This is a genomic window from Paenibacillus sp. FSL R5-0923 (assembly GCF_038009145.1).
In the GTDB taxonomy this organism is placed as follows: domain Bacteria; phylum Bacillota; class Bacilli; order Paenibacillales; family Paenibacillaceae; genus Paenibacillus_AQ.
Genome location: NZ_JBBPAT010000001.1, coordinates 5,534,879 through 5,592,549 on the forward strand (window position 1 = coordinate 5,534,879; position 57,671 = coordinate 5,592,549).

General features: G+C 43.3%; 34 protein-coding genes (1 of these 34 cut by a window edge). 9 read left to right on the forward strand and 25 right to left on the reverse strand.

From position 1 onward, the window contains the following. The first annotated feature begins 32 nt into the window (after positions 1-32). The 4 genes from MKX35_RS24915 to MKX35_RS24930 all read left to right on the forward strand — a co-directional run bounded on the left by MKX35_RS24915 (position 33) and on the right by MKX35_RS24930 (position 4,001). Positions 33-749, forward strand: a complete 717-nt coding sequence (locus tag MKX35_RS24915) for a rhamnogalacturonan acetylesterase (RefSeq protein ID WP_076300820.1) — start codon at positions 33-35, stop codon at positions 747-749. Next, positions 736-1,836 carry a mandelate racemase/muconate lactonizing enzyme family protein gene (locus tag MKX35_RS24920; RefSeq protein ID WP_076300819.1) on the forward strand — a complete coding sequence of 367 codons (1,101 nt, stop codon included), beginning with the start codon at positions 736-738 and terminating at the stop codon, positions 1,834-1,836. The genes MKX35_RS24915 and MKX35_RS24920 overlap by 14 nt, the downstream gene beginning before the upstream one ends. A 17-nt stretch (positions 1,837-1,853) precedes the next feature. Beyond that, positions 1,854-2,696: a sugar phosphate isomerase/epimerase family protein gene (locus MKX35_RS24925; RefSeq protein WP_081383067.1), complete on the forward strand. Its 843-nt coding sequence runs from the start codon at positions 1,854-1,856 to the stop codon at positions 2,694-2,696. 144 nt (positions 2,697-2,840) lie between these two features. Then, complete coding sequence (locus MKX35_RS24930; protein ID WP_076283271.1) at positions 2,841-4,001, forward strand: glycosyltransferase family 4 protein; 1,161 nt, start codon at positions 2,841-2,843, stop codon at positions 3,999-4,001. Here the strand turns inward: MKX35_RS24930 and MKX35_RS24935 are convergent. The 5 genes from MKX35_RS24935 to MKX35_RS24955 all read right to left on the reverse strand — a co-directional run bounded on the left by MKX35_RS24935 (position 3,973) and on the right by MKX35_RS24955 (position 17,675). Next, positions 3,973-4,437: a DUF2269 family protein gene (locus MKX35_RS24935; protein WP_042186633.1), complete on the reverse strand. Its 465-nt coding sequence runs from the start codon at positions 4,435-4,437 to the stop codon at positions 3,973-3,975. The genes MKX35_RS24930 and MKX35_RS24935 overlap by 29 nt on opposite strands. 148 nt (positions 4,438-4,585) lie before the next feature. After that, positions 4,586-10,774: a rhamnogalacturonan lyase family protein gene (locus MKX35_RS24940; protein WP_305953497.1), complete on the reverse strand. Its 6,189-nt coding sequence runs from the start codon at positions 10,772-10,774 to the stop codon at positions 4,586-4,588. 418 nt (positions 10,775-11,192) lie between these two features. After that, on the reverse strand, positions 11,193-13,025 hold the full coding sequence (locus MKX35_RS24945; protein WP_076300818.1) for a UbiD family decarboxylase: 1,833 nt from the start codon (positions 13,023-13,025) through the stop codon (positions 11,193-11,195). Between the two features lie 110 nt (positions 13,026-13,135). Then, the gene (locus MKX35_RS24950) at positions 13,136-13,657 is read right to left on the reverse strand and encodes a serine O-acetyltransferase (RefSeq protein WP_042186629.1); all 522 of its coding nucleotides are present in this window, start codon (positions 13,655-13,657) and stop codon (positions 13,136-13,138) included. Between the two features lie 259 nt (positions 13,658-13,916). After that, complete coding sequence (locus MKX35_RS24955; RefSeq protein ID WP_076300817.1) at positions 13,917-17,675, reverse strand: alpha-L-arabinofuranosidase C-terminal domain-containing protein; 3,759 nt, start codon at positions 17,673-17,675, stop codon at positions 13,917-13,919. Between the two features lie 257 nt (positions 17,676-17,932). Here MKX35_RS24955 and MKX35_RS24960 point away from each other — a divergent pair, with 257 nt between their 5' ends. Continuing rightward, positions 17,933-18,517 (forward strand): GNAT family N-acetyltransferase, encoded by a 585-nt coding sequence (locus MKX35_RS24960; RefSeq protein WP_076300816.1) that lies wholly within the window; start codon positions 17,933-17,935, stop codon positions 18,515-18,517. 122 nt (positions 18,518-18,639) lie between these two features. On the opposite strand, the gene MKX35_RS24965 is transcribed toward MKX35_RS24960, so the two are convergent. After that, a complete protein-coding gene (locus MKX35_RS24965) occupies positions 18,640-19,077 on the reverse strand; it encodes a MarR family winged helix-turn-helix transcriptional regulator (protein ID WP_081383065.1) in 438 nt (145 codons plus the stop codon). 163 nt (positions 19,078-19,240) lie between these two features. Beyond that, complete coding sequence (locus tag MKX35_RS24970; protein WP_042186618.1) at positions 19,241-20,278, reverse strand: NADH:flavin oxidoreductase/NADH oxidase; 1,038 nt, start codon at positions 20,276-20,278, stop codon at positions 19,241-19,243. Between the two features lie 221 nt (positions 20,279-20,499). Between MKX35_RS24970 and MKX35_RS24975 the strand changes: the two genes are divergently transcribed. Then, entirely contained in the window at positions 20,500-20,880 is a 381-nt protein-coding gene (locus tag MKX35_RS24975; protein WP_042186616.1) for a VOC family protein, read from the forward strand. 31 nt (positions 20,881-20,911) lie between these two features. On the opposite strand, the gene MKX35_RS24980 is transcribed toward MKX35_RS24975, so the two are convergent. Both MKX35_RS24980 and MKX35_RS24985 read right to left on the reverse strand, forming a co-directional pair. Next, entirely contained in the window at positions 20,912-21,562 is a 651-nt protein-coding gene (locus MKX35_RS24980; protein ID WP_076300815.1) for a suppressor of fused domain protein, read from the reverse strand. 59 nt (positions 21,563-21,621) lie between these two features. Then, entirely contained in the window at positions 21,622-22,725 is a 1,104-nt protein-coding gene (locus tag MKX35_RS24985) for an alpha/beta hydrolase (RefSeq protein ID WP_143759575.1), read from the reverse strand. 152 nt (positions 22,726-22,877) lie between these two features. On the opposite strand from MKX35_RS24985, the gene coaA reads away from it, so the two are divergent. Then, on the forward strand, positions 22,878-23,813 hold the full coding sequence (gene coaA / locus MKX35_RS24990) for a type I pantothenate kinase (RefSeq protein ID WP_076300813.1): 936 nt from the start codon (positions 22,878-22,880) through the stop codon (positions 23,811-23,813). Positions 23,814-23,975: 162 nt separating this feature from the next. Continuing rightward, the gene (locus MKX35_RS24995; RefSeq protein WP_076300812.1) at positions 23,976-25,001 is read left to right on the forward strand and encodes a glycosyltransferase family 8 protein; all 1,026 of its coding nucleotides are present in this window, start codon (positions 23,976-23,978) and stop codon (positions 24,999-25,001) included. A 111-nt stretch (positions 25,002-25,112) separates the two neighbouring features. On the opposite strand, the gene MKX35_RS25000 is transcribed toward MKX35_RS24995, so the two are convergent. The 7 genes from MKX35_RS25000 to MKX35_RS25030 form a co-directional block, all read right to left on the reverse strand. Beyond that, positions 25,113-26,354 carry an RICIN domain-containing protein gene (locus MKX35_RS25000; protein WP_371915714.1) on the reverse strand — a complete coding sequence of 414 codons (1,242 nt, stop codon included), beginning with the start codon at positions 26,352-26,354 and terminating at the stop codon, positions 25,113-25,115. A 261-nt stretch (positions 26,355-26,615) separates the two neighbouring features. Next, positions 26,616-27,425, reverse strand: coding sequence for an acyltransferase domain-containing protein (locus tag MKX35_RS25005; RefSeq protein ID WP_076300811.1), 810 nt, complete (start codon positions 27,423-27,425; stop codon positions 26,616-26,618). Positions 27,426-27,824: 399 nt separating this feature from the next. Next, positions 27,825-28,472: a hypothetical protein gene (locus MKX35_RS25010; protein ID WP_042186601.1), complete on the reverse strand. Its 648-nt coding sequence runs from the start codon at positions 28,470-28,472 to the stop codon at positions 27,825-27,827. Positions 28,473-28,606: 134 nt separating this feature from the next. Beyond that, on the reverse strand, positions 28,607-29,128 hold the full coding sequence (locus MKX35_RS25015) for a flavodoxin family protein (RefSeq protein WP_076283284.1): 522 nt from the start codon (positions 29,126-29,128) through the stop codon (positions 28,607-28,609). Positions 29,129-29,148: 20 nt separating this feature from the next. Next, positions 29,149-29,607, reverse strand: a complete 459-nt coding sequence (locus MKX35_RS25020; protein ID WP_076300810.1) for an FMN-binding protein — start codon at positions 29,605-29,607, stop codon at positions 29,149-29,151. 82 nt (positions 29,608-29,689) lie between these two features. Further along, entirely contained in the window at positions 29,690-30,271 is a 582-nt protein-coding gene (locus MKX35_RS25025; protein WP_076283286.1) for a TetR/AcrR family transcriptional regulator, read from the reverse strand. Positions 30,272-30,452: 181 nt separating this feature from the next. After that, positions 30,453-32,540, reverse strand: a complete 2,088-nt coding sequence (locus MKX35_RS25030; protein ID WP_076300809.1) for an alpha/beta hydrolase fold domain-containing protein — start codon at positions 32,538-32,540, stop codon at positions 30,453-30,455. 204 nt (positions 32,541-32,744) lie between these two features. Here MKX35_RS25030 and MKX35_RS25035 point away from each other — a divergent pair, with 204 nt between their 5' ends. Beyond that, positions 32,745-33,110, forward strand: a complete 366-nt coding sequence (locus MKX35_RS25035; RefSeq protein WP_081383064.1) for a VOC family protein — start codon at positions 32,745-32,747, stop codon at positions 33,108-33,110. Positions 33,111-33,228: 118 nt separating this feature from the next. On the opposite strand, the gene MKX35_RS25040 is transcribed toward MKX35_RS25035, so the two are convergent. The 9 genes from MKX35_RS25040 to MKX35_RS25080 form a co-directional block, all read right to left on the reverse strand. Then, on the reverse strand, positions 33,229-37,350 hold the full coding sequence (locus tag MKX35_RS25040; protein WP_076300808.1) for a beta-N-acetylglucosaminidase domain-containing protein: 4,122 nt from the start codon (positions 37,348-37,350) through the stop codon (positions 33,229-33,231). Between the two features lie 19 nt (positions 37,351-37,369). Continuing rightward, the gene (locus tag MKX35_RS25045; RefSeq protein WP_042186596.1) at positions 37,370-38,236 is read right to left on the reverse strand and encodes a carbohydrate ABC transporter permease; all 867 of its coding nucleotides are present in this window, start codon (positions 38,234-38,236) and stop codon (positions 37,370-37,372) included. Positions 38,237-38,249: 13 nt separating this feature from the next. Then, a complete protein-coding gene (locus MKX35_RS25050; RefSeq protein WP_042186594.1) occupies positions 38,250-39,146 on the reverse strand; it encodes a carbohydrate ABC transporter permease in 897 nt (298 codons plus the stop codon). Between the two features lie 86 nt (positions 39,147-39,232). Then, positions 39,233-40,606 (reverse strand): extracellular solute-binding protein, encoded by a 1,374-nt coding sequence (locus MKX35_RS25055; RefSeq protein WP_076300807.1) that lies wholly within the window; start codon positions 40,604-40,606, stop codon positions 39,233-39,235. A gap of 212 nt (positions 40,607-40,818) precedes the next feature. After that, a complete protein-coding gene (locus MKX35_RS25060) occupies positions 40,819-44,730 on the reverse strand; it encodes a glycosyl hydrolase family 95 catalytic domain-containing protein (RefSeq protein WP_076300806.1) in 3,912 nt (1,303 codons plus the stop codon). Positions 44,731-44,784: 54 nt separating this feature from the next. Beyond that, positions 44,785-45,504, reverse strand: a complete 720-nt coding sequence (locus MKX35_RS25065; protein ID WP_143759574.1) for a cohesin domain-containing protein — start codon at positions 45,502-45,504, stop codon at positions 44,785-44,787. A 49-nt stretch (positions 45,505-45,553) separates the two neighbouring features. Continuing rightward, positions 45,554-50,434: a discoidin domain-containing protein gene (locus MKX35_RS25070; RefSeq protein ID WP_143759573.1), complete on the reverse strand. Its 4,881-nt coding sequence runs from the start codon at positions 50,432-50,434 to the stop codon at positions 45,554-45,556. Between the two features lie 96 nt (positions 50,435-50,530). Continuing rightward, positions 50,531-54,496, reverse strand: a complete 3,966-nt coding sequence (locus MKX35_RS25075) for a family 20 glycosylhydrolase (RefSeq protein ID WP_076300803.1) — start codon at positions 54,494-54,496, stop codon at positions 50,531-50,533. Between the two features lie 94 nt (positions 54,497-54,590). After that, on the reverse strand, positions 54,591-57,671 hold the 3' portion of the coding sequence (locus tag MKX35_RS25080; RefSeq protein ID WP_076300802.1) for an endo-alpha-N-acetylgalactosaminidase family protein. It continues 2,076 nt past the right edge of the window; only the last 3,081 of its 5,157 coding nucleotides appear in the window; its start codon lies beyond the right edge, outside the window; it ends in the stop codon at positions 54,591-54,593.

Here is a 57,671-nt window from a genome sequence, read left to right on the forward strand (position 1 = left end):
GTAAACACCACTACATTCAAGGAGAAGATCCTATGACACCCACATTATTTATCGCGGGAGATTCCACTGCGGCTATCAAAGGCGCTGGAGAAAAACCTATGACAGGCTGGGGAGAATACCTGCAAGGTTATTTTGGGATTTCTGTTCGAATCGAGAATCGCGCCATTAATGGTCGCAGTACCAAATCCTTTATAACTGACGGCCGTTTGGAGGACATCCTTAAAGACTTCAAGGCCGGTGACTACCTCTTCATTCAATTTGGACATAACGATGAGAAAAAAGAAGATCCTTTGCGTTACACTGATCCCGACACTGAATATCGCCGCAACCTAATTCAATATATTGAAGCTGCTCGGCAGTTAGGCGGGACTCCGGTTCTATTAACCTCTGTAAGTCGCCGCCGCTTCAACTCCGATGGAGAGCTTGACCCGCTTGCTGTAGGCGCTTATCCCGAGGCTATGAAGCAGGTAGCTGAAGAAACGCAAACACCACTGCTTGATATTTTCGCAGCTTCGCAAGTGCTCTATCGTTCGTTAGGTGTTGAAGAATCCAAAAATTTATTCATGCATTTGCCTGAAAAAGCACATCCGAATTACCCAAATGGAGTTATGGATGATACTCATTTCTCTGATCAAGGTGCTCAGCACATCGCCAGACTTGTGGTTCAGGCTATTGAACAATCTACTGCCTTACCATTAACAGACTTACAACAACTACTACAAGGAGTGATCACAGATGTCTCTAATTAAAGAAGTTATTACAGAGTACTATCGTATCCCTTTGCCGGAAATCATGGAGGACGCTAAACACGGACTGCACACTCACTTTGAAGTTCCCATTGTCAAAATTAGAACCGATGACGGTCGTGAAGGGGTAGGTTATACCTATACTGGCGGATTTGGCGGCAAAGCGATCTGCTCACTAATTGCGAATGAATTAACTCAGATCTTAATCGGTAAGGATGCTAGCTGTGTGGAAAGTATCTGGGAGCAGATGAACTGGGGAATACATTATGTTGCTCGCGGGGGTCTGGCTAGCTTCGCCATTGCAGCATGTGACATCGCTTTATGGGATTTACGTGCGAAGAAAGCAGATGAACCGCTTTACAAACTTCTGGGTGGCGCAAGCAATGAGGTCAAATGTTATGGCGGAGCGGTTGATTTGAATTTCCCATTAGAAAAGCTCCTCCTCAACAATCAAAAATACTTAGATATGGGCCTGCAGGCTGTCAAAATTAAACTAGGCCAAAAAACATTAGCTGAAGATGTGGAACGAGTGGCTGCGGTGCGCCAATTAATCGGTCCAGATGTGGCCTTTATGGTCGATGCGAATATGAGCTGGAGTGTAGAAAAAGCGATTAAAGCCGCTCGTGAATTTTTGAAATACGATATCCTCTTCTTAGAAGAACCAACGATTCCGGAAGATTATGCCGGCTATGCGCGTATTGCAGAAGAATCAGGCATTGCTGTTGCAGGCGGAGAAAACCTTCGGACCTTAACCGAATTCCATCACATGCTGCAATATGGCCATGTAGATTTCCCTCAACCGGATGCTTCCAATATAGGCGGAATTACGGGCTGGTTAAAGGTAGCTCACTTAACACAAGCCTATAACCTTTCCGTTTCCACACATGGGATGCAGGAATTACACGTTAGTTTATTAGCAGCTATGCCAAATGCAGGTTATCTCGAAATGCATAGCTTCCCTATCGATCAATACACTACACGTCCGCTAGTGATTAACAAAGACAATGGGATGGCAGTTGCGCCTGAAGTAACAGGCACTGGGGTTACCTTTGACTGGGATAAATTAGCGCCACACAAACAACAATACTAATAGGAGCGATCGATCATATGAGTATTCCCCTGCACCTAGGTGTTCGAGCACATGATTTCACACAAGTTCCATTGAAGGATTTAATTGAGAAGCTTCAGTTCTATAATTTCGCTCATATTCAGTTTGCACTTAAGAAATCTTTTCCTGACAGCACTCCGAGTCTGACTGCTATAAGCCCTGGAACAGCTAGTTATTACGGAAATGCCTTTAGACAGGCTGGTATTCAGATTGCGGTGCTTGGCTGTTACGTTAATATTGTAGACACCGATCCATACAAACGGGCACAAGCGTTAGCCGAGTTCAATACCCATCTTCGCTTGGCCAGAGATTTCGGTGCCAGTCTAGTAGGTGCGGAAACCGGAAGTATGGGACTTGGGTATACCACAGATAATTTTACAGAAGAAGCTTTTCAACAGGTCGTTACTTCGGTAAAGCTAATGGTCGCAGAGGCCGAACGTTTTGGTGTGACGGTAGGAATCGAAGCAGGACTCCATCATCCGCTGTACACCGCATCCTTAACTCGCCGACTGCTGGATGAGATCCCTTCTAATAATCTTCAGGTCATATTAGATTGCGCTAATCTCATGTCACCTACAAATTACTTGCATCAGGAAGCTATTATTATGGAAGCTTTGAAGCTCTTAGGAAATCGAATTGCCATCATTCATTTAAAAGATTTTATCGTGCAAGATGGAGCCATCAAAATTGTTCCTGTAGGTCAGGGCTGGCTTGAGTTTGAGCCGATTCTCCGTTATATGAAATACGAGCGTCCGCATATTCAGGGCATTTTAGAGAGTACTCCTGAATCGCATCTAAGAGAAAGCATCGCTTTTATACAGCGGATATATGAAGAAGTGTAAATATAAGATCACATACAAAAAAATCCACTGTACACCTCATTACCGTGTGCAGTGGATTTTTATATTCTGTTTAACATCCGTTTGACCTCCATGAAATAATGGGCTGTTATGATCAAGACATCAAGAGTACCTGGGAGGGGTTCTATGCGTCTTGCTTTATTTACAGACACATTTCTTCCGCAAACGAATGGTGTCTCACTTACGCTTCAGCGCTTAACCACTCATTTGAACCGGCGAGGTATCGAGCATCTGCTATTTTCGCCGAAATCTGCTCCTGAAGACAGTTATGCCGATCCCATACGTCCCATTACCAGTATCCCCTTTTTCTTATACCCGGAATGTAGACTCGCACTGCCGAATATGTCCTCCATCCAGTCAGAGCTAAAAGCTTTTCGACCCGATCTGCTTCATTTGGCTACTCCATTCAATATTGGTCTATGCGGCCTTCGCTATGCGCGAAAGCTTGGCCTGCCTCATGTCGCCTCCTATCATACCCATTTTGATCGCTATCTTGAATATTATCGGATGAAAAAAATTGTTCCTCTTTATTGGAAGTACATGAAGTGGTTTCATCGGTCCTGCGATGCTACCTTCGCTCCCTCCAATGAAACACTCGATTCCCTACAAGCTCAAGGTTTTCAACGTTTGAAGCTTTGGTCTAGAGGCATCGACTGCAATCTCTACACTCCGAAAAAACGCAGCCATCAGGTCCGTGATCGTTACGGAATTACCGCACCGATATTACTTCTGTATGTGGGAAGGATTGCTCCTGAAAAAGATATCAACACCCTTGCTCTCGCCATGCAGCAATTGCCCGAGTCTATGCAAGCTCAGGTACATTGGTTAGTTGTTGGAGACGGTCCCTTATTATCAGAGATGCGGGCGCAGGCGCCGCAAAATGTCACGTTTACGGGCTACAAACACGGTGAAGAGCTTGCCCAATTGTATGCCTCAGCTGATCTATTCGTCTTCCCTTCCAGTACGGAAACCTTCGGTAATGTTGTCCTTGAAGCCATGGCCTCTGGACTGCCTGTCCTCGCCGTAAATGAAGGCGGGGTGAAGGATCTGGTTACACCCGGTCGCACCGGAATAATCGCCCCACCTCGTTCCCCGGATGCTTTTATTCGTGAGATTTGTGCATGTATAGAGCAACCCCAAAAGCTGGCTGCTATGGGTTATGAGGGGCGACAGCTGGCGCTCGGCCGCTCGTGGGAGAGCATTTTTGATGGACTCATTCGCGATTATGAAGAGATCCTTGAGAATAGACGCTTCGATCTTATACCGGCTTTACTACCATTAATATAATAATGACGATAGTGAGCACATGTACAGCTGCTTCTAATGGAGCGATCTTGTTCATAGCGGCGTTGTAGCCTACAGGGATTTCGTCGCCTTCACTCGCCATCACGAGCTGGGTCAGCTTTTTCAATCGAGGCTCAACAAATCCAATAATAATGACTTCTATCACGATAAAAAATAATAACGAAAGATTGATCCACAACACCGACAAGCCCATTTTATCAATGATCATTAACAAAATGCCTGTAACGATCAGGGTAATTCCACCCGTTTTAGGGAATCTGTTGATTGTCTTCATCATGCCAAATACAAAACGAAGCTGGCTGCCTGTCTTGGCAGAGCTTGTCAGTATTGGCAGCACAAAAGCTGGTCCAATTCCCACTATGGCCGCTATAACATGTATGACTACCACAATCTTAGAGATAATATCCGTCAATTCCATGATTACAATCCTCCCTATCATTCGTTGTTTAGATTCATATGACGATGATAGTGGAAATAGTCTTGCAGAATCCTTTAAATCTTAGATAATCTCAAAAAGCGCCTAGCCGGATATTACCGACGTAGGCGCTTTTTTAACTATTGCTTAATTATTTTACCGAGACTTTCATAACTGTACTTTCACTAACGCCTTGATCATTCATCAGTTCTACACGGTATTCATAAACACCCGGAGATCGATTCGTGATCGAAGTAGAAGCCGTTTGGGCATTCGGAGTATTTGCTGTTAAAGTCTGTGTATCGATCAGCACTCCATTCTCATACAAGCGATACATTTTGCCGTTCATCCCCCACCATAGATTCATGGTCACTTTATACTCTCCATCACCATCCCAGTTGTCATTAGATAACACTGGCTTACCTGGTGCAGCATCCTTCACGATAACCACATGAGCAGCAGACACCGTTGTGCCAAAAGAATTGGTCAGCTCAGCCGTATAGGTGTAGGTACCGTTTTCTTTTCCAGTAACACTAGTCACTGCGGTCTGTGCGGTTGGGGAGTCGTCACGTAAGGTTTGCGTGTCTATTAAGGTACCGTTCTCATATAGCTTGTAGATCGTACCATTATTACCCCACCACATGTTCATTGTGATTTGGTAATCACCATCCAAGAGTCCTGTATCCTGCCCATTGTTATTGGATAGAACCGGTTGCCCCGGAATTCCTGTAGCCTTCTGAGGCCCGTTTACGACTATAATTACTTGTTCTGTCGTCGAGAGTCCAGCGTTATTCACAGCTGTTGCGATAAACGTATGCGATCCCGCAAGTCCTTTGAGTGGAATCTCATCTCCATAGACAACTTTTTTTCCATCAAAGGTGATATCCAGACTACGAATACCAGACTCAGGATCTTCTGCTACGACCTGTGCCTTCAAGATATCCGATTCACTCATTTGAGTAGAAGGTAAACCCGTTATTGCAGGTGGTGTAGTGTCCTCTGTTTCCACAGGCGAGCCTACATATTGAATTTTTGGTGCAGCTGGTTGTTCCATGCCTTCGCCAAGAAAAAATCCAGGATGCGGAGGTTGATTATAACCCACGTTCTGCCAAGCCACTCCCAGTCGGTAGATCGGATCATGCATCAAAGTGCGAATACGATAATCTGTCATATCCGTTGTTGTATAGATTCGTAATTCAGAACTGTCCGTTGCTCGCCAGATCACTTCTTCACGCCAATCCCCGAACAGATCCGCCTGCACGCTCGGATTCGCCTTGGTGCCATTATTAGAAGAGGCTCCAGTTGCCGTCAACAAATTAGCTGTTGTCTGGTTGGTGTAATCCCACTTATCCACTCGATTAGAATCCAGCAATTCACGTAAAAGATCACCGTCCCACCAAATGCCAAAATTCGTAGAAGAAGGCAGCTTATTCGTGATTAGCTCTCCCTGTGCACTATATACGCCTGTAACAGGAATCTGCACCTCATTGGTAATCGTTGCAGCCCATACCTCTTCACCGGTATAACGCGGGTCAATATCTGCTGACATTCCGCGTCCAGTATCAATTCCCGTGAACACACCCCATAAGGTTTCCCCTGTAGCTGCATCGCGCATTTCAATACCATATTTCGAATCCGTATGCTCATGAACATCAAAGACTTCCAGTCCAGGTCTGGTAGGGTCAAGGTCTCCGAAATGGATTGCATCCCCATGACCAAGCTTTGTATTGTACAGTGGTAATCCATCATCATCGATCGCCATCGCGCCGAAGGTTATTTCGTCCTTGCCGTCACCATCTACATCTCCTACTGAAAGGTTATGGTTTCCTTGCCCTGCGTAATCGCCATACCCTTCTTCATTACTATCAAATCGCCATACCTTCTCTAGCTTACCTCCGCGATAGTTATACGCTGCAAGTACAGTTCTTGTGTAATATCCACGGCTGAAAATCACGCTTGGCTGTTCACCATCTAAGTAAGCTACGGCGGCTAAAAAGCGGTCCACCCTATTACCATAGGCATCGCCCCAAGCACCTACGTCACCACGCGGCGGATCATAACTAACCGTATCCACAGCCCGGCCTGTTGCCCCTTCGAACACTGTTAAATACTCATTGCCGAGGAGCACATAACCCGAGCTATTGCGATAGTCTGCACTAGCATCACCGATCACAGTACCTTGACCATCAACCGTACCATCTGCTGTCTTCAGCATAATCTCAGCACGACCATCACTGTCCAAATCGTAAACCATGAATGGTGAATAATGCGCGCCCGCACGGATATTAGGCCCTAAATTAATCCGCCATAAACGTGTACCATCTAGCTTATAAGCATCCATATAGACTAGTCCTGTGTAACCTGCCTGGGAATTATCTTTGCTGTTCGAAGGCGACCATAACATGATGATTTCGTACACCCCATCACCATCCACATCCCCTACACTTGCATCCCCTGCACTATACGTATAAGGCTGACCATCTTTGGTGTAATCATCTGCTGGTTTTTGCAAGAGGATAGATAGGTATTGCTTCTGCCATACGCTGAATTCTTCCGAAGCCGCTTTTTCGACTCCATTGATTACTGATGTAATTCTGTATTTGGCGTCAGCTGTACCGGAAGTGTCGAGATAGTTCGTGCTATGAGTAATCAACGAATCATTTAACTTCTCTTCCCCACGATACAGATTGAATCCAATCGATTCTGGATCCAGACCTAACATCCGCCAGCTGATATAAACACCCGCATCTGTCTTAACCGCTACAGGCGCACGATCCAGCGCCTCCATCTTCCGGTATAGTGTTGTCACCGCTGAGGTTTCCAGCGAAGCGGAAAGATCAGAGATACCGCCTGCATTTACCGAGGCAACTTTGTAATAGTAAGGAATTGTACTTAAAATGGTCGTGTCTGTGTATGAAGCTTCAAATGATTTGCCGATTAGAATGAACTCACCATCCGCGGATTTCGCACGATAAATGTTGAACATCCTTGCATCCGAAACCTTATTCCACGTAAAGGTCACATCATTTTTGTTCGTAGATTGTACCGATAGACCACTTGGTACGGCTGCTTTTGCTACAGCTGGATCAATCATAGACACCTTTAAGGCATTAGATGTTACGGATTCCAGTCCCGTGCTGTCCACCGAAGTTACCGTATAGATGTATTCCATACCGATATCCGCAGTGGTATCTGTGTAAAGCGGCTCTGTTGTCTCGCCCAGCAGCTCTGCACTATTCGCAACCGTTGCCTGACGATACACTCGGTATTTCAACGCACCATCCATACCATCCCAAGATAGATTAGCTGTGATAGGCTCATTGTTTAAGTCCAGACTACCCAGTTGCAGATTCGTTGGGGCTAATAATAGAGGTGTGATTTCCAGTCCATTGAGATGAGCCGTTGTGCCACTAAAAACAAGATTCATCTGACCGTCTTTGACAGCGATCTGGTTATACAGCTTCTCAGCAATATTTTCCTTACCTGAAGAGACTGTTCCATAATCTTTGCCTTCAATTGCTACGTTCGTCTTGGTAGAACCAATCCAATCTCCGGTATAGGTCTTAACGGAGTAATAACCATTCGGTAAATCAACTTTAAATTCATACGAACCTCCAAAATAGATCACGAAATCTCTACGAAGGGCATCAGTCGCATTACCGCGATCTCGATCACTCATACCTTCACTTGAGGACAAGCCATAACCACGTTCTGTTGTATAAAGTACATTACGGTTCACTTCCGTATAACCGGCGGCAACGGGTGAGCCAACAGGTCCAAAATCATAACGATATTGAGCGGACTTCGTAGTCAGCTTAACTTCATCTGAAGGCTCAGACTCTCCTAACCCATTTACTGCAGTCACTCGAACGGAGTAGCTGTTACCTTCCGCCATTCCGCTTAATGTTAAAGTTGGAACAGTGGCAGTTCCCGCCAATGCGTAAGCAGTTTCAGCTTCGGACGCTAGCTTACGATAGATTTTATAAATATCAGCACCCTCTACTTTATCCCATTTCAGTACTGCACCTGCATTACTGATACTTCCCGCTACAAGACCTTGTGGCTTGGCAGGCACTGTTTCTGGCTGCTTAATGTCCTGTACAAAGCTGGAGAGCGGAATGTTTAATTGCTCTATTCCTTTGGCCAACAGACGAGCCATTTGAATCGCTCCGTACTCTTGAAAGTGAGTATCGTCTGCTGACCCATTCGGGAAAGCACCATATATCCCTGCATCGAGGTGAAGGAATACAGAGCGTGTAGCTGCAAAACCAATCGAATTGTAATAAGCGACACTTAGCGCGCTAAGATCAACCATTTCCACATGCAGCTCATTGGCTACCTCTTTCATCGCCTGCACATATTCAGGGAAACTCACATTAAATTTTTCCGTGGCAGCATTATAATCTCTGCGGCCCATCGGGGTCACCAGAATCGGAGTCGCTCCTCTTTGTCTGGCACCCTCGACATACGTTTTTAAATAATTTTTGTAATCTGCTGGAGAGGCATACCGATCAGGAACACTGATCGTTGCGTCATTGTGGCCAAATTGGATAAGGAAATAATCACCTGGCTGTATCTTTCGCAGTACTTCATCCAGCCGCCCCTCTACAATAAATGACTTAGAGCTGCGGCCTCCGATAGCGTGATTCTTAAACGTTACTTCCTCACTAAAGAAATCAGGAATCATTTGTCCCCAGCCAGCCTGTGGTATCCAGTAAGGATCGTAAGTCTGCACAGTGGAATCACCCGCAATATAAACTGTAGGCAATTCATTAGCAGGACGATCTGGCTGCTTAGTAATCACCAGTGCATTGATATTAGGCTTCATGCCAGAGAACACCAAGTTCATTTGTCCATCCACCAGAGCAATGTCAAAGCTCATTTCCAAATACTGACCAGCTGTTTTACTTGTCTGCTGAACTTTTTGAATGGATTCTACTTTGATGCCAATGTCCGTGTCTCCGGCGCTATCTCCAGCGATAAGTGACACAGTATAGTCACCATTCGGTAAATCTACATTAAAGGTAGTATCCTTAGGGACTACCAAATCCGATCGCAAAGGATCAGTGGTTTCCCGGTCTACACCAGTTACCTTTGATATATCCGTAAATCCATATTTAACCGCAGAGGAATAAGATACCCCCGCATCGACCTTAAGATAACCTTCCGCCGCAGCACCTGGGCCAAAATCAAAGGAATATACATTTCCTTCTGGCAATGTTACAGGTGGCGTGTATACCATACTTTCCACTTTGTTAGATAACTGGGATTCTCCTTGGGCATTAGCAGCTTTTACTCCATAATATTGCCGTTTAGAGGTATCCACTGCTACATCCGTAAATGTCGCCGTCCCCGACTGCCCAATCTCATGGAAACTTCCATCTGCTGAATCAGACCTTAAGATTGTATAACGGGTAGCTCCCGCCACGTTGTTCCAACTTAGCTGAACAGAACTCGCACCCACGCTGACAATCGAAAGGCCCGTTGGTACTGCCGGAACCTCTGCCCCCGGAATTTCATCTACCGTCACAGATGCACTCAAAGCAGACTCCTTACCGCTGCCTTTAACAGCAGACACATTATAAATGTAGCCACTGCCTTCATTTACGTCTGAATCCACGTAGTTGTTCATAGCAACTTGACCTATCGATTGAATGGTCCCGCTAGGAAGCTCTGTCCGATATATATTGTAATAGACTGCTTCTGTCACGCTGCTCCACCCGAGGGAGACCGCAGTGGGCGAGAGATTCGTAACCGCTAAGCCCTCGGGAGCCTGCAGTGGACCCGGCACGATTTGCTGAATCATAAGTCCATTTAAATACCCGCCAACCCCTGTACCCGTGATGCCAACGGTTAGTTGACCGTCTTGGACAGTCGTGCGGTAAGTGGCTTGATTTACTGCCTGCTTGCTGCTTATTGAACCAGCCGTAACATCTTCTAAGGTAATCGTAGTTTTAGTTGTACTTGTGCCTGCTAATAAATCTCCTGAGAATACAGTCACATCGTAATCCCCATTAGGAAGATCCACTAGAAAGGCGTAGGACAATCCCAGTACAAAATCATTAGTCAGTTCATCTCCGCCCGAGCGATTTCTTGAGGCAACCGCCTGATCTAAACCATATCCTAGCTCCTTCGTATACAACTTTGATTCATGCACAGCTGTATAACCACTCATTACAGGACTTGTTGCCGTTCCAAAATCATATCGCAAAGTTATTGGACCTGAATCCGCACTGGCTGGTTGCACTCCAAATGTTGTAGAGGGAAATAGAGATGAACAAATGAAGACCCACGACAATAACACAATAAGTATTTTATTCCCCATTTTATTTCTCTTCATCTTCCGTGCTTCACCCGCTTTCTTATGATTGAAAGAACTTAGTACGCATCTGGCCCTTTTGTAGTAAACGCTTACAATAAGCTTCATTGTCATTCGTTCTTCAAATATAAGTTCACTTCGTGCGCGTATCCCCTCCTCCTTGCTCAGACACTTTTCTGGATAATTATTTCCAGATGCACTCATATCCAACACGATACTACCACCTAAGTTTCACTATGAACATTTAAAAAACAGAGTTTATCATACACTAAACCGTTCAATTCACTCGCCTCTAGTTATAAAATCCTACGATTTTGTGACAAGCTGGGACATAAAACCCAGAATACGCCTATACATTTTTAATTTCATTTGAGTAAAATCATTTCAAAAAACAGCAAAAAGACCTCCTTGGTTTCCCAAGAAGGTCTTTGAGTTATGGTTAGATCTTACCGTTTAAGCTCCCACCTGGAGCAAATAATCGTTCGATATGCTTTTGAACCACTGGATCCGGAATTAATGGCGGCGCTTGATGAGGTTTTACACGCGCATCAATAATCACGTTATCACATGACCAATGCTTATACTCCGTTGAACTGTTCACGCCATATATATCATGAGAAGGATTGCTGCGTGTGAACGTTGCCCATAGGAAATTCTCAATTCTATCACTTAAGAACTCGCTATCATCACACACAATAATCATCGGACAAGATGGGAGTGCTCCCTGTTCTTGAATCGCTTCGCTAAGCTTGTTCATTTCCTGCGCTGCTTCAGCGTAAGTAGTGAATTTAGAGCCTTGAAGCGCCACGAGACCCGGCATCACCATCTTTGCATGTCCAAATCCCTGTAGTTCTTCAAGTATGTCAGGAACCTCTGTACATAGTTCTCTTTTCTTCTCCCCAACCGCAGCGAAAATCACCTTACTTCCGCTGTTAAGTCCTGTACCGGAATAATCAAGAGTATCAATCGTTGTATTCGTATAGAAATGAATATCTCTGCGAAGATTAATTCGCTCTAAAATATACGTCAAGAAATCCTCAACATCATGTGTGCTGATAGGTTGTTTCTCTTCGGCTGTAATAAACAAGAATTTAGCTAAACTAAGCTGACCTGTGCCTAATATCCGATTCGCGATCGTAAGAATCTCCGCTGGCTGCTTCACTTGTTGATAAGGTGTATAACGTTCACTGCCAATCGCAAACAAAAGGGGATGAACACCAGCAGCATCTACTGCATGAACTTCTTTGACACCCGGGATTTCTTGTCGGATAGCTCCACCCGTTAACTCGTGAATTAACTCACCAAAAGCGGTATCCTCTTGTGGGGGTCTGCCGACAACCGTAAATGGAAAGATTGCATTCTTTTTAGCGTACACTTTATGTACTTTCATAACTGGAAAAGGATGCACTAAGCTGTAATAGCCTAAATGATCGCCAAAAGGTCCTTCCGGCTTCGTCTCACCAGGATGAATTTCCCCTGTGATCACAAAGTCCGCATCATTGCTGATACAATATCCATCTACATAGCTGTAGCTAAAATGACGTCCCGAAAGTAAACCGGCAACGATCATCTCACTCATACCCTCTGGCAATGGCATTACAGCCGATAACGTATGCGCTGGAGGTCCGCCGATAAAACAGCTCACTTTAAGCGGCTCTCCTTTTCGATTAGCTCTTTCTTGATGCACGCCGATACCGCGATGAATTTGATAATGAATGCCAACCTCTTTATTGAGCTCATAATCATTACCATTCAACTGCACACGGTACATCCCCAGATTGGAGTTCATAATGCCTGGCTTGTCTGGATCTTCAGAATACACTTGCGGCAATGTGACAAAAGCGCCACCATCCTCCGGCCAATGTGTGATCAGCGGAAGATCAGAAATACTGATTTCCTGAAAACCACTTGGTAGACCACCCGGCTTTTTAATAGGCAATGCTTTTCTTGCGGATAGTCCTGTCCCTACATATTTAAAAGGATTCTTAAGTGCCTTCATAGGATCGTTACGAAGTGCAATTACGTTATGTGTGGAGTTCCAAGTACGCCGAAAAATAAACTTACTGCGCTCTAGCGTTCCAAAAAGGTTAGATACGGCACGAAATTTCGAGCCTTTTACATTTTCAAATAATAATGCAGGGCCACCAGCTTCATAAACCTTCAAGTGAATCGCGGCCATCTCCAGATAAGGGTCCACTTCTTCACGAATACGAACCAAATGTCCATGTTTCTCTAAATCATTAACACACTCTTCTAAATTGCTATATTTCATTTCATTACTCCGATCTCTAGAAGGTTATTACAAGATTTCTTGGATGCTTTAATTATACCCTGTAACTTATTAAAATAAAGCGATACCCTATGTAATAGAACATCCCGCCGTTATCTTGTATTCTCAGGTTTGGGTTCATCTCGCAAAATATTTCTAGCAGGAATCCCTACTGCTGAAGCATTATCCGGCACATCCTTAACCACAACAGACATAGCTCCGATATTAACATCGTTCCCCAGCGTAACCGGGCCTAGTATCTTAGAACCTACTCCGATAAATGCTCTATCACCAATCACGGGTTCCCCTAAGTTATTTCTCCCCCCAATGGTCACTTGGTGAAAAATAGTAGCGTTGTTGCCAATCACCGCTTTAGGACTAATGATAATGCCATTTAACCCATGCGGTAAATGAAGTGCATCACCAATTTGTGCCTCTGCATGAAGCTCTCCACTGGCAACAATTCGAACAAAAAGCACATCCATTATTCGATATAGGAGCCACAAAGGTTTGCGGATCAGGCCACTTTTCACCCGATAATACACCCAATTTCCAAAACGATAAGTAAACAAAGCCATAATCGTTTGTGGATTTTTTAGATTTGCCTTCCAGTCCGTTTTGAATAATTTCATCATTGTATCATCCTCCTATTGGGGCAAGATATGAACTATATTCTCGTGAAATGAAAGCCTTAGTGTAGTGAAAAATATTCTGGGAGGATCGCAGGATGGAGAGTCATTCGGGTGATTGTGCTTTCATCAGTGTATGTTAGATTCAGAGATTCATCAAGAAGTGGACAGTTCTCCCTATATAAACATCAACCGATTACAAGCCTTCCTAAACAACAACACGCGCCGAAGTATTATCGGCGCGCGCTGAATGCTATCTTTTCTATTAAATAAGATCCAGAACAATCACGTTCACAGAATGGGCAGGTAGATTTACAATTGCAATGTCTTTATCAAACCTGATTTCCGTTTCAACTGGAGTAACCTTCTCATCATTTTTTCTGTTCACATTAGGTGTGTGAACTAGCGAAGCATCGCCCGTTAAAGTAATCCATTTACCGGTAGTAGCTACGTTTAAGCCTTTTAGATCAAGCTTCGTTGCTTTCTCTACACGATCCGCGTTCACAAGCTTCACATAGAGATGCTTATCATCTTTAGTAACGGAATTGTATACTTCTCTGTTATACGCTTCGAGCTTATAATCAAGCACTTTGCTTGTTGTCTTGCCATCTGTGTATGAGCAAATCAAATGCTTGCCATCTGCTCCACCATAATTAACAGTGATGGTATATTCCGTATGATCCGCTAGTTCTTCATAACAACTAGCTCTAAGGTTACCCGCTGCTGTACTAGAGGAATAATCGCCGAGTGTATAAGCCTCAATCCCTTGCTTGTACACCTTGACTCCTGTGGCATCGCCATTATAGCCAATCGCATATTCGATAACATTTTTATTTTCCGGTGAAATGTCTATCAGACCTGCACCTACATAGAAGCCATCTTCGCCGGAAGCTTTTTCAAGAACGACCTCTACTTTATAATTAGTCCACGCGTCATTGAGAATATACAATCCATTCAGTCCGCTGTTCTGTGCCTTCAAGACTAGACCTTTGGAAGGATCAATCGTATATCCGGCAGAACCAGGAATGACTTTCCAAGCTTCATGCAGCGGCTGTGTAAAATCTTGCTCTAGCATAACGCTGCCATCCGTATTCGAAGTAACCTTCACCCGCTTCACAACTACAGATGATTTCCCGGCAGCCACTTCAATTCCTCCGTGAGGAATGAGGTCTACCTTTTCCCCGTTGCGATATGTCGAGAACGATGTGCCAACCACTTTGGTGCCGAGATATTTAGCATACAACTGTTGAACATAGTAGTTCGGCGTGTACCATACAGTTTCATCATCGAACCAAATGCAATCTGGTGTCCATCTGTAGGTACCATCTGTTAATACCTTATTGAACAAAGGTGCCGTTGCAGCTAGTCTAATCACATCAGAGTTATTCTCAAAGCTGGACATAATCGCCGCTTCAGCAATCGCTCCTGCCAATGTATTTTTATCTGTCGAAGCATATTCACCCACAAAAACCTTCGAAGTTTCAGCCTCGTCCAAGCTGCCGTCTTCTTTATAAGCTCTGTAATAGTAATTGTAGCGATCCGCATTCTCTAACAAATACTCGTTGGAACGGTAGTAATGCTCGTCCGCAATCGTATCCATGTAGTTTTTTTGTTTCTCATACCAGGTAACCGTCTCTTCAATACTCGATGTTCCATCCGTGAAGCTGATCTGTTCCGAGCCCTGTAGATTTCCGCTTAGGAATTTCCAGCCTTGCTGATAAGCATCGTCATCTGCTTGTGCGCCAACCGTAGAAAGAATGGTCAGTTCATGATCAGGGTAGTTTTTCACCATATATTCGTCAATCGTTGTTTTAAAATACTCGAAGTTGGCAAAAAACTCTGTTCCCCAGTTTTCATTCCCCACGCCCAAGTAACGCAGGTCAAACGCTGCTTCATGGCCCATCTTTTTACGCAAAGCGGCCCACTCGTTATTGTCAAAATCCATGCTAATCGCGAAATCAATCAGATCCGTAAAGTTCTTCACATAATAATCTCTTAACGCACCGCCAGCTGGATTCGCATAATCCGAACGAGCTTGACAGAGTACGCCGCAGGCCATAACCGGAAGTGGTGTTGCATTCAAATCTTCGGCTAATTGAAAATACTCCATATATCCAAGACCCATGGTCATCATGTAGCCCCATACATTATAGTTCTCTTTGCGAAGCTCAATATCGTTGACAGACTCTTTCCAATCGTACACATTCTCCCAAATGTGAGAGCCTTCAGAAATACAGCCCCCCGGGAAACGTAAGAATGTAGGATGAAGATCAACAAGTGCATTCACTAAATCTTTTCTTAATCTATAGTTTGAATTCCCCTTATAGTTAGCGTGAGCTGTAGCAGAACGTTCTTCTTCCCCAGCGCCCCAAACATCTTCCGGCATTAAGGAGACCATATCAATGGAAATCTCACCATTAAAGGTTAACGCCAGCTGACCGAGTATAGTTTCAGACCCTGTTAATACAAGCTTAGACTCTACACCATACTTCTTCCAGTTACCGTCACCGTTCACCTCAACTACCGTTGCATCACTAATGGCTTTACCATCTTTGTCGAGCAATTGCAGGGTGATTGTTCCCGCTGCCTCTGCCTTCGCCCAAATCGTGAAGTTATACTTAGCATCCTTCTTAATAAACATTGAGCAGTGCTGATTGGAATCCGCAAAGCCTCTATTATTGATCGTCGCGCCATCTGCCACTGTCACATAATGCGCATTCATATCTTTATCTTCGATTCCGAAGAAATCATTTAATCCGCCTGTATGATGAACCGTCATTTTGTCCGTGTCACCGGACCATGCATGAAGAGGTGTATAATTTCTTCCTGTTGAAGTCCCGTGCACACCACATACATGCGAATAGCTGTCAAAAGCAAACGACTCAAAGGAACGATTCTGCACTAGCTCTGCATAAATTCCACCATCTGCCGCATTATTAATATCTTCATAGAATAGGCCATATAGAACTTCGCTAACATCCAAAATCTCATGGTTTCCATCGATCGTTAAGGTGTAGGGTGGCAAACCTTCTGGGAGCACAGACACGGTGAAGCTCTTCTCTACTGTACTGTCACCTTTTTTCAAAACTGCTGTAAGCGTTACACCTTTAGCAGAATGGACGGTTTTATTTACAACTCCCGCATTAGAAATAATTGCTGAGTCACTGGATACCCAGGACACGTCAACTTTTCCACCCATGAGCGAAGCTGGTAATTCGATATCTTTGGTGATGATTGAACTAGTGAAGGTTAAATATTTATCTTTTGCGAGCTTAACGATCTCTTCATCTGTCAAAGACTCACACATAATCTCAATCACTTCGTCCTGCGTTAATCCCGCTTTATATACACGGAAGTCCGAAAGAGAGCCGCCAAAATCTACATCTGCAGCGTACTGGGACTTGCCGATCGTATTGTTACTATAATTCACTTGATCCTCAAATGTAGCAAACCACGTGCGTAGTTTAGCATATGTACCGCTAGAAGTCTGACTTATCATTCCATCCGCAACGATCTCACCATTGACATACATCACAGGTCCTGCACTGCTTAGTGTTCCACCTTTTGTTCCTGTGACCGCAAAGGCAACGTGCACCCATTCACCAGCAGCAAAGGATTTACCGGGATCTGCGACTAAATCTTCCCCCGCAAAACAAGTCCCCCGGAAATTACGCGTTAAAAAAATATAGGGTCCTGTCTCGCCTTTGCCGAAATCGAACAGTCTTTCCCATAAACTCCCGCCAGTACTTACATGCATCCAAGTCGAGACAGTAAGGCCAGCTTGGTCGCTGACTTCTTTAAGAAGATCATCTGGCAAAGAAATATAGGATGTGCCATGTTCTCCACCCGCTAGTGAAACAGCACTTCTACCCGCTACAGTCTGTATGGATGGCAGCTTAGTCCCTGAAGCGATTCCATCGTTCCCATTCCCTGAGTAATCTTGACCCACATGATCGGGGTTATCAAACTTATAATGCGCTATCAAATTACCATTAATAGATTTATTACTGTTGTCATTGTTCATAGAAGATCACCTGTCATCTTTTGTATTAGAAATCATAAAAGCCTAACCAATCTACTGATTACTACGACAAAACCGCCCCATCCGTGAATCATTTAACCTTTATACGAAACATAATAACACACTTTATAATCAATTAATATATTAACTAATTAATATTTGTGTGAAATAAAAGAAAACTTTTTTTTAATCAAATATTACCAAATCGTACTTTTTATTCATGATAAAATGAATTTGAATGCACGAAGGAGAGATGAAATATGAATAACCATGTAGGTTATGAAACAACAAAACGCGATTTATTTACAATTGAATGTAAAGATATCCTGTTACGAGAGTTTAGAGTGGAGGATTTAGACGAGTTTCACGCACTTACCACGCAGCCTGAAATCATAGAATTTCTGCCCGACTGGAATGTCCCTAAAGAACAACGGCTAGATTGGTTAATAAACTATGAAATGAAAGAAAACCAACAGTTTCTACAAGCGGTCTCAGCGGATGGAAATATCGGGGAGCTTCGTCTTCGTTTAGGCATTATTTTAAAAGAGACGAATGAGTTTATCGGTTGGTGCTGTACAGGAATGAAGGATGAATTACCCGCTCCGAACAGAGAAATCATGTATGCCATATCCAAGGATCATCGCGGCAAAGGGTATACCACACAAGCTGCCGAGGGGTTAATTAAGTATTTGTTTGAGCACACTTCTACCGATGTATTAAACGCTATTGCTCTGGTACACAATACGCCCTCAAATAGAGTCATACAAAAATGTGACTTCGACTTAATGAATGAAATTACGATTGAAAATGAAAGCTATAATTATTACCAGCTTTCTAAGCGGTAATGGCAATAGAAGGCTTAATGAATGCTGGCACACTTTTGATAGATTACAGCACAAGCAAAAACCTCTGCATGGGAAATGGAGATACGATCCATTTACCTAAACAGAGGTTTTTTTGAGCTGATTCATGATTGCTGCTTCATACGAAGCATTTGCGCTAGAAGCTGTTCCACATCTTTTTCCGGGAATGCCGTCATTAGCGTGTCTTTAAAGGTTTCTTGTGCACGGATGAGCTTGGCCTCACCAATGGAGGTTAGGGAGGTATAAATACTTCTGCGATCACTGTCGCATGCTTTTCTCTCTAAAGCTCCGCAGCCCTTGGCTTCAAACCGGCTAACTAAACGTGAAACGGCACTTTGGCTTAAACCAACCATGGATTCAAGTTTCTGCAATTTCAGTTTTTTCTCTGGGGCTTCCGACAAGAATAATAACAAGTAGAACTCTTTTAAAGATAATCCATGATTCGCTTGCAAATTAACTTCTAATTCATTCGTCACATTCATTTGTATATGCGTTAACGTCAACCAATTCGCGATAAGGTCATTGTTAAGAATTTTGTCCATCTATCTCTTCATCTCCTGAGCGTATGACTATTCATGAATTTTTTCTTCTATATAATAGTACTACACTCCCCATCCATTGTGCCAAGCTTAATCCAAAAAAGAGAAAAGACCGTTTCTCCAAGAAGTCGGTCTTTCCAAATGATTCCATTTAATTCGTTAGTCCTTAGCCTTTAATTCTAGGAAATCCAAAGGCATACTGCCGAGGAATACTAGGGTCTTGCTGAAGCTCAACCCCAGCCTCCAGCGTCCAATATGGATTTCTCAGCATCCCCCGACCAACCGCAACAAGATCTGCTTCCTCATTCCCAATGACTGCATTAGCAAGAGCAGGTTCATCCAATCTGCCTACAGCAATCACCGGTACATTCAAACCATATTTGATCTCTCTTGCCAAAGGAACTTGATACGCCGCATGTGTTCCTGGCTTGCCAGCAGCCGCGATAGGACCTTCACCACCTGCACTGATATGGAAAATATCTGCGCCAGCTTCTTTATAAGCTTTACTAAATGCCAAGCTTTCTTTAATGCCGTATCCGCCCTCTACATATTCTTGAGCTGAGATACGCATGATCAATGGCATTCCTTCAGGCATTTCACTTTTCGCTGCACGAATGATTTCAGTACCAAACAAGGTCAAATCTTGGCCATATTCATCTGTTCTTTGATTTGTTAATGGTGAATGGAACTGATGAATAAGGTAACCGTGCGCACCATGAAGCTCGATAACATCAAACCCCGCTTGAATCGCACGCTTCACGCCTAACCGGAATTTTTCAACCATACCCTTCACTTCTTCAGTCGTTAAGGCACGTGGTGTTTTGGAGTCAGCATCAAATGGAACGGCAGAAGAGGATACAGGAACTGCTGCATCTTCAGCCTTACGCCCAGCATGAGCAATTTGAATACCTACTTTTGCCCCATAAGCATGACAAGCATCAACAATTCTAGCCAATGCAGGTATTTGCTCATCGGACCAAATGCCAAGGTCAAAATCAGTAATTCGGCCATCAGGCTCTACATCGGTCATTTCAATAATAATTAATCCTGTTCCTCCAATGGCGCGGCTTACGTAATGATTATAATGCCAATCGGTAGCAATTCCGTCCTTGTTAGTCACTGAATACTGACACATTGGAGGCATAACCACGCGGTTCTTCAATTTCAAATCCTTCATTTCATAAGGGGTAAACAAGTTCTTCATGATATCTCTCCTCTTTATAAAAAACTAAATTTATTATGAACATTAAAAACATGTTTTAGCAGAAATTAATTAATGTATGCTCATGCATGTATGTTATTATAGAATAACTAAGGTGTCAACCATGAATGTCTCCTGCGGTTTAATAACTCCATGTATTGTTGAAATCTTAGCCCCAAGGTAATATATGGGTATCTATTTTCTTAGAAAGGATGAACTCACAAGTGGACAAAAAGCTTTTACAATCACATAGTATCTTTCCTACCCTGAATATTGAGCGCACCGCTGCTTATTACAATCAGTACTTAGGCTTTCAAGTTGTGCCCTATTTAGATACGGAAGAACCGCATGTTTGCCTCTATCGTGATGATACAGAAATTATCCTTACTCAATCCCAAGGACAAAGGGTTATTCCTAATCGAGAATTGTATGGCTATGGTTACGATGCCTATTTTATTACGAAACAGCAAGAGCAGCTGGAGAAAGAATTCGAAGCGGCTGGTGTTAACATTGTCCGAGCATTAGCCAACACCGACTATAATAACAAGGAATTTGTTATTGAAGATGTTGATGGGCGCTGGATTGCTTTTGGGATTAAAGGATAAAAAAAACGGCCCTCGGCCGTTTTTCTTATTTTTAAAAGAGTCCAAATATCTTCTTACAGCTATTTTTACGGGAAGGATTCAGAACATCGGTGACCCCAATCTTATTTAACTTATTAAGAAGTTCTTCCTCGCCATGCTTAACTTTATAATCTAACTCTTCTCCATAAAGCGGAATTAAAGTATAGAAGTGCACAACTTTCTCACTGTTCATTTCCAAATTAAAAAATCCAGCTGTATCTTCAACATCTGGCACCCACACAAACATCCCTTGAAATCCTGTATCCTCACTATAAGGCTTTACTGGATTACCGTTTACTAGCGTATGCCCCATATAGAGCCAAGTATTATATTCATGTGGAAACCTAGCCGTTGTTTTTAGCGCACGTACAGGCCAATAATTTCTTTCGTCCTTAAAAGCCTCATCAGACAGCTTCCATGTAGGAGGAAGGCAAATCATTAATTCAGTAAATTGATATTCTTCTGCACCATCTGGAACCTGCATCGCAAATTCACTCATTCCTGATGTAATTAAAGTATAGTAATTCCGCTCAGGCGTCGGGTTAACAATTAGAATATCAATGGACAGAACATCTGAAATAACCTCTTTAAAAACATTATCAATAACCCCTATGTATTGTTCAATATGATTACATATTATCTGATGAGACTGAGCTGAATGCATTTATAATCCCCTCCCTTATATATGTTTATCGGTATAAACGAAGTGGATTTATTACTAGATTACAGAATTTCATCTCCACTGCCATTGATCACACAGAAATCACTATGATTATAACTAATGAATTTACAATAAGCATTACCCTGATTCAATAGATGCTCCTGAAAAAAATTAGCGACAAGCTCATTTATCTGATTATGAATCCCACAAGTTCTATGATATAAAGTCTCGTCCTCCTCAAAAAGAGGCATATCACTAAAGGACATATGCGTTGCCTTTCGTATTTTCAAAAAAGACTTATATCCATTCCAATTCCGGAAAAGCTTCTCTTGTCCTTTGATGAAATCATTTGCTATTTTTTCCTGTAAAATAATGCTTAAGGATTCTAAAGTAGAAGCTTTTTGCCTTATTACAAGCAGGGGTACGGTATTCTTCACTTCATTCTCAATATATAAATGCATACTTGCATCTAATAAAACTGCGGCTTTAATTCTATCATCTTCCATAGTTAAATCTAATGCAGTAGCACCACCGATTGAATGTCCAACAATGCCAACCTTGTCCATATCCAAACTTTCCATTCTTGAATTCAGATTGGATAGGTGATCTAATACATACTTTATATCCTTTTTTCGAATAGAAATTAAGTGATGTAATTCGCTATAATCTGTAGCCTGTATTGTCCTCATGACCTCTGATTGATTCATAAATTCTCCACTTGGACTAACTGTAAACATGGCTTCATAAGCAGCACTGACGGTTACCACTATAAATTCTCGCTTTACCAGCGCTTGTATATTGTAAATATACATATCTCTATCTAAGCCTAGTGCAGGAGAGTAGATAATGACAGGATAGGATCGTTTAGATTTTTGTTGCAATGCTCCCTCGCTGATTGAGGTAGATAATCCATCTATGATATCCATATTCATTCCAATATCTTGTAGAATTTCTCTTGCATGTTGTTCACAGGGCCGGAAAAGATCCATATATTTCATTTCAGATTCGTTGTTATCGAGCAAACCATCCGTATCCGGATAATAAATACTTATCACGATTTTTCTGGGCTCTGACTCTTCTTGGAACGTACCCTTGCGCGTGTAATCCGTTAATACTTCAACTTTTCGAAAAACTCCCATGGTTCCACTCCATTCTTCCTCGTTCACTATATTTTAATTTATTTTCCTATTTATTGAAATGAATTCTCCATAATGTCCATACTAATGTCGATTGCTATGAATGGAATCAAGTTGAATGAACGGTTATAATACCTAAGTGCAGGTGAATCTTTAAAAAACTCAGGGATGTGGAAACTTTAATGGTGAATAATTCAGCATATACACTTTATTTACGTGAGGATTGGAAGAAGCTAAGCGATTTCACCGCTATCCAATTATCAGAAGAAGAGCTTAGTGATATCCAAAGTATTAACGATAAAATTTCGATTGAGGATGTAAATGAGGTCTATCTTCCTCTATCCCAATTGATACATTTGCAGCTTCAAGCCTCTCATACATTTAAAGATTCTATAAATCACTTTCTTAATAACGATCTTAAAAAAGGTCCATTTATCATAGGCATCGCCGGAAGTGTCGCTGTTGGCAAGAGTACAACCGCTAGACTTCTTCAGAAGCTCCTCTCTCAATTACCTTCTCATCCAAAAGTAGATTTAGTTACGACTGACGGGTTCCTACTTCCCAATGCTGAGCTGGAAAAGTGTGGAATCATGAAGAAAAAGGGATTTCCTGAAAGCTACGACACACGTAGTTTAATTTCATTTTTAACTAAAGTGAAGTCTGGTGTTTCGGGTGTTCAAAGTCCTGTATACTCGCATCTAACTTATGATATCGTGCCAAATGAATGTATTACGATCGAGAACCCGGACATCCTAATTGTTGAAGGATTAAATGTTCTTCAGACTAGTTTGTCAATTAATCAAAGTATGCCAAACTATTTTGTATCTGATTTCTTTGATTTTTCAATTTATGTGGATGCTGATGTGAATAATATTGAGAAATGGTATATTGACCGGTTTATTAAGCTTAGAGATACCGCCTTCCAAGATGAGCAATCTTATTTTAAAAAATATGCACAGTTATCACTAGAAGAATCTATCGAGATCTCGAAAAGAATATGGAAAGAAATCAATTTTGAAAATTTGATACACAATATTTTACCTACCAGAAATCGTGCAGATCTTATTCTATTTAAAAATAACAATCATCACATAGATCGCATTAAGCTGCGAAAATAAATAAGTGCTTTCATAAACCAAGCCTCTGATTTGCAGAGCTTGGTTTTTTTATGTACAAAAAAAATTGGGTGAATATCGTAGGTGTAATGCCTTTATCCTCTCGCCAGGGCAAACGTATACTGTGGTACATTCGTACACTAATGTAGAGAGAGGATAAATCAAATGATCGAAATTGCCTTGGCCTTTCAAGATAAGGATGGAAAATATGTAGAGCATGCCGGTGTCGTTTTAGCGTCAGTTTTTCATCATACAAGTTCCCCAATCCATGTTCATATTTTACATGATGCCTCTTTAACCGAAGTTAACAAGCGAAAGCTCACCAGATTAACCACTAAACATCAGCATACGATTAGCTTTTATTCGATTACTTTACCCGAAGATATGCTCCAGGTTCTTGCCAATATTAATTCTATCGATATGTGGACACATGCAAGTATGTACCGATTGCTGCTTCCCGCGTTAATTCCTTCTGACAAAATTATTTATCTGGATTGTGATGTATTGGTAAACATAGACATCGCGGAGCTGTGGCAGGTCGAGCTGAATGAAAAATATTTAGGGGCGATTTGGGATCAGGGCATTATGGATGTTGCACCTATTGTGAGCGCCAAAGGGCTGAATCCCGAGATTTATTTTAATTCTGGAGTGATCGTATTTGCTTTGAATAATATCCGCCAGAATACGAACTGGTACCAAGAGATGCTGAACTTCTTGCGCACTTTCCCTGATGTCACCATGCCTGACCAGGATGTTTTAAATGCGGTTTTTGGAGCGAATTACCTCCCACTCGATATCCGTTTTAATTCATTTAACATGGCCATCCCAAATCATGACTATAATAATAAAATTGTCCATTTTGCCGGGGATGAGAAATGCTGGAATAAAGACTCCTCAGGGTTTGCGCTGTATCGCAAGTTCCTAAATTTAACCCCTTGGAGAACTTTTAAAGCCAAATTAAAACGAAGAAGACGGAAGGTCAGCTATGTTAAGCGGCGGTTCATGCGAAAAAGTAATAGACGAATCATTTATAAACGTAGAATTAAAATTATTCGCACAAGAATCTCGCCCCTTTCGCTGTTTCAATTGAAATTAATTAGAACGATTAGGAGAAGAAAAGGGACAGTAATCAACACAAGAATTCAATATCAACGACGTATTAAACGTAAAAATACAGCCCCTATTAGATAGGGGCTGCAGGATCTCGAGAAACCCAAGGCCATCCAGTGAATTGGGTTTCTCGTCATTCTGAAAAACGGCATCTCTGCCGTTTTTCTTAAACATGATCGTATAATAGATTCTTTAGTTCACTTTAGTAAAAAACCATTTCTGAGCATCGCTACCATTATCCGTCCACTGCTGAACCGCTGCGCCATCTGCGGTTGAGGCTCCGTTTACATCCATAGCTAATCCACTCACTTTAGAAATTAGTTTGTAGTAGCCACCCCCTACATCTACAATGCTCCACCGCTGAGCGTTGGTACCATTGTCATCCCATTGCTGCAACTGTACGCCGCTGGCGGTTGATGAGTTTGGCACATCCAATACTTTTCCACTATGCACTGCTGTCAGCTTATAGTAGCCGTCTCCCGTACTTTCCACCTTGAATTTCTGATTATTGGCTGTGTAATTGGTCCATTGCTGCATCTTTGCCCCACTTGCTGTGGACACATCCACTACGTCCAGAACCTTGCCACTAGCCTTGTCGGCTAAAGTATAAATCCCACCACTAACGATGTTTGAGGTAGGCGCGGATTGATACACCCGTACATAATCAACCAGCATTTGCGCCGGGAAAGCAGTTGAAGCGTTTGGACTTCCAGGCCAATTCCCACCAACAGCAAGGTTTAGCAGGATAAAGAAGGGTTTTTGGAACTCCTCCGTATTTCCCGTTCCATTCTCGATATAAAAAGCATTAAATTGGTTGCCATCTACAAACCACTTGATATAATTCGCATCCCATTCAACGCTGTACACATGGTATTGAGAGAAATCCAGATTTCCGGATACCTGCCCATACTCGGCATGCCCATTGGCATCCCAGTGTACCGTCCCATTAACAAAAGCATTATTGTTCACACGTTCCATAATGTCTGTTTCACCGGATTTAGGCCAACCTACTGTATCAATATTTGATCCAAGCATCCAAAATGCCGGCCAGAGTCCTTGACCCGAAGGCACCTTAACTCTAGCTTCGATTTTCCCATAGGTAAAACTTTTGAGTCCTTGTGTTTTGATCCGTGCAGAGGTGTAATTCATTCCACCGTAGGATTCTTTTTGCGCTGTAATAACCAGATTTCCACCCGTAACTTGCAGGTTCTGCGAACGACTAGTATAGTACTGAAGTTCATTGTTACCCCAGCCACCGCTCCCTGTGCCGATTTCGGCGGACCAGTTACCAGTATTCAGAGAATTCCCGTCAAATTCATCACTCCATACCAGATTCCAGTTCGAGGCTGCACTTGAATTACCTGTAGGCACTAGAGCAATCATGAGTGTAAACAGCAGAAATAGACTTAGCATTTTTCCTTTTCTCAACATCATCGTCTCCTCCTAATAAATGAAAAAATTATAGGACACAGGAATGCTTAAGACGATATCTGCCCAGGGTCAGCCCAATGGAATCACCTCTTTGATCTTATTGATTTCATTGCACGGCGCGCTCGTACACTTGAAACCGGTTTCGTTTTTGGATAAAAGAAAACACTATCCCCAAAACCAGCTATTACAGCCAGAGTCAGGTTAACGCACCACTTCATTTGCAGTGTACGTCTTCTCTATCCGTAATATGCCAAGATTTCAACCTTACTTATGTACTTTAATCCCATAGCCACTTCCTAGTTTACCTCCTGCAATTAAAAAGGCTTTTGCACGCCGTTGCAGTTGGGTGTTCTCTTCGTACTCTTGAGGGGTCATACTTAGTTTACTAAATATTCTTTCTTCTGCTTCCTTGGAACTTTTATCGACTTCATAAATGTTGAACTGGCTTTGAAACTGAATAATGTTCGATTCTGGGTTCAATACCTCACATAGTTCCGGATCAAGCAGCCATGAATGACAAATAAACACTGGAGTTATACCTCTAAAAAAAAATCTGGCTAACTGAAAGGATTCCTCCACACTTTGAACGGATAAAGGCTCTCCCGCTGGAATGTGCACATTAAGCACGATCTGATTGGTAAAGACTTTACAACCATCCACGACTAAATCCCTGTCCATCGCAAAAGGTTGAAATTGCATTCTTCCCAAACGAAATAAACGAAGCTGAACATGCTCTTGCAGCCAGTTATATTCTTCAATACCATATTCACCGTAATCACGTAGACATTGCATGCACCAGATCTGAATATCTGAGAATGTATCATTATAGATCTCATCCTCAATGTTACGAATACGATACTCTTCATAAGCATCTACTGCGAATCTCACAAATAAATATAATAGTTGCTTTCGATAGCCCTCCGATGCTTTCACAGATTCAAAAAAAGAAAATCTGTCAAAATAAAAATGTTGTTTATAAACTAGATATTCATCCTCTTTCATCTGAAACTCATAAACCTGCTGTCTAGCCGCTGGATCAAGCTTTATCCCTTCACACAATGCTCTGATGTTCACTATAAAACCTCCTAGAAGACCACGTTAAATCATAGCCTTCAAATATATATTTTCACGTGCTGGAATGCTAAATTCATAACTATAGAATCCATTTCGTGTTGTGCATAATATAGAATCAAGTGCTTCTGTTGTCAACGGAATCGTTGACCGCACTCCTTATGACTTTGCAGCAATAGCTCTCCGATGGCGGCTGTGGTACCAAAAGTCCCATCGATTTGGAAGATTGCGTTTATTTCAGTAAAGTATTTAAACACATTACAGGCCTAACAACTAGTGAATACAAAAGCGCTTCTGAAGTGAATTGATTCTACGGATTGTAAGAACTCATAAAATAAAACAAAAGAAACGGCATTTCTGCCGTTTCTTTGTTTTATGGATGGCCAGGGCTCGGAGCCTGTTTTACTCCAATCCATGTTCCTTACGGATGTTATACATGCCTTGAACAAGCAGCTCGGAAGGATCCCGATTCAATTGCAAGTGCGTTAACAATAAATGCAGTGGGAACGCACAAACGTTATTCCCATCGCTTATCGCTGGAAATCCAGCCTCGAAAACCGGACCTAGTTTTTCGTTCCAAGCTAGACCAACATGTACATCTTCTGGCGCAAATTCTTCGGTGATTTCTTTTATACATTGCGGAACTAATACATTGTCTATGATCGCTTTAGCTTCTTCTTCACTTGAAGGTGGTTTTGGAAGCGTTTTGCCTCCCTCAATCTTCATCAGATCAACAAAGAATGAAGCCATCCATGCTGCAGGATCCTTACCCGATTGGAATCTTGCAATCAATTCACGCAGAAAAAAGCCACAAGAATAGACATGGTCTAACTCAGACTTTACGTGAAAAACAAAAACCGGGCCGTAGGCCTCCATATTCAACACTTGTCCTTCAACGTCTTGAAAGTGCACTCTCAAAGCTACGAGACCGTTATGATGAACAGCCATCACTAGCTTATTCATATCCTCCTCAGACATTTCTGGATCATTGGTTATTTCCTCGTTCTCGTTTAATGTTTCTTCGTTCTCATTTGTTATCTCATTGGTCATTTTAAATTCCCTCCCGCTCCTATCATACCATCTAGTGAATTGAACTGACACTTTAATAATAGACAAATTCCTACCAGTTGAGGAGAAAATAAATAAACGGCATCTCTGCCGTTTATTTATGGGTCAACTCTTACTTAAGTCACATCCATTATTTTCTTCACTACTATACTGGTTAATTGTTTGATATCCCCAGGATCTAACTTGTAAGCAGAAGTAGCTTTCCGTGTCGGTTTAGGATTTGTCGATATTAAGTCAGCGATATACAGATCTATAAATACAACGGGATCAGCCCCAGTTCTTTTCCTGAGTTCGCCTGGTACCTTCGTGTTGGGTCCGTCCGCTCCGCCACTGATTGAAATAAAACCATACTTGTTCGGGTTTGTTTTCAAATGCTTTAAATAGGGTCGGAGTGGTGTGGCCACTTGCCCCATCCAGATCGGTCCGAAAAAGAGGATCAAATCATACTTCACTAATACATTAGGTGATGGCTGTACCAATGGTATCCTACTGAAAATCATATCCATTGTAATGGAACTCAATGTCCGCGGCTTGGATTCAGAAATCTGAAAATATTCAGACGACAGTTCTTTAGCCACACTGCCAGCTAATGCATCATTGTTGCCTGTGAATGAATACGATATGACTGCAATGTTCATCTTAGCCCTCCTGAAACGAATTATTTCGTCTTTGCTTGCTCCAGTGCATTTTCTAGTGCCTTAAGATGTGCTTTAGAGGTAAGCGTTGCCCCACTAATAACGTCTACCTGAAGGGATTGTGATTCAATCACATGTCTAAACAAATCACCAATGCTTATCCCCCCCTTCATTTTCAGCAGATTTCCATTTTTATCTAAAGCGCCTTTGAGTATTTTAATATCTAAAATTTGACCCTCAGATATTGATGCCTGAACCTTGGTATCTCTGGAATGATCCTTTGTGCCGATATATTCTCCCACATAGGTTCCATCACGCAGCTTTTGAAAATCAATGACGTCGATAGTAAGCTTCTGAACTTCACGCCTCCCTGGAGCGCTTAAGAGAATCCCTCCCCATACGATGACTACAATCACGACGAAGATGATCAGTATAACCATCCACATTGAGATCTTCCTTTTACTACTTACAACAATGTTCATTCGCATGCCCCTCTTCTCAGTTTTTGAATGAATATTATAATATTCATTCATTTTAAGGGATAAAAAAACTGCCTCATTCGTTCTATTTGGGGCAGTCTGTAAGACCCTTCATGATTAGTTCCATCATATGGTCCAGTAATTGTGGAAAGAACTCCAGTCCTATTTCTTCCTTGTGGGTCTCCACATTGATCATGGCGGCGAAGACCATCATAATCATTTTGCTGTCCATATCGCTTCGCATCTTGCCTTCGGTTTGCCATTGCTGCACAATTTCATGGAAGCTGTCATATAAGAAATCGTTCACCTGAATGCCGGTTTCTTCTCGATAAAGCTGTTCGATTTTCCCAAAAACACTTTTGTTGTACCATTCCTTTAGAATGGGGTTGGATATTATGCCTTCCACATTGAGTGCCATCATCTGCCGAATTACAATCACAGGGCTTTGGGTCATGTCAAGGGATTCCATACAGTTTTTTTTGAGTTTCGCATTTTCTTCAAGAAAGATATCCATAAAAAGCTTTTCCTTAGAAGGATAATAATTGTAAAAGGTTCCTATAGCTATTCCAGCTTTTTTTGTAATGTCCGAGACATTCGTATCCTTAAAACCTTTATTGCTAAATATCTCTTTCCCACAATCATAAATCTTTGTTTTTTTATCTTCCACTTTCCGCATCTCCATGAATGAATAATTATTCTTTCATTCATATCATAATGTCAAAAGTTGGATGTGTCAATGCAAAACTTATTTGTTATCTTTTCGTTCATTGAGCGACAATAAAATAAAAAAACGGCATCTCTGCCGTTTTCCCGATAGTTACAGAAACTTATAGTTTCATGAGATCCTCTTAATCCATCAGGTACAGATCCCCGAAGGCATTAACATCCTTCGAAGAACCTATGCCACTATTGTATTCCAGCCAGCCTCTACGCCCCTCGCCGTCATTATCATTGACCAGCAGCGAAAACTTAAGCTTCATTCCTTGCTTCACCTGCGTAATGTCATGGCTCAGTTCACGCCAGGGTATGGCTAATTCGTAGCTGGTTGTTGAATCTGAACGACTCACCGCATACTTTAGCTCTAGGGCATCATTTATATTGAATCCCATTGGGGTTAGCCAGCGCCACTTGAGTAAATTCCCTGCATTTCCCCGAGCCACACCTAGTTCATGATACTCCGAGGGTACCGTTCCGTCTGAGTTTGCAATACCAATCCCAATCTGAATGCTGTCCCCACTCCAAATAGCATCACCTGATGCCGACTGTTCATGCTTTTCATCTATAACTTCTACCCCTAGATAAAGGTTATCCGCGTCCCAAGCTAAGGAACCGGTCGCACTGATATCCTGCTCACCTCGCCAACCATTGATTTTGATATCCTTCACATCAAAGCGAGCCAGATCACTCCAATCTGTTAGGTTACCATCAATTTCAACGGGCTTACTGAGTTTTGGCAACAACAGCGCGTTAAAGGAATCTAACGTCGTCTGCAATAGATTACCTATGTCATTATAAGATTTAAGTGTCCGTTGTCCTCTAGCAAGCTCAGGAATCTCTAACCGCACACTCTTTCCTGATTCCAGATTCTCCACAGTGGCGTTGTAGGTCCTCTGAGTAGAACGTCCTGTTTCATAATCGGCTTCCACTGAACCATTGAAATTGTTCTTAGACTGATTAGTAACATCCATATGAGTTTTTAATTCCTTGGCAGCTTCATCATAATATGTCTCATATTTCACCGTCAGCGGGTCGATTACGTTAACATTGACAGCGAAGCTCATTGCCGTTTTAGGATCTTCGCCTCGTGAGACAAACAGCGTATCGTTTCCTCGCACCAAGCCATCCGGAACCTGTATCCGAAGTCTGTCTTCTTCCTCCTGCTCACGAAGTATCCAGCCCTCAGGCAAATCGATGTTCATCGACTCCTTCGCAGGAATGCGATAGGCCTCAGGCAGCTTAATATCAAAGGCATCGCCGGAAGCAATCGAAATTCCGGAATTCTCTGGCAGCTTTGTAAGATCAGAACTATTCATGACATTCCATAGAAAATGTGTTGTCGTCTCCATAATCTCATCGATGTATTTATCATTCTTGTAGTCATGTCCGACACCTTCCATGGTGAGTAGATTATGATACACCCCCTTCTCTTTCAGCTGTTCGGCCAATTCAACACTTTGCTGGTACGGCACCAGTTTGTCTATCGTTCCATGAATGATGAGGACCGGAGGCAGCTTGCTGTCCGCACTTTTCGTCAGATCACCGCCATAAATATCAACAATAGAAAATACAGATTTAATGATGGAAGGATCCTGTGATACATATTGATTGACAAAGTTTATGGCTAGATGTCCCCCCGCCGAATCACCACCGATAACAATATGGCTTGCATCCATCCCGTAAATCTCTGCGTTATCGTTGATCCATTTAATCACATCGGTTATATCTTCATAAGCGTCATTAAGTGTGCGGCTGAAATTAGTAAATGGATCTTTTTTCAGCCTGTAATCAACGGACAATACAGCATATCCTCGCTTCGCCAATCCCGTAGAAAAGTCTGCTGCATCGTTCTTATTCCCTTCTGTATAACCACCACCGTGAATGAAAATAAATACAGGCCTCTTCTCGTTATTATCGCCAGACGGCTCGTACAGATCGAGTTTCAGCGGTTCTACAGCATCTGTCTCATTCTTCTTGCTCGCATACAAAATATCTCCTTTCACAGTAACCTTATAAGCAGGAGTCAAGTACTGAACCGAAATTTGTCCGTTATTGACAGTAACTTTAGCCGCTGATGTACTACTGTCAGTAGTAATCACGTTAGTCACTTCTTTTCCTTCCTTTTCTAAAGCGCTCTTATTCTCTCGGTTATGCAGTAACAACCAGGAACCTAAAACGATTACTAGGATCGTAAGAACGTAAATAAGCCTACGCTTCATTATGACAACCTCCCAGAATGATTTTGGATTTGAAAAAGTAATATAATTCCAATATCATCATTCTAGAATTCAAGGCATCGTTTAACAATTATGTATTCCTTCGTGAATTAGGTTTAATATTACGAACATTTAGTGAACAAGAAAGCGTATAATTAGGTAGAATCGGCTTTGTCATAGAAATAGATAGAGGAGGACATTACAATCATGAAGTTGAGCATGAATTGGGTAACGCTTAGGGTGCGCGATCTGGAGGCTTCCCTTGATTTTTATAACCGGATTCTGGGGCTTCCCATTGACCGCAGATTTGAGAGTAGAGGAAAACAAATTGTTATGTTAGGCACGGTGGATCAGCCCAAAATCGAGCTTATTCAGGGTAGTGATCCGGCACTGAAGCCGGAATGCGGCGTTTCTGTTGGTTTCGAAGTGGAATCGCTCGACGATGCCATTACGTATTTGAAAAGCCAAGGCATCCCCGTCGCACGTGGACCGATCACACCAAATTCCCATCTGCGATTCTTATATATACTGGACCCAGACGGCTTCGAGGTACAGTTAGCGGAGCATAGCTAGGCTAGCACTCTTCAAGCAAAAAAAAAAAGGAAGTGTCCCATTAGCCATGAAATGGCTGCAGTGACACTTCCTTTTTTTAATTATATCTGCTAATTTGTTATGGGTTGAAGGCTACTACTCATTCTGTTATCTTACGAGCTACCAGCGCCAAGTCTTTCAAATCAATCACACCATCTTTATTGATATCGGCACGTTTAGCCTCAGCCCAATCCGGACTGCTGGTATCCTTGCCATAATTAGCAGCAACAATCGCCAAGTCACCGATGGACACTTTGCCATCTTTATTGATGTCACCAGTCATACCAGGCTCCGGCTCTTCTGCTGTTATCTTGAGCTTATGGCTCGACGTAACAGTTTCGCTCTCCTTGCCTTCCGCATCTGCTACGATCACTTTTTCAATCTGAATAGTACTCTCTGTAGCTTCCGCTACTGTTTTAGTACCGAAATCCAAGGATAACAGCTGCAGATTGCCAGTCACAGCATTTCCCGCACCTTCACTCACCACCAGGAGTCGTAGTTTTCCAGGCGTGTGATTAGCAGTTTCAAGCACCTGGATTCCACTACGCAAGGAAGTAGCAGCCTTGAATTCCAATAGCTTAGGATCATAGTTCATGGTTATATCCATCGCATATACAGCATCTGTTACACTTTTTACCCCAAACGCCAGTTGAAAGTCATTACCTCCAGCTACAGTGTCTACCCCAGACAGAACAGAAGTCATCTTACCCGATGGATCAACCTCACCATTCCCGTCTTTTTTAACGGTAATGATCTCGTGGATTTTGGGTTTAGTTGAACCCTCCCACTGAATCTTCACTTCAAACACATTACTATACTTGGAGGTATCAAATGTATTATAAGATGAGGACAGGTTACCTACCTTATGCCATCCACTCGCATCTCGCACGGACACCGCAGCGTTTGAATTATCCGATGGATTTTGCAAAACTATCACTTCTTTTACCTTCGTATCCTTCGACAACTTATAATTTAAGGAACCCGTATTCCCAGCACCCGGCATATAGAAGGTGGAGAGCTTTTTGTCAACGGACAGCAATGCTTCATTTCCTATGTTTCCAGCAGGTTCAGCCTGGATAGCCGGATTGGAAGTTCCCGGTCTTTCAATCCCTTCATTAACCAAAATTTCATTAAGCGCGAGCCATGCATCATAGGTTTCTGTTGAAATTAATCTTACATATCGGGCTTGCTTGCCACCGTCAACTTGAACTCGCTTATAACGGTAAGGCACCTCGTGCTCTGGGAAATTCAAACTCCGATCGCTCGGATTAGTAAACGTATGGATCGTATCCCATGTCTCTCCGTCTAGCGACAGCTGTAAATCTCCTTTACGGAAGAAATCTCCTTCACCGTCTCCAATCACGACAGCTACATTCTGGACATTCACCACACCGCCCATATCGATCTGAATATACTTCCCTTTCGATTGAATCGAACCGAACCAAACCTTGTTCTCTAAAGAAGCATTGTACACGTTGTTGATAGAACCTTCATAAATGCTTCCGTAATTATGAGTAATCATAGGTGGAGAGAATTTGTTCAGCTTGATCATGAGCCTTGTCAGATCTACAGTGATATTCTCAGTTCCCTTGTTTATGATCCGGAAATAGGCAGCACTAGCAAACGCCCCATTCCCCTCATTAATCTGTTCCCATTCCACACCGTTCTTTGAGGATTCTAACCGGACTTCTCCGTTAGAAGCTTCAAGCGCAACTTGCGTGATCTCTTCAATGGATTTCAAATTAATCCCAACATATTGGGATGGCTTTAATGTGATTCCATTCATATTCGATAATTGCACAGAATTATCTGCTACCATAACAGGAGTATCCTTCAACTCTGTCACATCGGTGTAAATGGCTACCTTATCTTTACCTGCATTTACGGAAAACTCGCGAACTGCCGTCCATAAATCAGGCTTACCTCCAGGTATTCCAGCATGAGTCAATCGATATCGAACCATCCTTGCCTCCACATTGAGCCCGGAAGCAGAAATTTTATACCCGGAACGCTCTTCTCCGATTGTAGTCCATTCTTGACCGTTCACGGAATACTCAAGAATCCCCCTTTGGAATATATCGTGATCCGCATCATTTCTACCTTGTGTGATCGCAATTTCTTCCACTTTAATGGTTTTTCCAAAATCAACACCATACCAGTCTCCATTCTGTTGAAGCGTCTGAATATAGACGTTCGTTGCTAAATCTCCATCTACCATCAGGTTTAATCCTGAAGGAGAACCATAAGAGCTTACAGCTAGAGGTTTAACATATTCCGGGTCCACCAAAGTATAAATCTGAGCATCCAGTTTATTGATGAGCTGCTCAGCAAAAGGAACCAGCCGCTTTGCTCCTGCCTCGACCGTCACATCTGGAGAATTAAGCTTCTCAATTTTGAATGTTTTGGATAAGCTTAATGCGCTTGTGGCCTTAGCCAGTGCTTCCCATGCCTGATCAACATTCTCTTTCTGGATTGCTATCGCAGAGAGAACTGCCGATTTATCGGCAAGAACGACATTTTGCAAGCTATTTAGCCATGGATCAATTTCTTCTTCCATATTTTCATTCGTGTTATTTACTCTAAACGACGCGATGGCATCCAATACTAGATCAAATTCTTGAATCAATGTATTCCCCGTCGTTTCTATCGGCTGACCACTTGAGTATTCACTTAAGAATTGCGCTAGCTCAGCTTTGATATTTTCCGATTCACCTACTACAAGTCCATGACCGCTAGGCGATGGGTCACTCATATGATAGGCGATCGTATTAAGCTCAGAAGCAACTTCAGGAGCAATATGCTTAAATGAATCGAGCCAGCTCTCCTCTTGATCAAAATCATCTACATTCCAAGTGTAATCCGCAACCGCGAAGATACCGATCTTAGATAATTCCGCATGCTTCATAGGATTTGACACTACACCTGAAATATTATGTGTACCTGGAATGAGCACTTCTGCTTTACCGAGCAGCAGTCTTGCATCCTTATAGTCATTCACTGGCCAGTTTAACCACATATATGGGTCTCTTCCATGTGCATCTTTCGGCCACTGCATATCTGCTGCATTAACAGAGGCAACAACGCCGTTTCCGGTCCACATTATATCTACATTCTCTGGCACATTTCTCAAGGCTTCAAGATAGGGTCTGCCAGTCGTTCCTGTCCAGCTTTTATTATAATATGGAGGACAATAAATTAATGATTTGACGTCTTTCTTGGACGTTACCCAATTCGCAACATCCGTAATAAGCTTAACATGTTTATCCTTATCCACTAATGATTGTGATGTGCTGATATCATCCATAAATAGTCCAAATTGACGTACGCCTACACTATACAATTGTTCAAGCTTTGCAAGTAAGGTTTGGAGTTCTACATCATAATTGTTCCAATTGATCATATTGAACCCTGGATGAATTGCCCATACAAACTGCGTCTTGGATTCATCGCCAACATCAACCAGTTCTTTGATCTTGGCAAGCTCAGCTGCAGGATAGGGTGTTCTCCATTGCGCGTTATGGTACTTGTCATCTTTAGGTGCAAAAATATAAGAGTTCATCTTCAGCTCTCCACCGAAACGCATCAAGCTCATTCGATCTTCATGTGACCAAGGTGTGCCGTAAAAGCCTTCGATAAATCCCCGTGAGCGAGTATCAGAGAAATCTTCGATGGTGAGATTACGAACCTGCAGATCAGGAATTTGATCAAAAATCATCTTCAGCGATGCCAGGCCATAATAAGCCGCATCCGTATTTTTACCTAATATCGCAATAACACCTTTATTCTGTTGCTTGGTGCTAACGTTAAGAACATAAGCGTCCAGCTCATTGAAGTGATCCGCCTCATAGGGAATATTCTGAGTGAAGTAGTTGTCTACATAGCCTGATGAATTTCTAGTTCCCAAAAAGATATTTGTTTTCCCTGCTACTACAGCTCCTGACTCAGTGACCTGAAGTGATTTGGAATCCAGTATCCTTTGAAGCAGCTTTCTTGTCGGCTGGTCAATCGAATCTTCAATAACAACGTTTACATTTTGTGTAATGGTTAAGGTTGTCTCTTCTTCGGTTTGTTGCTGCGGTAATGGATAGATTTCATAGGATTCCGTTAATTTTGCATCTTTTTGCGGAAGATCAGAAGCTACATCCGCTGCAGCTGCAAAACTGGAGAACAAGCCGGCCACCATCATAAGTGTAATGAAGATACTGAGAATCTTCTTCGGCATTTCCTTAACCCTCCTATAATTAACCTTTCAACGCACCTGCTGTTAACCCACCCGTAATTTGACGTTGATACAACACATACATCACAATGACGGGAATCATAGAAATGGAAAGACCCGCAAACAATGGCCCCCATTCCGTTCTGTACTGCATTTCCCCTTGCATAATGGCTATTCCGACAGGAATGGTGTATTTCGCTGGATCGTTGATCAATACCGTGGCCATGATGTACTCATTCCACACGGTTAAAGCATTCATAATTCCTACTGTGATTAATCCTGGCTTCGATAATGGCAACATGATCTTGAAGAAAACGCCGTATAGTGAAGATCCATCAATTGTTGCGGCTTCTTCAAGCTCACGGGGAAGTGCCTTGAAAAATCCAACCAGAAAGAAGATACCGAATGGAAGGATGCCAATCGTTCCGACAGAATAAACAAGCGTGAGCCCTACTAAGGAGTTGGACAAATTCATATCTCCGAGAAGAAAGAACAACGGTATCAATCCGAGTGTGGTTGGAATCATCATTGAAGCAACGTATACAAAATAAAACAGGCCTCTAGATTTAAAGGTAAACCGAGCTAATATATATGCTGTTGTAGCAGCCATAATAAGCGATAACAGTGTACTAGCCACGGTTACTATAATGGAGTTCAGGAAGTAGTCGCCAAAGTTTGCTCTGCTCCACACATTTGTATAGTTTTCAAAACGAAAAATAGATGGGAAATCCCACGGTTTCCCGAGCATAACCTGCTGATTATCCTTTAAGGATGTCAGGAATGTCCAAAGAACAGGATATAAGACTACCAAGCTCCACAAGATGAGGAAAAATCGAACTGCAATTTTTGATATCAGCAGAAGTGGTTTTTTGGCGGGATTATCGTTCAAAGTATTTTCCTCCTTACATTTCAATGGACTCTCGGTGAAGAATGCGCTGCAAAATTAGAGTAGTGATTAAAGATAACAGTAAGATCAGCACCCCGATGGTTGCCCCGTAGCTTAAATGGAACTGTTTGAAGCCCATCTGATACAAATAATAACCGAGCACTTGTGTCTGATTATCCGGGCCACCATCCGTCATCAGCTTAACGATAATAAAGGAGCCGTTCAGTGTTGTGATTACGATGTGAATGATAGAGGTTTTGAATTGCTCCCAAATCAGGGGTAAAGTAATTCGAGTAAACTGTTGCCATTGCCCCGCACCGTCAATACTGGCTGCTTCATATAGCGAGGAAGGAATACCTAGAATAGAAGCGATAATGAGCAGCATATAGAATCCGATACCAGCCCATACACTAGGAGGAAGAAGTGACCACATTGCGAGGTTTGAATCACCTAACCAGTTCGTTTCCACTGGTTTTCCTGTAAATAACGAGATGAATGCATTCAGGAATCCAAGACGGGGATTGTATATAAAACTCCACAATACACCGATAACGGCTACGGAAATGATATTCGGAAAGAAAAACACCACTCGGTAAAAACCGTATTCTTTCAATTTCAAACGGGTCAATGATACTGCGAAAAACGTTGCAAATAACATGATTAAGATGACCTTCCAAAAAATCAAGAAATAATCATTCGAAATGGCTTTTGGTATGATCTCATCCGAGAATAATTGTCTATAATTATCAATACCGATAAAATTCATCGATTCGGAACCGCCTGACCAATCGAAGAAGCTTAAGTACAAGCCTCGAAACAACGGATAAATAGTGAATAAACAAAAGATAGCAAACGTAGGCAGCAAGAAACTCGCAATAAACAAATTACGTTTCCACAATTTATTGTTCTTCATGGGCGTAAGCCATCCTCCCCTTAAATTTGAAAGAACAATCAGAGGCACGTATGTCCTCTGATTGTTTAGAAAGAAGAGTCATGAACTTACTTCCGGATTTTGGCTGCCGCCTTCTCCATACGGTCCATCCATTCTTCTGGTGTAATGGAACCTTGCAGCAATGCAATGGTTGCATCATTCTCAGCCTGCTCAATGTCCGCGGCCAATTTAAATACAGGAGCAACGATCGTGTCACTACCGTTGAAATATTTCATTGCCGTTTTAACAACATCACTTGCGCCTGAAGATTCCAGATCTGCCTTGACGTTCATCAAAGCGCCAGTCAGCTCAGCCCAACGAACTGCGGCTTGTTTCGTAAAGATAAATTCAATAAATGCTTTTGCTGCATCTGGATTTTTAGCCTTCTTTGCAATTGCAATGTTACTAGTGTAAGGAATAGCCACAAATTTACCGCCTGGCTTTTGCATAACGGAAGGAATGAATCCAAATTTGAAGCCTTCTGGAACATCTTTTTTCATTTCATTTTCGAGCCACAAGCCATTAGGAATCATTGCATCTTTATGCTGTAAGAAGAGCATTTGGGAGTCTGTATGACTCATACCGAACGATGCGTTATCGAAATACCCTTTGTCCCTCATATCAACGATCTTTTTCAAGGTATTCGCTACAGCATCATTTTTGAAAGAACCTTCTTTAGCAGCTTCTTGATCCTTTAAGATCTGCGGATTGTCCCCATTCTCAGATACAAAACCTGTATTTAAGAGACCTCCCACGATGTAGTATGGGTATTTACCGGTATGAATGTAAGGATATACGCCATCCGCTTTGATTTTTTCACTTGTGGCGAGGAAGCTATCCCAATCTTTCGGAACATCCCATCCCTTTTCAGTAAACAGGGTTTCATCATAGAAGGTTCCCCATGATCCGAATACGAGTGGAATCGTATAGTTTTTGCCACTGTAGTCTTGTGGAGGTGCGATCAAGTTGCTCGTAAGCGGCTCGCCGTCCACATTGCTCGCAGCTTTAACCCAATCTGTAATATCCATCAATTGGTCGTCGAGCACCATTTGCGTTTCGTTCGAGCCTGCTCCATCGATGTATACAACATCTGGTGGATTACCTTGGATCCAGCGGGGCTTCATTTGCTCGTTGATTTGTGAACCTGCGGATTCCTTAATGTTGACATCTGGGTACTTCTTCTTGAATTCACCAATGACTTCTTTCCACCAACCGTCTCCATAACCACCGACAAAGTATTGGATTTCGAGGTCTCCCGTTACTTTCGGCTCTTCAGGCTTGGGCTCGTCTGTCTTCGCTGGCTCAGTCTGCGTCGCAGCTGTTGTTTTCTCGGGAGCTGGAGCTTCAGCCCCATTTGTCCCCCCGCCACATCCTGCCAGAGACAATACAATGGACATCATAACTAGACTTAATGCCGCTTTCTTTTTACCCTTGCTTTTCATTGGCTATCCCCCTCGAATAAACTTGCTCGACTTCTCTAAGCACTTGATTTTACAATTCTGACTGTAATTCCATTAACACTTTTCCATTATATAGGCTATAAAAACGTAACCACATGATCTCTTTTGATGTGGAGTTGATACTTTTTGTCCTATAGAACCTTTTTTTGTTTACAAAAGAAGGACACCTGAGTAAAAACTCAGGTGTCCTTCTCTCAATTCAATATTTTTTGAGCAATTGCTGCTAAATCCATAATGTCGATCTTTCCGTCATTATTAAGATCTGCACGCTTAGCCGTCTGCCAATCTACACTGTTCTGATCTTTACCATAGTGCGAAGCTGCAATCGCCAAGTCACCGATGCTCACTTTACCATCCTCATTTAAGTCTCCGGATTTTATCGGCGGCTGCTCATCTGCCTTAATCTCGACTTCGATATTTGAAAGATCGGCTTCTGTCTCCAGTCCATTCGCGTCACCAAATACAGCACTGCTTACCTTTATGCTCGCTAACTCAGACTTCGTCACTGGCTTTGCTTTGAAGCTTAGTTCAAGCACCTTGGCATCACCGGTTAGACCAGTTCCCGTACTAGCCGTGATTAGGCGAATGGTTCCGATTGGATCATTCTTTGATTCTAACACCTGTATCCCATCGTTCATCGATTCGCCCGAGATGTACTCTAGAAGATTCTCGTCGTACTTCAATCGAATGTCTTGCGCATAGGTCGCATCCGTGACATTGCTAACGCCCATGTCAACTGTAAAGGTCAGACCTTGATTTATCGACTTAGGTCCACTTAAAGTTATCGCAGTAGGTTCATTCCGTTCAACAGGAACATATTCGAAAGCATCAATCATCGCAATGGTATTCGAAGAGGCGTTGTTCTTCGCCCCTTTCACGACAATCTTAATTGTATGTTCCCCTTTGGAGAGATCGGATTGTTGGAATAATACCTGCTGCTTCATCGTCGATGAACCATATCCATCAACACCCTCAGCGACTAGCCCTCCATCGAGATACACATCGAAATGTCCGTGGTTTGCCTGCAAAGCGCTGATAAATTTAATCGATGTTCCTGTAAACGTGAACGACGCTGAAGCCCCTTGCTGATTACTATAGCTTTCTGTGCCCTTGTAATCGCCTGCGTCACTGTAAGGACTCCACGTTCCGGTATATACAATCGACGGATCTTTATCATCTACTTTTATTGGAAGCACTGGTGGCTTTACACTGGATACAATCTTATATTGCTGTCCTTTCACTGTTTGGAATTCAATCAAGTTCCCATTCACCGTGAAGTTGATGGATTCCCCGCTTCCTGCGCGAACGACCTTGAATTTATTGGATTGGACAAATCCAGGGTATTTAACAGAAGCCTTATTACCCTGCTTAGAAGTAAGCAAGGCTTCTTTCAAGATCGTACCTTCCCAGCGCATATCCACTTCAAATCCGCCTCTTGCCACAAGTCCTTTAACGTTTCCGGTAGCCCATGCATCTGGTAAAGCAGCTAATAAATCGATACTTCCAGTTTGGCTTTGTAGAAGCATTTCTGCGATTCCTGAAGTTGCTCCGAAGTTACCGTCAATTTGGAACGGTGGATGTGTATCGAACAAATTGTCGAGCGTGCTGCCTCTAAGCTGCTCACCTAACAGTTTATGTGCACGGTTACCATCAAGCAGACGTGCCCATAAATTGATCTTATTCGCTTTACTCCACCCCGTTCCACCATCGCCACGAGAATTCAAGGTGACTCTTGCTGCTGCAAATAACTCCGGATTATTCACTTCATTAATAAGCGTACCTGGATACAAGCCGATCAGATGCGAGATATGGCGGTGCTGATCTGTTGGACTATCGATATCATTCTTCCACTCCTGCACCTGCCCCCAGCTTCCGACCTGCGGCATCCATAGCTTGCTTCGTTTCTCCATGACCTCGTTACGCAGCTGTTCATCGACACCCAAGATTTCACTAGCCTTGATGAACTGTGTGAACAACTCCCAGACTAATTCCTGATCATAAGACACACCGATGGATATATCCCCTTGCTCTGGAGAGTAGGAAGGAGATGATACTAGACTTCCGTCTGAATCTTCGACCAGGTATTTAACCCAGAATTGTGTTGTTTCCTTGATAATGTCATACACTTGGCCTCTTAAAAGATCTTTATCTCCACTAAAAGCATAGCGATCCCACACCTGCTGCACCATGAAGGCGTTGGCAGCCGGTGACCAGCCCCAATAAAAATCAGAGCCTGGCGCAGTATAACCAAATGGGTTGTTGACGGTATGAATCGCCCAGCCTTCCCCTTCAATTCCATGATGTCTTTGGGCTGTTTCCCTACCCGGCTCGCGCAGGGAATCAATATAATCAATGTACGGAATATCGGTTTCCGCTAAGTTAACAACCTCGGAAGGCCAATAATTCATCTGTACATTGATATTCGTATGATAGTCACTGTTCCATGGTGGATTATTTACTTGATTCCATACCCCTTGTAGGTTAGCAGGCAGTGAGCCTTCCCTGGAGGATGCGATAAGCAAATAACGGCCATATTGAAAAAATAATGCCTCCAAGCTTCTTTTCTCTCCGTCACTAGCATTCGTTTTATAACCATTCAAAAGCTCATTCGTAGGAAGATTTGTAGCAACCCCACCAAGATCAAGTGAGACTCTATCGAACAGTTCCTTATAATCTGTCAAATGGGATGCACGCAACTGATTGAATGATTTAGCGGATGCTGCGTTTAGGTTCGCTTCTACAATTTTTTTTGGCGTCTTGTCACTCTTATACGTAGGATAATTATTGGCATAATCTGTTGCAGCGGTCATCAGGATCGTGACAACACTCGCACCGTTTACGGTAAGTTTCCCATCCTTCGCTGTTACAGTTCCTCCTTCATGCTGTATTTGAAGCTGCGCTTCGTATGCCATCTTATTACTGGGTACCTTTCCACTTAGCGTTAGTTTATTTCCTTCACCCTTCACCGTATTGGACGGCTGAGCACCAGTAAGGCGAACATCGAAGGTCATCGGCTGATGCTCATCCGTTGTCAGTCTCATCACCATGACCTTATCCGGATAACTGATGAAATACTCACGCTTGTATTTTACATTGCCCGAAGTATAGGACACTCTTGCCATGGCATCATTAAGATTCAATTCACGCCGATAATCAGAGTACGTCTGAGCACCGCTGTTCCCCGATGCGCTTGTCATCTCCATCTCGGACAATTGAATTTTCGTTCCGCCCTTGCTTACAAGATCGAATTTATAGAATTTATAAGCTGTAGCATTGGAAAAAGTATATGCTTTCTTCTGTTTGCGGCTTGCAAACTCTTCATTGGATCTGTTATCTAGCGGGGTCCACTGCTGCCCGTCATTCGAGCCTTTCAGCGTCCAGCTCTTCGGATCCCGATCAGGCACATCATTCCCTGAAGTGAACGAATAGCCGGTAATTACCTTAGCCTCTTCATATGCCCACTGCACCCAAAAAGGTGGTGCTCCATCACCTGAATACCATTTCGTATTTACCGAACCATCGGTTAAATTGGAAATAGGCTCGCCGTATTGTGGATTATCCGAGCTCGCTGTTACCGTATACGCTGACTGACGGTTAAAATCTAAGAACACGTCACCAAATGCTTGATACGCTCCGAAAGAACTATCACCAGCACCCATAACACCAGTAATCTTCCCTACAAGAGCCTTAGCTTCATTAATTTTCCCTTCTTTTAGAAGCTGTCTTATGGTCTCAACATGTTGCTGAGCACCGTCTTTAATACCATATTGATAATTTGAATCTGCTCCAGGCCCACCGCTCCACAGTGTCTTTTCATTAAATTGAATTCGCTCCTGCTCAACACCACCAAATACCATGCCACCCATATAACCATTTCCGATAGGGAGCGCCTGCGTCTCCCAGTTCGTGGCCGGTGCTTGATACCATAATGACAAATCCTGATCTGTCGCAGGCGCAGTTTCAGCTGCCGACTGAACATCTGCATACACTTTTGGACCTAAAACACCATTAGACGGAAGTATGCTGATAAGTAGCTGCGAGCAAGCGATCCATACAGATAGTAGAATTGCAGTCTTTCTGACTAATCTACTTTTACCGATTGGCATGCGTTGATCCCCTCTCATAATAACAACCACTGATTGTAAAAATGAGGCAACCTACTACTCCACAATCTTTTTCGCAAGTGCAGCAAGATCAGCAATATCTATTTTGCCGTCCTTGTTCAGATCTGCGTGATTAATCTTACTCCAATCTGGACTGGAGGAATCCTTACCGTAATGGGCAGCCATGATTCCTAAATCGCCGATACTCACTTTGCCATCGCCGTTTAAATCTCCAGGTAATTCCGTATTTACTGTGATCTGAATGGTTAAGGATGTCGGTTGGAGCACGGATTCTTCCCCTTGACTGTCACTTATTATCGCTTGAGTAAGCCGGATAACTCCCTCTGTGTCTTGTATTACATCTGCTGCTTTGAAACCAAGTTCAACAATTTCAGCATCGCTAGTAATCGGATACTGACTACCCAAACTTGCCAAGAGAACCCTTAGCTTACCGGGAGTACTTGTAGATGGTTCATTGATAATAATTACGCCTTCCTGCAAAGAGCGAATTGAATCTGGAAGGTATTCCATGACAGCCGGATCAAATTCAAAGGTAATGTCCTGTGCATACACATCACTGGAGACACTGGTGATCCCATACTTCACGGTAAAAGACTCCCCCGGCATAACAACCTTCTTACTCCCTACTAAAGTAGCTGAAGGCATAGGATCAGATGCATCTGCGTTCACTACAGGATTCGTAAAAGATACACAGCTTAAAACCACGGCGATAATGGTCATCATTACCGCCTTTTTGTACCATCGACTATTGTTCAAATTCTTCTCACCTTCATCTTTTAAATTTTGTTCAGGATGTTAGCGTGTGTTATTGAGTTACGATTTGTTTCGCTAATTGAGCAAGATCTGTAATATCGATCTTACCGTCACCATTCATATCCGCACGCTTCGCTTGCTGCCAATCAGGACTTGATGAATCTTTGCCGTAGTGTGCAGCAACGATACCCAGGTCACCAATGCTGACTTTTCCGTCGCCGTTAAGATCGCCTGATATTCCTGTTTGTTCTGGTTTCACTTTTACAGAGATTGTAGCTGGTGCAGTTGCGGTCTCTGCTCCGTCTTCATCACCAAGCAGTACCTCTAACACGCTGATATTAACGGTAACCGTCTCAGATACTTCTTTTGCCTGGAATGTCAGCTCGGCAATTTGTTGATTTCCGCTTAATCCGTATTCCGCACCTTCACTCGCCATAATCAAACGAAGCTTTCCAGGTGTTTTAATTGTCTCTTCAACAATCGCAACACCTTGGATCAGTGATTTAGCGGACACATAATCCATGCGGTCAGCATCGTACTGAATGGTGATGTCCTGTGCAAATACCTTCCCGGAGATATTGTTCACATCATACCGGACAACAAAAGGCTTGCCGGAAGTAACGGATGCATCAGCACTCAATACGGCTTGCACTTGAGCCGTTTCCTGCTGCACTTGATACACTGTTATCTCGGCTGCGGATGCGAATTCACCCACGCCTTTTACAGCTTCCAGCTTAATGTGAGTCGCTTCCACCGGAGCGAAATTCACTTCCTTGAGCTGTTTGCTTCGCAGCCAGTTCCCGCTTGTCATGAGCGTGTAATTCACACCATCGGTGCTTGTGTACACGTTGTAAGCAGTAATTGTGCCATTGCCTTCATCCGGCCGAGGTAAGTATCCTAGCTTGCTGATGGTATACTTTCCGCCCAGATTCACCATTATTGATTGCGGAAGTGGATCAACGTTAAACCACTTCGTATGCCAATGTGTATCCGGATCGCCGTCCAATGCCAAATTCGGATCGTTTTCGCCTGCTTCATAGCTCGTAGCTTCTGCACTCATTTGACTTTGCGGAATTTCGGTTAGGTTGCTCTGTCCAGTAACCGTCACCACACTTGTTGCTGTAAATCCGCCTTCTTCCGTCGTCGCGGTAATCGATGTCGTACCCTGCCCTTTTGGCGTGACCATTCCCTTACTGTCTACGCTGGCAACACCAGGATCGCTGCTTACCCACTTAACTGTCTTATTACCGGCATTCTCAGGCTCAATGCTCGCTTTCAATTGAACCGGTGCGTCCAACGCCTTAAGTGAGAGTGTCTCACGGTCAAGCTTTATGCCAGTAACCTTCTGTCCGTCTTCCAGCGGGATGCCGAACAGCTTGAATTCACGAATAGCAGCCTTTGATTGAGCATCAGGCAGTCCGGTGATCGTAATTCTAGCGAATCTACCCTGGCTTCCAAATGTATCCTGAATGGTGCCAGTTTCCTGATTATTCGTTCGATTCGTTACTGTATTCCAATTGGAGTTCGCGGTTTCCCGAACTTCAATTTTGTACTGATAAGCCTTGTTACTATGTTCAAAAGAAACTTCGGAGGATTTAATGGAATGCATCATACCGAGATCAACCGTCCAGCTATGGCTATTGTTCTTATCCGCTGCTGACCAGAATGTGTCCACATTCCCATCATTAGCGAGGCCAGCCGGATGCGCTTGATCCTCACTGTCCGCTGTAGCAGGTTTACCTTCTGAAATCAATCGAACTTCAGGAGCTGCCTTCGGCGCCTCATAGACATCGACCTCCGAAGCCGAAGCGAACCCGCCAAGTGCAACAGCTGCTTCAAGCTTCACATAACGGGCGGAAACACTATCGAAAAGAATGTATTTTTTCAAGTTGTTTCTGAGCCATGTACCACTGGATACCTTCGTATATAAATCTCCATCCGTGCTGACGTAAAGGTTGTATGAGGTAATGGTTCCGTTCCCAGCATCCAGACGTGGTGCATACCGGAATTGGCTAACATTGCGAACCTTACCTAAATCGAGAATGATGGATTGCGGGAGCTTATCGGATCCATCCCATTTCGTATGCCATGCGGAATTCCGGTCCCCATCAATCGCTTTAGCTGCTTCCGCACCAGGCTGGAAGCTTTTCGCTGAGGCTGTCATCTCATTTTTAGGTATCGCTGTCGGTGAAGGCTGTGATAGATCACGATACAGATTGATCTCTGCAGCAGATACGACACCCCCAACAGCTTCTGTCGCTTCAAGTTTCACAAAAACAGCTTCTACTGTATCAAAATTCACCGTCTTCTCTAGTTTGTCATCATTCCATTGTCCACTGCTTACGAGCGTATAGTTGGTTCCATCCATACTCGTATACAGCTTGTAACCTGTAATTGTGCCGTCTTTGCCACCGTACTGTCTTGGCAAGTATTTCATTTTATTCACATACTGTTTAATCCCCAGGTCTAAAGTGATGCTCTGCTTACTTCCAGCATTTGCTGAAGAAAGCCATATCGATTCATAGCTGCCATCCAGCACATTAGCTGCCGGCGTATCCGAAGCCGCATTCGTTGCAGTTGCAATCATATCTTCCTGCGGAATACGACTTGGGTCTGTGTCCACCTGAGGCAGCTCAATTTTGACAGCATCTACTAGTGGAGTCGTATCTGCTGTAAAGCCTGCGACTTTCACAACAAATTCCTTATCAGTGGATATGGATGGTGTTTTAATGTACAGGATGCCGCCTTTATCTTGCTTAGCATAGTACCAGCCACTTGTTGCGCCATCCCATGCTGCTTTGGACTGCAATTCAGGATAGGATGTTCCATCTACAGAAACAGCCTCCGGGTGATCTGGCATATGGATTGTAAACTGATTCTTACGTGACTCCAATTTGCCTTTATAGTCACCTACGCTTGCTCCAACCTTGATAATCAAGTCTCCACTCCCTTGCTCAGGAGCGATGGAGGTTATTAATGTTTTGGCAAATTTGCCTGTACGATGCTCCTTCGATGTACCATCATCTTCATACATCGTAAAGCTTGACGATTTATAAGGATAAATATCATAAGTAATTGGATCAGGAGGAACCTGACCGTCGTATAACGATTCAGGATACATCGGGATGATAGCCCCGCCCTTTACTAGAAGCGGCAAGCGATCCAGTGGAGCATTGTATTCGTCTAACATTTTTGAACCGTAATGTTCTTCTCCTGTCCAGTAATCGATCCATTTTCCTTTTGGAAGATATATTCCGTTTCGCATAGTCGTGTCGGTATATACTGGCGCAACCAGGAACGATTCCCCGGACATGAATTGATACTGTGTTAAAGTTCCTTTGGAGTTCGGATCATTCGGATAAGAATAGATCATTCCCCGCATGATCGGAGCCCCGGACTCGTAAGACTCATTGAGATAGGTATACAAGTATGGTGTCAATTGCTGTCTTAGCTTCAATGCATCCCTGTTATAGCTCGTATAAGGTTCTCCCCATACCCAAGGCTGCTTATCTTTGGCTGCCCAACCAGACATGTTCATCAGGATTGGAGTGAAGATCTTCCACTGTAAGTCTCGAACGTAGGTTTTAGCGCTTCCTCCGAAGATCCCATCAATATCTCCGGTTGAGTAAGGCATCCCAGATAGCCCTGCTCCGATCATCGACGGGATATGGAATCGAATGTATTCCCAGTTGCCCGACTGATCTCCGGACCATACGGTAGAATATCGCTGGGTACCTGCCCAGCCACCAACGGACCAGACATAACCTCTGTCATCAGAGTTATCTTCAATTCCTGTAAACGCCTGTTTGCTGGCGCCCAGGGCGAAATCGTATCCAGGTCCCACCCAGGCAACGTCGAGTTTAGCGAGCCTTGTACCCTCTACTCCAACTTCTTGCGCGATTTTATCAACACCATTTTGAGTCCATAGTCCGGTATAGAAACCTTCCTTGTGTAGTTCGTCAACGGTGTTGCCTAGATCCGTATAACCGCAACCATATCCGTCATTCGGTAAAATCCAGGCTCCAGGCATATCATTTTCCCGATATTTTTTAGCAATAAGGTTAACGACATCGGAGGTCTTTTCTGGATCTCTGTTGTAACAATCCGCATCACCAAGTCCCATACCCCAACGAGGAATCAAGGATGGTTTACCTGTAAGATCTGTATAAGCGTTCAAAATATCTTTCATTGTCTCACCGTAGAAATAATAAGCATCAAACCGATTTTCGTTATGCGTCAGCTTGACGGTCGAATCAAAATCATAAGTACCGCTTTGAAAAGTGTTACGAAGCACTCCGTATCCTGCAGTACTCAAGTAGAATGGTGCAGGATTCGAAACCGTGCCGCTTCCCCAATCCCCATAGTTGTTAGCGATAGTAATTTTGCGATCACGATGATTGAAGAATCCATTCTGCATACCGCCGCCGTAGAAATATTCATCCTCACCCCGGATAAGCTGTTGTGAGGCTGACTGTCCGTTATAGTTCAAGCTAGCAGATTCTTCCCACACCACCGTTTGGTTGTCACTTTTGTACATGGCGAACTTCAACGGATTTTTGTAGGCTCTCAGCACGAATTTTCCTGTTTCCATCTTGTAATACGTACCTTCATCAGACCACTTTACATTAACAGGTCCGAAATCATCCTTGATGACGATTGGCTCGATCGGCTTTTCCGCGCTTTTTCCTGTCAATTCCTTGAATTGCCCGTTCACACCAAGCCAAATCCGGAACATATCCTCCCGCTGAAAAATCACTTTTATCTTGTCAGAGCCTGACGTAATCTCAAACGTGTTATTATCTTTCTTTACGAAGTCAGAAATGTTACCAACGGAAGCACCATGGGCGGTTTCCGGGCGAATCATGAGCCCTGTAACCATAAGGATCATCAATGCCAGCATCCACATACCAAAGCGATTATAAATTGATCTCAATCCATTCCCTCCATTCAAATGAAGCGGCAAGACAGGATACAGCCTCCACTGTAGTTTGAATTCCTTGTCTTGCCGCTTGGATTCAAGCTGCTATTGTTATTCAATCACAATGTCTTTAGCTATAAGCACCAGGTCCGTCAGATCGACCTTGCCGTCACTATTGATGTCTGCCCGTTTCGCCTTATCCCAATCTGGGTCTGCAGAACTCTTTCCGTAGTTAGCTGCGACAATAGCCAGATCGCCGATGCTGACTTTGCCATCACCATTCAAATCCTTAGAAGGTTCTGGCACTGTTGTTGTAAACTCCACCTGAGCCGAGGAAGTAGCTGCGCTTGTTTCCTGTCCTTCGCTATCCCCAAGCGTTGCACGCTTTACAGTAATACGTCCGGTTTGGGGCTCTGTCAGATCCTTAGCCTTAAAGGTAATCTTAGCTACATCAACATCCCCTTTAATCGCACTCCCTGAACCTTGGCTAGCCAGAATCAGACGTACAGTGCCTTCTGTATTCTTCGTCTCAAGGATACTCACGCCGTCCACCAACGCATTAGCGGATACATAATCCATTAGTGAAGCGTCGAATTCAATCGTGATATCTTGGGCGTACACCGCCTTTGTAACATTGTGGAGACCTATCGTTATGTCGAAATTCTGACCATAAGGAACGCTTTTCGGAGCAGCTAAACTTGTTGCCACTTCACCTGGAACCTCCCTAGCCACTGTAATCTTACTCACTGCTTTATGTCCTCCGGATACGGTTGTTGCAGTAATATCAGCGGTTCCTGCCTTTAACGCAGTCACGACAGCTTTCCCGCCTTGAACTTGAACAGTCGCAATAGCTTCATCGCTGCTATTCCAGGTCACCTGTTTATTCGTTGCATTCCCCGGTTGAAGGGAGGCACTTAGCGTTTGTGTTTCTCCGACCTTCATCGAAATCTCAGCTTTATCCAGCTTGATACCGGTTACCGGAACTTCAGGAACGTTATTGCTGTACATAAAATTATCAAACACGGTAACTGAAGGACCGAATACTCTAGCCCCCATTTTCCCAGCGTCTGTTGGGATCTGTGCAATAGCATCATCAAAATAAGTCGTTCCATTGATAATCAGCGCTACATGTTTCCCTTCAAACTTCACTTTTACGGTCGATGTTGTGCCTTTTTTCAATTTGGCGGCCTGAGCATTGGTCAATAAACCATAGGAATCCTGAGCGTTCACCCAGTACCAAGCACCTTGATCAAAGCCTATAGAAGCCCAAGCATCATTATTGACATAGCGCAAAATAACACCCGTTCGTATAACATCACTCTGCGGCGTAATCTTAAACTCGATCTCACCATCTCCAATACTCGGAGATTGCTGATCGATAAACAGATTATTTACACTGTTGGAGGTGAACTTAACGGCATGCTCGCCCGCTTGATCAGGTGCTTCTACAAGCTCCATACGTCCGACACCTTTACCGATGACATGCTCCCAGCCTTCGAGCGAGTTATTCTCAAAGCTCGCTGAATATCTCACAGGCGCTGGAACTTCTACAGGATCATCTGGGTTAGGAGCGTAGACTTCAAATTCATACATGGAGTAACCATAGGTTCCCACTCGCTTCGTACCTAACATTCGGACATATCTCGCTTGTTCAGTTGGGAATTTGACAATCTCTACTCCGCCAACGCCAGCGTTAGTCATGTAAACGTCCCGCCAGTTCTCCGCATTATCGGATACTTGAACTTTATAGCCTTTGGCATAAGCACTTTCCCATTTGAAAATAACCTTGCTAATGTCAGTACTTTGGCCTAAATCAACATAGATCCACTCGTTGTCGGTATATTTGGAGGACCAGCGAGAAACACCCGTATCAACCTCATCCACTACAAGACTAGCCGGAAATTGAGGTACTTCGACGGAAGAAGCTACTGCTGTTTTGTGAGCAGCTAAATTGATGGTCCAAGCGGGTGATCCTGCTTCCTCCGCAATTTCTTTTCCTGATAGTACCCGATTAAAAATCTTGAATTCATCCAGTAGTCCAGTGAATGCTTTGGATGAACTGCCGATTATAGCCGCAGGTAGCATTGTCGTTACAGCAACAGAGCCTTTTAGATCTCCATCAATATACAGAGAAGTTCCATTTAGATCTCCTCTGAAGGCAACATGTACCCAGCGCCCAACTGGAATCGCTGCATTAAAGCTGTAATCATAGCCCTCTCGGGTGAATCCGGCATTTGGTGTCCCTTTCTGCTTCAGCTTTATTGCACCATATTCGGATTCCATCAGTATTTTTTCATCCGCTTCATGTTGATCATCAAGCTTAACCCACGTGGACACCGTCCAAGGGAAGCCCTTTATTTGAAGCGGTGTTTGAATATGATCTGAAGTCCCTGCAAACCGTACGCCTTTTCCTGTTTTTCCATCATCCACGCGAGTAACGCCAGCTCCTAATGTAGCATCATAGGAATTTCCGGACTGATCAGAGACCGTCTGCGCGCCTTCTTCAAATGGATAATGAACAACAAGATCAGTGGCCGTATTCACTTCATGTAATAAATTCGTTCCAGGACCTTCGCCTAGCTTCGCTGACAACTGCTGGAACTCGGTGAATGTGCTGTCCGTGGACTGGCCTCTCCACATCTTTTCTGCAAGGACAGGCATCGCTTTCTTCACACGATCGTGGACGTCCGCCTCACTTACTTTCTTGCCCATCATATCGTTCCAAGCCCCAAACATCGCACCGAGCAGGTTCGGCTCACCTTCCTGCAGCTTCGTATTTCCACCAAAGTTCGTTGGGTCCCAGTTATTAAACAACCACTGAGAATCCAGATAATCATGGTAATATCCAGCTTTCGGTACAATGTAGAGCGTGGAATCCACCGTATTGATAATTTTGAATCCATCTCTCACCGATGCTACCGGATCTTGCCAACCGTTATTCCAGGCGTTTACGGCTATATCCTTATCTACTACCGTGGTACCCGGGAATGCATTCAAGCTGCCCCACATTCTTGATTTCTTCCCCTTGCTCTTTAAGTGCTCGTTCATCGTGTTCAAAAACTCGCGATACTTCTCAAAAGTAGTCCGATCATTAGGTGCGAATTCATCGCCTCCAAAATGAACCGTTTCTGAATCAAACCATTCCCCATCTAAATATTCGTCCCACACATCCTTGATGAAATCGACCGTTTCCTGACGTGTAATATCCAGATGATCGACAGGCAAATTATCCTTAACCAGATCTGGTCTAACCTTTGTAAATGAAAGAGCATGGCTGGGGGTATCAATTTCCGGCGTGATGTTAAGTCCCCGTATTTGGGCGATGTCCTGCAATTCACGCATATCCTGTTTCGTGTAGTGTCCATCCTTTGCCGTTAATTCCGGATACTTGGTACTTTCTAAACGGAAAGCCGTATATTTGTTCCAATGCTCCCTGCTGTTATCCTTAAAAATCTCGTTATCGTTCAGATGGAGCTGGAAATCATTCATTTTGTAATAGGACATAAATTTGGCGTAATCCTTCAGGAAGTCTATCGTGAAAAACTTGCGTCCTACATCAAGCATAAAACCGCGTTCTCCATACTTAGGAGAATCCTTCGCTACCCCTTTTACAATGCTGATCTTCTCAGGATCTTGCTCCAAAATTTGTAGTGCCGTTCTTGTTCCATAGAACACACCGGTCTCGGTGTTTGCATATATTTCCACATAATCTCCTACTTCAAAGTAGTAGCCTTCCTTGCCTATCGATTCATCAGCTGTCTTATCGAGCCTAAGCAGGAAGTCCCCTTTAGAAGCAGGCTTATTTTGAACAATCGGTAAATCGTACCCTGTTAATTCTTTAAGATCCTCTTGAAAGACCTCTGCCGTAGCTGGTAGTTCGCATAAACATTCACTCGTGGGGATTACGATTTTGGAACTGTCAGTCATCTTGAAAGAACCACTTCCCCCAGTCCACTCTTGTAAACTTGGTATCACTTTTGGTTTAGCATTCTCTGCTTCAGCTGCTGCTGCAAATGGTAGTGGAGTAGAGTAAAGTACTAGACAAAAAACTGTAAGGACGTAAACCCATTTTTTCATCTGTCATCCTCCTACTAGTCAAATCATCAATTTTGAAAAAAACCAGGTACATCATGTTTAGTTACTCACACATGTACCTGGCCTATGACTTTGATTACTCTACAATTTTGCGTGCTACAATAACCAAATCTTCCAACCCGACTTTGCCGTCACCGTCAATATCTGCTTTCTTCGCTTTCTCCCAATCTGGGCTTGCTGTAGTCTTGCCGTACTGCGCTGCAACCATTGCCAGGTCACCAATCGTTATTTTGCCGTCACCGTTAATGTCGCCTTGCGTTCCTTTCTTACCAATCTCTACATTTACGGAAGAGATCGCTGCCGAAATTTCTTTACCCTGATCATCTGAAATGATTGAACTCTTAACGGCGATTGCCCCATTTACCGTTTGGTTAACTTCCTTCGCTTTAAAGGTTAATTCGAGGACGTCTGCACTGTTACTAATTCCATGGGTCGCACCTTCACTTGCTACAATAAAGCGAAGTTTACCTGGGGTGCTGTTGATTGAATCAATAACGCTTACCCCACTAATTAACGAACGCGCCTCAACGAATTCCATAACATCCGCGGCATACTCTAGGGCGATGTCCTGCGCAAAAATCTTATCAGACAGATTCCGTAGTCCATATTGAACTTTGAACACTTCTCCTGGCTGAACTTGACTTGGCGCTGTCAAAGTAGAGGAAGATTTTAACTCACCGTCTGTTTCTGTTACGATGACACGGCTGGTCGCAGCGAAGCCCCCATCCATTGTCGTTGCCGTAATTACGGTTTCGCCTACCTTCAATCCCTTAACTAGAGCATGACCTTCTTGCTGTTCAACGGTTGCTACAGCTTCATCACTGCTGCTCCAAAGTACTTTTTTATTCGAAGCATTCAGAGGCTCTATCACAGCGTTCAATTCGCCTGTGCTGCCTACTTTAATCTCTAGCCGTTCTCTATCCATAACGACGCCTGTAACTTTTACTGCTTCTGCCTCATCCTCCGTCTTGAACACATTGAGTTCTGCAGCAGATGCGAAGGTACCCACGCCTTCTATAGCTTCAAGTCTCAAATGTGTTGCTTCTACAGCTGTAAAGCGAACAATTTTTGTGGTCTGATCGAGGGGCCATGATCCATCTGCAATTTTTGTGAAATTCGTTCCGTCAACACTCGTGTACAGGTTATAGCTTGTAATCGTTCCATTGGTTCCAGATACTCTAGGTGAATAATTGAATTGATTAATGTTATATTTGCCTCCGAGATCCAGAGTAATGGATTCCGGTAAGTGTGCCGGGCTCCATTTCGTATGCCAGATTGTAGACATATCTCCATCGAGTGCTAGACTTGCTTCACCTCCAGGCTGGAAGCTACTGGCCGTTGCAGTCATTTGCGATTGTGGGATTTGCGTGTTAGGCATATACACATTAATCGTCGAGGCTGCACTTTTTTTACTTCCATCCTTAGCGGTAGCAGTAATGATGGCTGTTCCCGCTTGAAGCGCAGTAACTTTTCCGGCCTGATCCACCGATACAATTTCCGGATAGTCAGAAGTCCAGAGCAGTGTCCGGTCCTGAGCATTTGCTGGTTTTACCTGAGCGCTAACAGTGCTTGACTGTCCTTTGTTCAGATCCATCTTATTTGGCGTTAGTGTAATAGTCGAAACAAGTACACCTTCCTCCGGAACGATCGCACCCTCATCATCGACGCGAATGTTATCGACCACCAGCGTACCGGTTAACTCCTTCTGACTGTTCAGCTTGTTTTTGATAATGGCCAGATAGGCATCTTTCGCCCCTTCGGTTGTAAAAGATAGATCCAGCGTGTCGCGTCCTTCTTTCAAATTCTCACTCACCAGATCACGAACTACCCCATTCTCCTTCACTCGAATAGCCACTGTGTACATATCCGTCTCATCTGAATTGTAGTCCATCGTCAGATGGTAACGGTTATCCTCCTTCATTCGGAGCGTGTGAGGCAATGTACGAAGCCATTCACCGGTTGCATCTTCATTCGTTTTAAGCGACCAATTACCATCCAGAACATAATTCATGATCTGATTGTCGCCTTTTTCAACTAAATGCGTACGAACTGGACCTATTTTAGAATAAACGAAGGGACCCCAGCCCTCATCAACGTTCTCGAAATCCTCGAACAATACAGAATTACCAGCGTCAGTCTTGGTTGGATTCTCCCATACTCTTACATCGTCAAAGGTTACAGTCGAACTTCCATCTTCTACATTCAAATAGAGATTGGCGGTCTCACTAACCGCATCAAAGGTAACCTTAATCCGCTGGAAGTTCGTGCTCACATATTTATGCTGCTGGGCTAAAAAGCCATGCTCTGTGTTATCCAGTGTATTGACAACCTTGTCAGCCCCTTGCTTCACACCGATTTCCACGGTGCGTTTCCCATCTACTTTCACCCATACTGATGCAGAATACGTCTTGCCCGGTGTAAGTCCGGTAATCTCCTGCTGAATTACTGCATCACCAGGACCCTTCACTTGAAGCTGGTCATCGGCGTTACTGTTCTTCACAAATTTAATGTGATCATCACTTGCAGCTGTGGAAGATTTCTTCCAGCTACCGAATGTTTGGCTGTCAAAGCCAGGGTCCTTTACCGAACTCCCTTCGCCCCATGCCATTTCCGGCTCTTCAGCAGCTGTTGTCTTATACAGGGCATAACCAATCCCCGGCTGCGCGGTAAGTGTGACTTTACCTCCAGTTACTTCTACACTGCCAACATGCTCACGTCCTAAATCTGTCAGCTTATACAACTGTGCCGTCGTTACGTTACTCCATGATTCTGGAAGACTCCAAGTCGTTTGGCCACCTGCTGGATTCCAGTGATAGATTTTTTCTTCTATCTCAGGACTCCATGGAATAAAGACCGTACTGTCACTAATGTTGCTGCTATCTGTCATGATAGCGATTTCACGACCATCCTTACTTAAATGGATCTTACCGTCCTGCTTACGTTCAACTACAACCTTCTTTTCAAAATCGATACGGTTATCGGTCATCTTGATGATCGGGAAATGCTGCATATATTTTGTTGGTAGATTGTGATTGAAGAATGCCGCACTAGTTGATTGGTAGCTGTAGAATGGAGCACTGTTCTGCCAATAACCCACGCCTACCTGCTTATTCCCTTTCAGTAAAGGGGTTGTTAAGAAGCCATCCAGCGATTGATT

Coding starts and splice junctions, on each gene's coding strand:
- MKX35_RS25050 (WP_042186594.1), bottom strand. CDS start 39,146: ATGAAGAACAATAAATTGTGGAAACGTAATTTGTTTATTGCGAGTTTC.
- MKX35_RS25035 (WP_081383064.1), top strand. CDS start 32,745: ATGAAGTTGAGCATGAATTGGGTAACGCTTAGGGTGCGCGATCTGGAG.
- MKX35_RS24995 (WP_076300812.1), top strand. CDS start 23,976: ATGATCGAAATTGCCTTGGCCTTTCAAGATAAGGATGGAAAATATGTA.
- coaA (WP_076300813.1), top strand. CDS start 22,878: ATGGTGAATAATTCAGCATATACACTTTATTTACGTGAGGATTGGAAG.
- MKX35_RS25060 (WP_076300806.1), bottom strand. CDS start 44,730: ATGCCAATCGGTAAAAGTAGATTAGTCAGAAAGACTGCAATTCTACTA.
- MKX35_RS25015 (WP_076283284.1), bottom strand. CDS start 29,128: ATGAACATTGCAGTCATATCGTATTCATTCACAGGCAACAATGATGCA.
- MKX35_RS24920 (WP_076300819.1), top strand. CDS start 736: ATGTCTCTAATTAAAGAAGTTATTACAGAGTACTATCGTATCCCTTTG.
- MKX35_RS24955 (WP_076300817.1), bottom strand. CDS start 17,675: ATGAACAATGACAACAGTAATAAATCTATTAATGGTAATTTGATAGCG.
- MKX35_RS24970 (WP_042186618.1), bottom strand. CDS start 20,278: ATGAAGAACTTGTTTACCCCTTATGAAATGAAGGATTTGAAATTGAAG.
- MKX35_RS25020 (WP_076300810.1), bottom strand. CDS start 29,607: ATGAACATTGTTGTAAGTAGTAAAAGGAAGATCTCAATGTGGATGGTT.
- MKX35_RS25055 (WP_076300807.1), bottom strand. CDS start 40,606: ATGAAAAGCAAGGGTAAAAAGAAAGCGGCATTAAGTCTAGTTATGATG.
- MKX35_RS24965 (WP_081383065.1), bottom strand. CDS start 19,077: ATGGACAAAATTCTTAACAATGACCTTATCGCGAATTGGTTGACGTTA.
- MKX35_RS24930 (WP_076283271.1), top strand. CDS start 2,841: ATGCGTCTTGCTTTATTTACAGACACATTTCTTCCGCAAACGAATGGT.
- MKX35_RS25000 (WP_371915714.1), bottom strand. CDS start 26,354: ATGATGTTGAGAAAAGGAAAAATGCTAAGTCTATTTCTGCTGTTTACA.
- MKX35_RS25040 (WP_076300808.1), bottom strand. CDS start 37,350: ATGCCGAAGAAGATTCTCAGTATCTTCATTACACTTATGATGGTGGCC.
- MKX35_RS24940 (WP_305953497.1), bottom strand. CDS start 10,774: ATGAAGAGAAATAAAATGGGGAATAAAATACTTATTGTGTTATTGTCG.
- MKX35_RS25030 (WP_076300809.1), bottom strand. CDS start 32,540: ATGAAGCGTAGGCTTATTTACGTTCTTACGATCCTAGTAATCGTTTTA.
- MKX35_RS24950 (WP_042186629.1), bottom strand. CDS start 13,657: ATGATGAAATTATTCAAAACGGACTGGAAGGCAAATCTAAAAAATCCA.
- MKX35_RS24945 (WP_076300818.1), bottom strand. CDS start 13,025: ATGAAATATAGCAATTTAGAAGAGTGTGTTAATGATTTAGAGAAACAT.
- MKX35_RS24925 (WP_081383067.1), top strand. CDS start 1,854: ATGAGTATTCCCCTGCACCTAGGTGTTCGAGCACATGATTTCACACAA.
- MKX35_RS24915 (WP_076300820.1), top strand. CDS start 33: ATGACACCCACATTATTTATCGCGGGAGATTCCACTGCGGCTATCAAA.
- MKX35_RS25075 (WP_076300803.1), bottom strand. CDS start 54,496: ATGAAAAAATGGGTTTACGTCCTTACAGTTTTTTGTCTAGTACTTTAC.
- MKX35_RS24960 (WP_076300816.1), top strand. CDS start 17,933: ATGAATAACCATGTAGGTTATGAAACAACAAAACGCGATTTATTTACA.
- MKX35_RS24935 (WP_042186633.1), bottom strand. CDS start 4,437: ATGGAATTGACGGATATTATCTCTAAGATTGTGGTAGTCATACATGTT.
- MKX35_RS24980 (WP_076300815.1), bottom strand. CDS start 21,562: ATGCATTCAGCTCAGTCTCATCAGATAATATGTAATCATATTGAACAA.
- MKX35_RS25010 (WP_042186601.1), bottom strand. CDS start 28,472: ATGACCAATGAGATAACAAATGAGAACGAAGAAACATTAAACGAGAAC.